Source organism: Oryzomicrobium sp. (genome assembly GCF_021287045.1).
In the GTDB taxonomy this organism is placed as follows: domain Bacteria; phylum Pseudomonadota; class Gammaproteobacteria; order Burkholderiales; family Rhodocyclaceae; genus Oryzomicrobium.
The window spans coordinates 56,609-113,479 of record NZ_JAJTBG010000006.1 but is presented as its reverse complement, the minus strand read 5'-3'; the positions used below and the strand labels follow the sequence as shown (position 1 = coordinate 113,479).

Annotated in this window: 50 protein-coding genes (2 of these 50 only partly in view); 40 read left to right on the top strand and 10 right to left on the bottom strand. The window is 68.4% G+C overall.

All coding sequences use genetic code 11. The annotated features are described in order from the left end of the window. From LWW89_RS08300 to LWW89_RS08260, 9 genes are all read left to right on the top strand, one after another. On the top strand, positions 1-393 hold the end of the coding sequence (locus LWW89_RS08300; RefSeq protein WP_293263612.1) for a GTP-binding protein. 744 nt of this gene lie to the left of the window's left edge; the window shows 393 of its 1,137 coding nt (coding positions 745-1,137); its start codon lies off the left edge, out of view; its stop codon occupies positions 391-393. Continuing rightward, the gene (locus LWW89_RS08295; protein WP_293263611.1) at positions 390-1,889 is read left to right on the top strand and encodes a hypothetical protein; all 1,500 of its coding nucleotides are present in this window, start codon (positions 390-392) and stop codon (positions 1,887-1,889) included. The genes LWW89_RS08300 and LWW89_RS08295 overlap by 4 nt, the downstream gene beginning before the upstream one ends. Before the next feature lie 14 nt (positions 1,890-1,903). Continuing rightward, positions 1,904-2,830, top strand: a complete 927-nt coding sequence (locus tag LWW89_RS08290) for a zinc ABC transporter substrate-binding protein (protein WP_293263610.1) — start codon at positions 1,904-1,906, stop codon at positions 2,828-2,830. Beyond that, positions 2,827-3,459 (top strand): ATP-binding cassette domain-containing protein, encoded by a 633-nt coding sequence (locus tag LWW89_RS08285; protein ID WP_293263609.1) that lies wholly within the window; start codon positions 2,827-2,829, stop codon positions 3,457-3,459. Before LWW89_RS08290 ends, LWW89_RS08285 begins: the two co-directional genes overlap by 4 nt. Further along, a complete protein-coding gene (locus tag LWW89_RS08280) occupies positions 3,456-4,277 on the top strand; it encodes a metal ABC transporter permease (protein WP_293263608.1) in 822 nt (273 codons plus the stop codon). The genes LWW89_RS08285 and LWW89_RS08280 overlap by 4 nt, the downstream gene beginning before the upstream one ends. Before the next feature lie 240 nt (positions 4,278-4,517). Next, complete coding sequence (locus LWW89_RS08275) at positions 4,518-5,744, top strand: STAS domain-containing protein (RefSeq protein ID WP_293263607.1); 1,227 nt, start codon at positions 4,518-4,520, stop codon at positions 5,742-5,744. Between the two features lie 61 nt (positions 5,745-5,805). Further along, a complete protein-coding gene (gene hslV / locus LWW89_RS08270; RefSeq protein WP_293263606.1) occupies positions 5,806-6,342 on the top strand; it encodes an ATP-dependent protease subunit HslV in 537 nt (178 codons plus the stop codon). A gap of 14 nt (positions 6,343-6,356) precedes the next feature. Continuing rightward, positions 6,357-7,706: an ATP-dependent protease ATPase subunit HslU gene (gene hslU / locus LWW89_RS08265; RefSeq protein ID WP_293263605.1), complete on the top strand. Its 1,350-nt coding sequence runs from the start codon at positions 6,357-6,359 to the stop codon at positions 7,704-7,706. Positions 7,707-7,965: 259 nt separating this feature from the next. Further along, a complete protein-coding gene (locus tag LWW89_RS08260; protein WP_293263604.1) occupies positions 7,966-8,853 on the top strand; it encodes an AEC family transporter in 888 nt (295 codons plus the stop codon). Between the two features lie 47 nt (positions 8,854-8,900). Here LWW89_RS08260 and LWW89_RS08255 read toward each other — a convergent pair whose 3' ends face one another. From LWW89_RS08255 to LWW89_RS08230, 6 genes are all read right to left on the bottom strand, one after another. Beyond that, the gene (locus LWW89_RS08255) at positions 8,901-9,368 is read right to left on the bottom strand and encodes an RNA-binding S4 domain-containing protein (RefSeq protein WP_365781225.1); all 468 of its coding nucleotides are present in this window, start codon (positions 9,366-9,368) and stop codon (positions 8,901-8,903) included. Then, on the bottom strand, positions 9,365-10,009 hold the full coding sequence (locus LWW89_RS08250; RefSeq protein ID WP_293263603.1) for a glutathione S-transferase family protein: 645 nt from the start codon (positions 10,007-10,009) through the stop codon (positions 9,365-9,367). The genes LWW89_RS08255 and LWW89_RS08250 overlap by 4 nt, the downstream gene beginning before the upstream one ends. Positions 10,010-10,087: 78 nt before the next feature. Continuing rightward, complete coding sequence (locus LWW89_RS08245; RefSeq protein WP_293263602.1) at positions 10,088-10,654, bottom strand: response regulator transcription factor; 567 nt, start codon at positions 10,652-10,654, stop codon at positions 10,088-10,090. After that, complete coding sequence (locus tag LWW89_RS08240; protein WP_293263601.1) at positions 10,651-12,018, bottom strand: ATP-binding protein; 1,368 nt, start codon at positions 12,016-12,018, stop codon at positions 10,651-10,653. The genes LWW89_RS08245 and LWW89_RS08240 overlap by 4 nt, the downstream gene beginning before the upstream one ends. Before the next feature lie 154 nt (positions 12,019-12,172). Beyond that, a complete protein-coding gene (gene lysA / locus LWW89_RS08235) occupies positions 12,173-13,447 on the bottom strand; it encodes a diaminopimelate decarboxylase (RefSeq protein WP_293263600.1) in 1,275 nt (424 codons plus the stop codon). Continuing rightward, positions 13,444-13,770 (bottom strand): lipoprotein, encoded by a 327-nt coding sequence (locus LWW89_RS08230; RefSeq protein WP_293263599.1) that lies wholly within the window; start codon positions 13,768-13,770, stop codon positions 13,444-13,446. Before LWW89_RS08230 ends, lysA begins: the two co-directional genes overlap by 4 nt. Before the next feature lie 123 nt (positions 13,771-13,893). Between LWW89_RS08230 and cyaY the strand changes: the two genes are divergently transcribed. Then, positions 13,894-14,220: an iron donor protein CyaY gene (gene cyaY, locus LWW89_RS08225; RefSeq protein ID WP_293263598.1), complete on the top strand. Its 327-nt coding sequence runs from the start codon at positions 13,894-13,896 to the stop codon at positions 14,218-14,220. Positions 14,221-14,362: 142 nt separating this feature from the next. Here cyaY and LWW89_RS08220 read toward each other — a convergent pair whose 3' ends face one another. Continuing rightward, positions 14,363-16,597, bottom strand: coding sequence for a penicillin-binding protein 1A (locus LWW89_RS08220; protein ID WP_293263654.1), 2,235 nt, complete (start codon positions 16,595-16,597; stop codon positions 14,363-14,365). 239 nt (positions 16,598-16,836) lie between these two features. Between LWW89_RS08220 and LWW89_RS08215 the strand changes: the two genes are divergently transcribed. The 23 genes from LWW89_RS08215 (at position 16,837) to LWW89_RS08105 (ending at position 45,388) form a co-directional block, all read left to right on the top strand. Further along, a complete protein-coding gene (locus LWW89_RS08215; RefSeq protein WP_293263597.1) occupies positions 16,837-17,916 on the top strand; it encodes a pilus assembly protein PilM in 1,080 nt (359 codons plus the stop codon). After that, positions 17,913-18,503: a PilN domain-containing protein gene (locus tag LWW89_RS08210; protein ID WP_291488190.1), complete on the top strand. Its 591-nt coding sequence runs from the start codon at positions 17,913-17,915 to the stop codon at positions 18,501-18,503. Before LWW89_RS08215 ends, LWW89_RS08210 begins: the two co-directional genes overlap by 4 nt. Continuing rightward, positions 18,500-19,159, top strand: coding sequence for a type 4a pilus biogenesis protein PilO (gene pilO, locus LWW89_RS08205; protein ID WP_291488188.1), 660 nt, complete (start codon positions 18,500-18,502; stop codon positions 19,157-19,159). Before LWW89_RS08210 ends, pilO begins: the two co-directional genes overlap by 4 nt. Continuing rightward, positions 19,156-19,707 carry a pilus assembly protein PilP gene (locus tag LWW89_RS08200; RefSeq protein ID WP_291488186.1) on the top strand — a complete coding sequence of 184 codons (552 nt, stop codon included), beginning with the start codon at positions 19,156-19,158 and terminating at the stop codon, positions 19,705-19,707. The genes pilO and LWW89_RS08200 overlap by 4 nt, the downstream gene beginning before the upstream one ends. Then, complete coding sequence (gene pilQ, locus LWW89_RS08195; protein WP_291488184.1) at positions 19,707-21,785, top strand: type IV pilus secretin family protein; 2,079 nt, start codon at positions 19,707-19,709, stop codon at positions 21,783-21,785. Before LWW89_RS08200 ends, pilQ begins: the two co-directional genes overlap by 1 nt. A 71-nt stretch (positions 21,786-21,856) precedes the next feature. Next, on the top strand, positions 21,857-22,423 hold the full coding sequence (locus LWW89_RS08190) for a shikimate kinase (RefSeq protein WP_291488182.1): 567 nt from the start codon (positions 21,857-21,859) through the stop codon (positions 22,421-22,423). Then, positions 22,405-23,490 carry a 3-dehydroquinate synthase gene (gene aroB, locus LWW89_RS08185; RefSeq protein ID WP_291488180.1) on the top strand — a complete coding sequence of 362 codons (1,086 nt, stop codon included), beginning with the start codon at positions 22,405-22,407 and terminating at the stop codon, positions 23,488-23,490. Before LWW89_RS08190 ends, aroB begins: the two co-directional genes overlap by 19 nt. Before the next feature lie 271 nt (positions 23,491-23,761). Further along, positions 23,762-28,450 (top strand): glutamate synthase large subunit, encoded by a 4,689-nt coding sequence (gene gltB / locus LWW89_RS08180; RefSeq protein ID WP_293263596.1) that lies wholly within the window; start codon positions 23,762-23,764, stop codon positions 28,448-28,450. Continuing rightward, positions 28,450-29,922 carry a glutamate synthase subunit beta gene (locus LWW89_RS08175; protein WP_293263595.1) on the top strand — a complete coding sequence of 491 codons (1,473 nt, stop codon included), beginning with the start codon at positions 28,450-28,452 and terminating at the stop codon, positions 29,920-29,922. Before gltB ends, LWW89_RS08175 begins: the two co-directional genes overlap by 1 nt. Positions 29,923-30,097: 175 nt before the next feature. Beyond that, positions 30,098-30,805, top strand: a complete 708-nt coding sequence (locus LWW89_RS08170) for a YEATS-associated helix-containing protein (RefSeq protein ID WP_293263594.1) — start codon at positions 30,098-30,100, stop codon at positions 30,803-30,805. Positions 30,806-30,946: 141 nt separating this feature from the next. Further along, on the top strand, positions 30,947-32,341 hold the full coding sequence (gene glmU, locus LWW89_RS08165) for a bifunctional UDP-N-acetylglucosamine diphosphorylase/glucosamine-1-phosphate N-acetyltransferase GlmU (protein ID WP_293263593.1): 1,395 nt from the start codon (positions 30,947-30,949) through the stop codon (positions 32,339-32,341). A 64-nt stretch (positions 32,342-32,405) separates the two neighbouring features. After that, complete coding sequence (locus tag LWW89_RS08160; protein WP_293263592.1) at positions 32,406-32,858, top strand: hypothetical protein; 453 nt, start codon at positions 32,406-32,408, stop codon at positions 32,856-32,858. 15 nt (positions 32,859-32,873) lie between these two features. Next, on the top strand, positions 32,874-34,721 hold the full coding sequence (gene glmS / locus LWW89_RS08155) for a glutamine--fructose-6-phosphate transaminase (isomerizing) (RefSeq protein ID WP_293263591.1): 1,848 nt from the start codon (positions 32,874-32,876) through the stop codon (positions 34,719-34,721). 203 nt (positions 34,722-34,924) lie between these two features. Further along, positions 34,925-36,472, top strand: coding sequence for a response regulator (locus LWW89_RS08150; protein WP_293263590.1), 1,548 nt, complete (start codon positions 34,925-34,927; stop codon positions 36,470-36,472). Further along, positions 36,469-37,098: a response regulator transcription factor gene (locus LWW89_RS08145; protein ID WP_293263589.1), complete on the top strand. Its 630-nt coding sequence runs from the start codon at positions 36,469-36,471 to the stop codon at positions 37,096-37,098. The genes LWW89_RS08150 and LWW89_RS08145 overlap by 4 nt, the downstream gene beginning before the upstream one ends. A 223-nt stretch (positions 37,099-37,321) precedes the next feature. Next, the gene (locus tag LWW89_RS08140; RefSeq protein WP_293263588.1) at positions 37,322-37,681 is read left to right on the top strand and encodes a response regulator; all 360 of its coding nucleotides are present in this window, start codon (positions 37,322-37,324) and stop codon (positions 37,679-37,681) included. Beyond that, complete coding sequence (locus tag LWW89_RS08135; RefSeq protein ID WP_293263586.1) at positions 37,678-38,856, top strand: methyl-accepting chemotaxis protein; 1,179 nt, start codon at positions 37,678-37,680, stop codon at positions 38,854-38,856. The genes LWW89_RS08140 and LWW89_RS08135 overlap by 4 nt, the downstream gene beginning before the upstream one ends. Positions 38,857-38,866: 10 nt before the next feature. Then, a complete protein-coding gene (locus LWW89_RS08130; protein ID WP_293263584.1) occupies positions 38,867-39,235 on the top strand; it encodes a response regulator in 369 nt (122 codons plus the stop codon). Between the two features lie 10 nt (positions 39,236-39,245). After that, complete coding sequence (locus tag LWW89_RS08125) at positions 39,246-39,566, top strand: STAS domain-containing protein (protein ID WP_293263582.1); 321 nt, start codon at positions 39,246-39,248, stop codon at positions 39,564-39,566. Then, positions 39,553-41,724, top strand: coding sequence for a chemotaxis protein CheA (locus tag LWW89_RS08120; protein ID WP_293263580.1), 2,172 nt, complete (start codon positions 39,553-39,555; stop codon positions 41,722-41,724). The genes LWW89_RS08125 and LWW89_RS08120 overlap by 14 nt, the downstream gene beginning before the upstream one ends. Positions 41,725-41,835: 111 nt before the next feature. Then, entirely contained in the window at positions 41,836-43,989 is a 2,154-nt protein-coding gene (locus LWW89_RS08115) for a methyl-accepting chemotaxis protein (protein WP_293263578.1), read from the top strand. 10 nt (positions 43,990-43,999) lie between these two features. After that, the gene (locus LWW89_RS08110) at positions 44,000-44,572 is read left to right on the top strand and encodes a chemotaxis protein CheW (protein ID WP_293263576.1); all 573 of its coding nucleotides are present in this window, start codon (positions 44,000-44,002) and stop codon (positions 44,570-44,572) included. A gap of 237 nt (positions 44,573-44,809) precedes the next feature. Then, a complete protein-coding gene (locus LWW89_RS08105) occupies positions 44,810-45,388 on the top strand; it encodes a chemotaxis protein CheW (RefSeq protein WP_293263574.1) in 579 nt (192 codons plus the stop codon). Between the two features lie 5 nt (positions 45,389-45,393). On the opposite strand, the gene LWW89_RS08100 is transcribed toward LWW89_RS08105, so the two are convergent. Continuing rightward, on the bottom strand, positions 45,394-46,833 hold the full coding sequence (locus LWW89_RS08100; RefSeq protein ID WP_293263572.1) for a PLP-dependent aminotransferase family protein: 1,440 nt from the start codon (positions 46,831-46,833) through the stop codon (positions 45,394-45,396). 172 nt (positions 46,834-47,005) lie between these two features. Between LWW89_RS08100 and LWW89_RS08095 the strand changes: the two genes are divergently transcribed. Next, complete coding sequence (locus LWW89_RS08095) at positions 47,006-47,470, top strand: hypothetical protein (RefSeq protein ID WP_293263570.1); 465 nt, start codon at positions 47,006-47,008, stop codon at positions 47,468-47,470. 16 nt (positions 47,471-47,486) lie between these two features. Here LWW89_RS08095 and LWW89_RS08090 read toward each other — a convergent pair whose 3' ends face one another. Further along, positions 47,487-49,025, bottom strand: coding sequence for a PLP-dependent aminotransferase family protein (locus tag LWW89_RS08090; RefSeq protein WP_293263568.1), 1,539 nt, complete (start codon positions 49,023-49,025; stop codon positions 47,487-47,489). Between the two features lie 98 nt (positions 49,026-49,123). On the opposite strand from LWW89_RS08090, the gene LWW89_RS08085 reads away from it, so the two are divergent. The 4 genes from LWW89_RS08085 to LWW89_RS08070 all read left to right on the top strand — a co-directional run bounded on the left by LWW89_RS08085 (position 49,124) and on the right by LWW89_RS08070 (position 54,869). Continuing rightward, positions 49,124-49,825: a pyridoxamine 5'-phosphate oxidase family protein gene (locus LWW89_RS08085; RefSeq protein ID WP_293263566.1), complete on the top strand. Its 702-nt coding sequence runs from the start codon at positions 49,124-49,126 to the stop codon at positions 49,823-49,825. 233 nt (positions 49,826-50,058) lie between these two features. Then, positions 50,059-50,349 (top strand): hypothetical protein, encoded by a 291-nt coding sequence (locus LWW89_RS08080; protein WP_293263564.1) that lies wholly within the window; start codon positions 50,059-50,061, stop codon positions 50,347-50,349. Between the two features lie 197 nt (positions 50,350-50,546). Then, the gene (gene icmF / locus LWW89_RS08075; protein ID WP_293263562.1) at positions 50,547-53,813 is read left to right on the top strand and encodes a fused isobutyryl-CoA mutase/GTPase IcmF; all 3,267 of its coding nucleotides are present in this window, start codon (positions 50,547-50,549) and stop codon (positions 53,811-53,813) included. Between the two features lie 390 nt (positions 53,814-54,203). Then, a complete protein-coding gene (locus tag LWW89_RS08070; RefSeq protein WP_293263560.1) occupies positions 54,204-54,869 on the top strand; it encodes a polymer-forming cytoskeletal protein in 666 nt (221 codons plus the stop codon). Between the two features lie 42 nt (positions 54,870-54,911). On the opposite strand, the gene LWW89_RS08065 is transcribed toward LWW89_RS08070, so the two are convergent. Further along, entirely contained in the window at positions 54,912-55,700 is a 789-nt protein-coding gene (locus LWW89_RS08065) for a hypothetical protein (RefSeq protein ID WP_293263558.1), read from the bottom strand. A gap of 249 nt (positions 55,701-55,949) precedes the next feature. Here LWW89_RS08065 and LWW89_RS08060 point away from each other — a divergent pair, with 249 nt between their 5' ends. Both LWW89_RS08060 and LWW89_RS08055 read left to right on the top strand, forming a co-directional pair. Further along, positions 55,950-56,468: a peroxiredoxin-like family protein gene (locus tag LWW89_RS08060; protein WP_293263556.1), complete on the top strand. Its 519-nt coding sequence runs from the start codon at positions 55,950-55,952 to the stop codon at positions 56,466-56,468. Further along, a protein-coding gene (locus tag LWW89_RS08055) for a sigma-70 family RNA polymerase sigma factor (protein WP_293263554.1) crosses the window boundary here: on the top strand, positions 56,465-56,871 show its 5' portion. Its footprint extends 181 nt past the window's final position; the window shows 407 of its 588 coding nt (coding positions 1-407); it begins with the start codon at positions 56,465-56,467; its stop codon lies off the right edge, out of view. Before LWW89_RS08060 ends, LWW89_RS08055 begins: the two co-directional genes overlap by 4 nt.

Sequence of the window (56,871 nt, the reverse complement as noted above, 5' to 3'; positions counted from 1 at the left end):
GTGCGCGCCTTCGTCCTGCGCTTTACCGAGCCCCTGGCCTGGGGCGAGTTCGCCGAAGCCCTGGACGTGCTGCTCGGTACCTGCGGCGACCGCATCCTGCGCCTGAAGGGGCTGGTGGCGGTGCGCGGCGAGGACTCCCCCCGGGTGGTCCAGGCCGTCCAGCACCTGCGCTACCCGGAAACCCGGCTGCCGGCCTGGCCTGCCGATCCGGCCTACGCCGACCGGGCGACCCGGCTGGTGTTCATCGTGGACCGCCTGCCCCGGGAATACGTGGAAGGCGCCTTCCGCCTCTTCTGCGGCGCCCGGGACTGTTCCGAGCCTGGGGCCTCCGTGGCCCTGCCTGACTCCCCCGAACCGACAGACGTCACCCCAGCACACAAGGAGAACCCATGAACCATTCCCTGCGCAGCACCGCCCTGGCGCTGGCCTTGTCGACGGCGTTCCCGTTGCCGGCCTTGGCCGCCGACAAGGACGACCTGGCCGAGATCCGCGCCCAGCTGAAAGCCATGAAGGACGGCTACGAGAAACGCATCGCCGCCCTGGAGGCCCGCCTCCAGTCGGCCGAGACCCGCGCCGGCAAGGCCGAGACCGCAGCGGTGGCCGCCCAGGGCAGCGCCACCACGGCCCAGAACGCCGCCAGCGCCGCCGAAACCCGGGCCAGCGCCGCCGAAAACGTGGCCACGGCGGCCCAGGTCAGCGCCCAGGCCGCCAGCCAGCGCCCGGCCTCGGCCTCGGCGTTCAACCCGGAAATCTCCCTGATCCTCACCGGTACCTACGTCAACACCTCCCAGAACCCGGACCGGCCCTACCGTATCCAGGGCTTCGTGCCGACCCTGGGCGAGGCCATGCCGACGGCGCGCAGCTTCAACCTGGGCGAGTCGGAGCTGGCCATCTCGGCCAACGTGGACCATCTGTTCCGCGGCACCCTGCGCGCCTCCCTGGCGCCGGACAACACGGTGGGGGTGGAAGAAGCCAGCATCCAGACCCTGGGGCTGGGCCAGGGCTTCAACATCAAGGCCGGCCGTTTCCTCTCCGGCGTCGGCTACCTGAACGAGCAGCACCCCCACGAGTGGGACTTCGCCGACGCGCCCCTGCCCTACCAGGCCTTCTTCGGCTTCAACCTGGGCATGGACGGGGTGCAAGCGCGCTGGCTGGCGCCCACCGAGACCTTCTTCGAGATCGGCGCCGAGGCTGCCCGGGCGCGCAGCTTCCCGTCCCGGGACGAGAGCCGCAACAAGAACGGCTTCATGTCCGGCGCCCTGTTCGCCCACCTGGGCGGCGACGTGGGCGCGTCCCACAGCTGGAAGACCGGCCTGTCCTACTTCCAGACCAAGCCCAACGGGCGGACCTACGACGATCCCCTGGCCAGCGGCGTGACCCAGACCTTCACCGGCACGAGCAAGACCTGGATCGCCGACTTCGTCTGGAAATGGGCGCCCCAGGGCAACCCCCAGTACCGCAACTTCAAGTTCCAGGGCGAATACTTCCGCCGCACCGAGAACGGCGCCTTCGGCTACGACGACAGCGGTGCCGGCGGCCCGGTGGGGGCGGTGGACGGCGGCTACCGCTCCACCCAGTCCGGCTGGTACGCCCAGGCGGTCTACCAGTTCATGCCCACCTGGCGGGTGGGCATGCGCCACGACCGCCTGAGTTCCGGCAACGCCCAGATCGGCGTGGTCCAGGAGGGCCTGGTGCCGATGGCGGCGATGCCCTATTTGGAGTCCTACAATCCCCGGCGCAACTCGGTGATGGTGGACTGGAGCCCCTCCGAGTTCTCTCGGGTGCGCCTGCAATACAACCGGGACCAGTCCCGCCCCGACATGACCGACAACGTGGTCTGGCTGCAATACATCATGAGCCTGGGCACCCACGGCGCCCACAAGTTCTGACCGGAGAAGCACCGATGAAACCCTTCAAATACGCCCTGGCGGGGGCCCTGTCCGCCGCCGCCGCGTTCGCCCTGCTCCTCGGTGCCGCACCGGCATCGGCCGCCGTCCAGGTGTTCGCCACCGTTCCCGAATGGGCCGCCCTGGCCAAGGAGGTGGGGGGCGCCGAGGTGAACGTCTACCAGGCCACCACCGCCATGCAGGACCCCCACCGGGTGGACGCCAAGCCCAGCCTGATCGCCGCCGCCCGGCGCGCCCAGCTGGTGGTGGCCACCGGAGCCGAGCTGGAAATCGGCTGGCTGCCGGTGGTGCTGCGCGAATCCGGCAACAGCCGCATCCAGGTGGGCCAGCCCGGCTACCTGGAAGCCGCCAACCTGGTGACCCGGCTGGAAATCCCCGCCCGCCTCGACCGGGCCGACGGGGACGTGCACCCCGCCGGCAACCCCCACATCCAGCTCGACCCGCGCAACATCCTCAAGGTGGCGGAAGGCCTGGCCCAGCGTCTGACCGACATAGATCCGGCCAAGGCGGGCACCTACCGGGCCAACCTGGACGGCTTTCGCGCCCGTTGGAAAGCCGCCATGGCCCGCTGGGAGCAGGACGGCGCCAGCCTCAAGGGCACCCGGGTGTGGGTCCAGCACAAGGCCTTCGCCTACCTCACCGCCTGGCTGGGCATGACCGAGGTGGGGGCCCTGGAGCCCAAGCCCGGGGTCGAGCCCACCAGCGCCTCCCTGGCCGACGTGCTGGCCCGCCAGCAGGCCACCCCGGCGCGCATGGTGATCCGCGCCGCCTACCAGAACGACGGACCGTCGAAGTGGGTGGCCGAGCGGGCCAAGATTCCCGCTGTGGTGCTGCCCTTCACCGTGGGGGGCGACGCCGAGGCCAAGGACCTGTTCGGCCTGTTCGACGACACCCTGGCCCGCCTCAAGACGGCCCTCAAATGAGTGGAGCGCAGGCCCCTTCCCTGGCGCCCGACGCTGTCCTGGGCGGCGGCGCGCTGCTGCGCGGCGACGCCCTGGTGGCCGGTTACGACCGGCCGGTGGTGGGGCCGGTGTCGTTCACCGTCGCCGCCGGCGAAGTGGTGGGAATGGCCGGGCCCAACGGCTGCGGCAAGAGCACCCTGCTGCGCGCCCTGGTGGGTGCCGCCCGCCTGTTCGGCGGCCGTCTGGAGCGTGCCCCTGGCCTGGCAGTGTCGATCCAGAACCAGCAGCAACCGCCCCTGGACGGCGTGCCCCTGACCGGCCGCGAACTGCTTGCCCTCACCGGCGCCAGCCCGTCTGGGCTGCCGCCGTGGCTGGAGCACCGCCTCGACGAGCGGCTCGACCGCCTGTCCGGCGGCCAGCGCCAGTACCTGTCCCTGTGGGCCAGCCTGGGCAGTGACGCCGCCCTGGTGATCCTCGACGAGCCGACCAACAACCTGGACCCGGCCGGGGTCGCCCACCTGGCCGAGGCACTGCGCACCCAGGCCGCCGCCGGCCGGGCCTTCCTGGTGGTCAGCCACGACGCCGACTTCCTGGCCTGCGCCTGCCAGCGCCGGGTGGCCGTGGTGCCGCGCACGGGGGATGGGGCATGACCTTGCAGACGGAGTTGCTGTTCGATCCCCTGTTCCTCACCCCCTTTCTCACCGGGCTGCCCTACGCCCTGCTGCTGCCCCTGCTCGGCGCCTACCTGCGCCTCAAGGACGAGTGGCTGGCGGCCCTGGCCCTGGCCCAGACCGCCGCCGCCGGTGCCCTGGTGGTGCTGGCCCTGGCCTGGCCGCCGGCCGTGGGCGGGCTGCTCGGCGCCCTGGTGGCGGCCGCCGGCAAGCACGGCGCCGAGGGCCTAGCACCGGCCCTGCGCGGTGCCGCCTATGCTCTGCTGCTGCTGTTCGGCTGGGGCGTGGCAGTGCTGCTGGTGGCCAACCTACCGGTGGCCGAGCGCCTCGGCCATGCTCTGCTGGACGGCCAGCTGTACTTCACCGGCACCGCCGAACTGCTCACCGCCCTGGCGGTGCTGGCGGTGGCCATCCTCGGTGTGGCCTTCCTGTCCCGGGCCCTGCTCACCGCCCATTTCTTCCCCGACCACTTCCGCGCCCGGGGCCGTTCCGCCTCCCGCGCCCACCTGCTGTTCGACCTGCTGGTGGCGGCGGCCCTGGGCTTCGCCACCATGAGCGTCGGGGTGATGGCTGCCTTTGCCCTGGTGTTCGTGCCGCCCTTCCTGGCCTTCCACCGGGCCGGCAGCTGGCGGCGCGGGCTGGTCTACGCCATGGGCTGCGGCCTGGGGGGCTACGTGGCGGCCTTCGCCCTGGCCCTGTTGCTCGACCAGCCCTTCGGCGCCGTGCTTTCCCTGGTACTGGCGGCCCTGGCTCTGCTGGGGGTGCTGCGCGCCTCGGCGGGGCGTTCGGGCGCCTGAACCGGGCGGTCCGGCGACGGTCGAACGACCGTCCGTCGCCGGGCGAGCGTTGCTGTGCAACATTGCCCGGGGGGCGGCCTTGTGCTAAAACCTTCTTCCCCGCCCGGGTTTCCGCCGCCGTCCTGACAGCGGAAATGCAACCGGCGGCCTACATTCGCCTCCGGCGAGCCCCTGATTCCCGTTCCCATGGTTTTCTCGCTGTTCAAAAAGCCAAAACCTTCGGATGACGAGCCGAAGACGGTGCCGCGGCCCCGCGCCGCCGTGCCGCCGCCAGCCTCGCCGCGCCCTGCGTCCGCCGAGGCGGAGCGGCTGGGAACGCTGTCGGTGCCGCCCCTCGATTTCCCCACCGGTAGCCAGGGCACCCAGTCCCGGGGCGCCGCCACGGCGCCGGCCCTGGATGCCTCCACCGAATTTCCCGACGACGACCTGGGGGCCCTGGATTTCGCCGGCCTGGAAGTCTCCGACGTGGGCATCCAGCTGGAGCACGAGGCGAGCCCGCTCCAGGGGCTGCTCGAACAGGTGGCCATGCTCTACGCCAACGGTGCCGACACCCAGGTGGCGGCGATCCTCGCCGAGGCCCGGGAGCAGCATCGCCAGGGCGCCTTGGCCGAGCGGCTGTGGCTGATGCAGCTCGACCTGTGCCAGGTGCTCAACCAGCGCGCCGAGTTCGACCAGCTGGCCCTGGCCTTCGCCAACGCCTTCGAGAAGTCGCCGCCCACCTGGCAGATCCAGCCGGATGCCTGTCCCGCGCCGGCGGCGCTCCGGGGCGCCCTCCAGTTCAAGGGGGCCCTGGAAGCCGGCAACGACGAGGGCTTTGCCGCCCTGTCCCGCGCCCTGGAACAGGGGCGGCCGGGGGCATCCCTGGCCTGGGATTTCGCCAAGGTCACCCTGATCGACCCGGAAGGTTGTGCCCGCCTGGCGGCCTGTTTCGACCAGGCGCGGCAGCGCCGTATCGGCATCGCCCTGTCGGGCATCGACGGTCTCATGTCCCGGTTGCTGCCTCGCTGCGAGGCGGGCAAGCCCGAGGCCGAGGGCTGTTGGCTGCTGCTGCTCAACCTCTTGGCCCTGAGCGGAGATACCGCCGGCTTCGAGGAAAAGGCGGTGGATTATGCCGTCACCTTCGAGGTGTCGCCTCCCGCCTGGGAGCCGGTCAAGGCCGTGGTCACGGCGGTGCCCGAGCGTGCCGCCCCGGCCGGCGACGACGCCTTCTGTCTTTCCGGCCAGCTGGCCGGCGAGCGCTTTGCCGGGCTGGCCGACTTTGCCGCCCTGCGCAATCCGGTGACCATCGACCTGAGCCGGGCCGCGCGCATGGACTTCTCCAGCGCCGGCGCCCTGCTCAACGCCCTCACCCCCCTCAAGACCGCCGGCAAGACCGTGGTGATCCGCGGCGCCAACCAACTGGTGGCGGAGCTGCTCACCCTGGTCGGGGTCAGCGCGGTCGCCCAGGTTCTTTCCCCCAAGCGCTAGGCGGGGCCTTCCCGCCTGCGACGGCGCCGGCAGGCGCCCCTTCGTCCTTTTCGGAGCCATCATGGAGCAATACCACGGCACGACCATCGTCTCGGTGCGCCGGGGCAACACCGTCGCCCTGGGCGGCGACGGCCAGGTGACCCTCGGCCACATCGTCGTCAAGAGCACCGCGCGCAAGGTGCGCAAGCTTTACCAGGATCGCATCCTGGCCGGTTTTGCCGGCGCCACGGCGGATGCCTTCACCCTGTTCGAGCGCTTCGAGGCCAAGCTGGAGAAGCACCAGGGCCATCTGATCCGCGCCGCCGTCGACCTGACCAAGGACTGGCGCACCGACCGGGTGCTGCGCCGGCTGGAGGCCATGCTGGCCATCGCCGACCGGGAACATTCCCTGATCATCACTGGCAACGGCGACGTGCTCGAACCCGAGCACGGCCTGGTGGCCATCGGCTCCGGCGGCGCCTACGCTCAGGCGGCGGCCCTGGCCCTGCTGCACAACACCGAACTGCCGCCCGAGGAGATGGTGCGCAAGTCCCTGGAGATCGCCGGGGACATCTGCATCTACACCAACCGCAACTTCACCATCGAGACCCTGGATTAAGGGAGACGCCGCCCATGAGTACCATGACTCCCGCCGAGATCGTCAGCGAGCTGGACAAGCACATCGTCGGCCAGAACGCCGCCAAGAAGGCCGTGGCCATCGCCCTGCGCAACCGCTGGCGGCGCGCCCAGGTGGCCGAGCCGCTGCGCCAGGAGATCACCCCCAAGAACATCCTGATGATCGGCCCCACCGGCGTGGGCAAGACCGAAATCGCCCGGCGCCTGGCCCGGCTGGCCAACGCCCCGTTCATCAAGATCGAGGCCACCAAGTTCACCGAGGTAGGCTATGTGGGCCGGGACGTGGACACCATCATCCGCGACCTGATGGAGATCGCCATCAAGAACGGGCGCGAATCGGCCATGAAGCAGGTGCGGGTGCGCGCCGAGGATGCCGCCGAGGAGCGGGTGCTCGACGCCCTGCTGCCGCCGGCCCGGGGCAGCGGCGGCGCCGGCTTCCTCGCCCATGAGGGCGAGGCGGCGCCCCAGGATTCGGCCACCCGGCAGAAATTCCGCAAGATGCTGCGCGAGGGCAGCCTGGACGACAAGGAAATCGAGATCGAGGTGGCCCTGCCCGGCATGCAGGCGGAGATCTTCGCCCCGCCGGGGATGGAAGAACTGACCAGCCAAATCCAGGGCATGTTCCAGAACCTGGGCGGCGGCAAGAAGAAGACCCGCAAGCTGAAGATTCCCGAGGCCCTCAAGCTGCTCACCGACGAGGAGGCGGCCAAGCTGGTCAACGACGAGGAGGTGAAGCTCGACGCCCTGAAGAACGTGGAGCAGAACGGCATCGTCTTTCTCGACGAGATCGACAAGATCGCCAGCCGCTCGGAGGCCCAGGGCGCCGACGTGTCGCGCCAGGGCGTGCAGCGCGACCTGTTGCCGTTGGTGGAAGGCACCACCGTTTCCACCAAGTACGGCATGGTCAAGACCGACCACATCCTGTTCATCGCCTCCGGCGCCTTCCACCTGGCCAAGCCCTCGGACCTGATCCCGGAATTGCAGGGACGCTTCCCGATCCGGGTCGAGCTGGGCTCCCTGTCGGTGGCCGACTTCGAGTGCATCCTGACCCAGACCGACGCCTGCCTGACACGCCAGTACGAGGCCCTGCTCGCCACCGAGGGGGTGGGCCTGGAATTCACCCCGGACGGCATCAAGCGCATGGCCGAGATCGCCTGCCAGGTGAACGAGAAGACCGAGAACATCGGCGCCCGCCGCCTGCACACGGTGATGGAGCGGCTGCTCGAAGAAGTCAGCTTCGACGCCGGCAAGCCGGGCCTGACCAAGGTGGTGATCGACGCCCCCTTCGTCGAGGAGCGTCTCGGCAACCTGGCCGGCAACGAGGACCTGTCGCGCTACGTGCTGTAAGGCAGAACGGCCGGGGGCTTCTACGGCCGTTGGCCTAAAGTCTAGTATCCACGCCACTCTTCAGGCATGAGCGCCGGAGAGTGGCGTTTTTATTGGCTCTTGGCGGTAGATGCCTGAAGATCGGCCACTGGCGCGGGGTTTGGCAGGGCTGGGTAAAAAACACCGGAAAAAACCTTAGCAGGCTACCATTCCTCCTGGCCCCGCCGCGCCCACGCGACGGTCGGCGCCGACAACAACGATAAAACGGAGACATCCCCCCATGCTGATGCGCATCGTCGCCATCGTCTTTCCCGTGTTCGCGGTGATCGCCGCCGGCTGGTGGTACGGCCGGCGCAAGAAGCCGGACATGACCTTCGCCAACCACCTCAACATGGACGTGTTCGTCCCCGCCCTGGTGTTTGCCGCCATGGCCGACAAGTCCTTCGACCTGGTGGCCAACTGGGGCCTGGCGGTGGGCGCCCTGGTGGGGGTGGCGGGCTCCGGCGCGGCGGCGCTGCTGATCGCCCGCTCCTCCGGCGTGGCGGCCAAGACCCTGGTGCCCACCTGGATGTTCAACAACTGCGGCAATCTGGGCCTGCCCCTGGCGGTGCTGGCTTTCGGCGAGCAGGCCCTGGCCCCGGCGGTGGTGCTGTTCCTCGTGTCCAACCTGCTGCACTTTTCCTTCGGTGCCTGGTACCTGGACCACCACACCCGCCTCGCCAACCTGTGGAAGATCCCCACGGTGATCGCCAGCGTCGCCGGGGTGGCGGTCAGCCTGACCCACTTCCCGGTGTGGGCGCCCCTCAAGATCGCCATCAAGATGCTCGGCGACGTGTCGATTCCACTATTGCTGTTTTCCCTCGGGGTGCGCCTGGCCAGCTCCAGCCTGTCGTCGATCCCCCTGGGCGCGGCCAGCGCCGTGGGCCGGCCCCTGGTGGGCCTGGCCCTGGCCTTCGCCACCATCTGGGCCCTGGGGCTGGAAGGCCAGCAGCGGGCGCTCCTGATCATGTTCGGCGCCCTGCCGCCGGCGGTGCTCAACTACGTGTTCGCCGAGCGCTATCACCAGGAGCCGGACAAGGTGGCCTCGATGGTGATGATCGGCAACCTGGCGGCCCTGGGCTTCATTCCCCTGGCCTTGACCCTGGCCTTGCCCGGGACGAGCTTCTAGCGGCGCCCTGCCGGCCGGACGGCCCGGGGGGGGCTGGGAGCGCCGCTTCAGCGGAAGCGGTCGATCTGGCGCCGGTCGCGCTTGGTGGGGCGGCCCTTCAGCCCCTCGCCGGGAGTCGGGGCAAGGCGACGCAGTTCGGCGGCGGTGTGGCGCTTGTCCCGGGACGCGGCGCTTTCCTCGTACAAGGCCCGGGCATCCGGGGCCGGGCGGCGCAGGGGATTCACCGCCCGTACCGTGACCGTGTAGCGCTGCTCCCCGGCCAAGATCTCCAGCTCATCGCCGGCCTTCACCTCCCGGGCCGCCTTGGCCGGCCCGCCGTTCCAGCGCACCTTGCCGCCGTCGATGGCGGTGGCGGCGGCGCTGCGGGTCTTGAAGAAGCGTGCCGCCCACAGCCACTTGTCGAGGCGCAGGCGCCCGGCCGGGTCGGCCCCGGGCACCTGATCCAGGGGCGTCACCGGCGGCTCGGCGTCGCGGTCTGCGGCGGCGGGATCGGTCATCGCTGCGTGTTCGCTCATTTGGCCAGCAGGGCCTTCAGTTCGTCCTTCTCGGCGGCCAGTACCCGCTGCACCGCCGGACGGGCCAGCATGCGCTGGTGCCAGGCGGCCAGGCGCGGGAAGGCGGACAGGTCGAGCCGCCAGCGCTGGGGCCAGTGCCAGAAGGGCAGCAGGTAGGCATCCACCAGGGAGTAGTGCTCGCCGAGCAGCCAGGGCTTGTCGCCCAGGCGCTGCTCGGCCACCGCTAGGGCCGCCAGGTAGCGTTCGCTGCCGGCGGCCTTGATGCCCGCTTCCCGGGTCGGGTCGGCGAGGAACTTGGCCGGCTTCCACACCGGGCCGGAGGCGGCGTGCAGGCTGTAGCCGATGAAGCTCATCCATTCCGCCGCCCGGGCGCGGGCCAGGGGCGAGGTGGGCAGCAGGTCGGCCCCCGGGTGGGTGTCGGCCAGCCAGGTGAGGATGGCGGCGGCTTCACTCAACAGCTGGCCGTCGGGCAGGGCCAGGGCGGGAATCTGGCCGGCCGGGTTGATGGCCTGGAATTCGGCGGACTGGGCCTCGCCGCGGATCAGGTCCACGGCCACGCGGCGATGGGCCAGACCCAGTTCTTCCAGGGCGACGAACACGGCCTGGGAGCAGGCGCCGGGGAAATGGTAGAAGGTCAGCATGGGCGGTGTCTCCGGTCATTGTTGTAGGAAAAGACCGGAGTCTAGCAGCGCCGCAGGCGGGAGGCTTGGTGCGCCCGCCTACTCGCGTACCGGGCGCTTGGCCAGTTTGCGTTGCAGCGTGCGGCGGTGCATCTTCAGCGCCCGGGCGGTGGCCGAGATGTTGTTGTCGTGGTCGGCCAGCACCTTCTGGATATGCTCCCACTCCAGCCGGTCCACCGACAGGGGGTTGTCGGCCACCGGGATCGAGGCGTCGCCGCCGCTGCGCGCCAGGGCCGCCACCACCTCATCGGCGTTGGCCGGTTTGGCCAAGTAGTGGGTGGCGCCGAGCTTGATCGCCTCCACCGCCGTGGCGATGCTGGCGTAGCCGGTGAGCACCACGATGCGGGTGTCGGCCCCCAGGGCGTGCAGCCGTTCCACCAGGGTCAGGCCGGAATCGCCGGGCAGCTTCAGATCCACCACCGCGTATTCCGGCGGCTCCTGGGCGGCCAGGGCGTAGCCCGATTCGGCGTCCTCGGCCACGCTCACGGCGAAGCCGCGCCGCTCCAGGGCGCGGCCCAGGGTGCGGCGGAACACCTCGTCGTCGTCCACCAGCAGCAGGGTGGGGGCGTCGGTATCGGCGGAGGGGAGGGGCGGCGTGTCGGTCATGGCGTGTCGGGGGTGGCAGGGCCGGGGCCCAGGCGGATGAGGGGCAGGTCGATGCGGGTCAGGGTGCCGGGGCCGTCGTCCCGGGGCACCAGGCTGACCTGGCCGCCGAGGCGCTCCACCGCGGCGTTGGCGAGGAAGTAGCCGATGCCCAGGCCGTCGCGCTTGCTGGAGGCCACCGGCGCGCCCAGGCGCTGGCCCAGGGCGCCGGGGCCGGGGCCCCGGTCGGCGATCGACAGGATCAGCCGGTCGCCGTCGATGCGGCCGGTGAAACGCAGGGGCTCGCCCCCTTCCGGCGTGGCGTCGGCGGCGTTGTCGAGCAGGTTGAGCAGGGCGTTCTCCAGGGCCCGTTCCGGGGCCACCGGCGTGGTGCCGGCGCCGGACAGGTCGCACACCAGCCGGGCCCGAGGGCGGATCACTTGCCATTCGTCAGCCAGGGCGGCGAGCCAGTCCGCCACCGGCAAGGGCGTCCGGGCCGGCTCGGCGGCGGCGGCGATTTCCTTGAGGATGGTCTTGCAGCGGCCCACCTGGTCTTCGAGCAAGGCCAGTTCGTCCTGGAGCTCGGCATCGTCGGGCCGCTCGCGGCGCAACTCGTGCAGGGTCACCGCCAGGGTGGACAGGGGCGTGCCCAGCTTGTGGGCGCTGCCGGCGGCGAGGGTGGCGATGCCGATCAGGTGCTCGTGGCGCAGAGCCTGTTCCCGGGCCTCGGCCAGGGCCTGTTCCCGCTCGCGCAGGGCCCGGGCCAGGCGGGTGACGAAGATACCCACCACCGTGGCGCTGGCCACGAAGTTGAACCACATGCCCACCACGTGCAGGCCGAAGCCGCTGTGTACGTGCTCGCTACCCTCCGCCGGGGCGAACAGGGCGTCCAGGGCCGAAAGGTCGAGACGGGGCGTGGGCAGGGGATGGTAGACCACCATCAGCAGGGAATAGGCCCCCAAGGTGAGGGCGGCCATGGCCGCCACGTAAGGGGCCGACAGGGAAGCGGCCACCAGGGTCAGGGGCACCAGCAGCATCGAGACGAAGGGGTTGGCCGAACCGCCGGCGCAGTAGAGCAGCACCGCCAGCACCGCCACGTCCACGGCCAACTGGGCCAGCACCAGCTTTTCGCCGGCGGCGGCATCCCGCCCGGCCAGGCTGTGCAACTGGCGGCGCAGCACCAGGTTGGCCAGGGGCAGGACGCCGATGGCCGAGAGCATGACCGGCAGGGGCAGGGGCATGCCCAGCCCCAGGGTGGCGGCGAGGAGTACCGCCAGCTGGCTGGCCACCTCGAAGCGGCGCAGCGGCACGAGGCGGTGCAGCAGGGCGGTGGGTGTGCCGGGGGCTGCGGGCGAGGTGGATGTGGGCACGGGCAGGGGAGGGGGCAACGGGGAACGGTCCGATTCTAGCCGGAGCAAGGCGGAATCAGGAGGCGGGGGCCTGCGGCATTCGGTCACGCCGTAAGGTCGGCCGGGCGTAGACGGCAAACCGGCGCGGGCCTGGGCAGGCGACGCGCCGGTTTGTCGGGGAGGCGTGGGGGCCTCAGGGCAGCAGGGCTTCCCCGGCGTATAGCTCGGCCACGGTCTCGCGGCGGCGCACCAGGTGGGCCTGGCTGCCGTCCACCATCACTTCGGCGGCCCGGGGGCGGGTGTTGTAGTTGGAGCTCATGGCCATGCCGTAGGCGCCGGCCGATTGCAGCGCCAGGCGGTCGCCCGAGGCCAGGGCCAGTTGCCGGTCGTGGCCGAGGAAGTCGCCGGTTTCGCACACCGGGCCGACGATCTCGTAGGTGCGCGCCTGGGCGTCGCTGCGCTCGACCACTGGCACGATCTCGTGCCAGGCGTCGTAGAGGGCCGGGCGGGCCAGGTCGTTCATGGCCGCATCGACAATGGCGAAGCTCTTGGCGGCGTTGGGCTTGAGGAATTCCACGGTGGTCAGCAGCAGGCCGGCGTTGCCCACCAGGCGGCGGCCCGGCTCCATGACCACCGACAGGCCACGGCCGGCCAGTTTGTCGAGCAGCGGGTTCAGGTAGTCGCGCACTTTGGGTTCCGCGTCGTCGGCCTGGTAGCGGATGCCCAGGCCGCCGCCGATGTCCACGTGGTGCAGGGCGATGCCCCGGGCGGCCAGCCGGTCCACCAGGCCGAGGATCTTGTCCAGGGCTTCGACAAAGGGCGAGGGATCGAGAATTTGGGAGCCAATGTGGCAGTCGATACCGGTTACCGCGATGTGCGGCAGGGTGGCGGCGCGGGCATAGAGGGCCTCGGCCTCGTCGAAGGCCACGCCGAACTTGTTCTCCTTGAGGCCGGTGGAAATGTAGGGGTGGGTCTTGGGGTCCACGTCCGGGTTCACCCGCAGGCTGATCGGGGCGCGCTGGCCCAGCTCGCCGGCCACCGCGTTGAGGCGGTCCAGCTCGGGGGCGGATTCGACGTTGAAGCAGCGGATGCCGGCCTCCAGGGCTTGGCGCATCTCGGCGGCGGTCTTGCCCACACCGGAGAACACCACCTTGGCCGGGTCGCCGCCGGCAGCCAGCACCCGGGCCAGTTCGCCGCCGGAGACGATGTCGAAGCCGGCGCCCAGGCGGGCGAAGACGTTGAGGATGGCCAGGTTGGAGTTGGCCTTGACCGCGTAGCAGACCAGGGCGCCTTGGCCGGCCGGGTGGGCGGCCAGGGCGTCGGCGTATTCCCGGTAGGCCCGGGTCAGGGCGGCGCGGGAATAGACGTAGCAGGGGGTGCCGTACTGATCGGTCAGGGCGTCCAGGGCGACGCCTTCGAGATGCAGGCGGCCGTCGATGCGGGTGAGTTCGGGAGCGAGCAGGGTCATGGCTTGGATGGGGTGGAGGTGCTGGTGGCGCCGGTGGCGGGGGCGCTGGGTTGGCCCGTGCTAACATCCGGCGACGCCGGGGTTGCCGTCGTGCCTTGCGGCGCCGGCTTGGCCGTGGCGGCGGGCGGCTGGACGCCGACGCCGACTACCGGCACGATCGGCACATGCCCGGGCGTCAGGCCCTGGCCCGGCGGCAGGGTGAGCGGCCCCTTGGTGCCGCAGCCCGCCAGGACAAGGCCAAGGCCGAGGACGGCGGGAACGGCCAGGGCGAGCGCCCGGGGTGCCCGCGTGGTGCCGGAAGAGTGCCGTGGATGTTTGATCATGGGCGAGAAAAGGCTGAAAGCAGGCTGGGAGCGGCGCTGCTGCGGCGTTCCCGCCGCGATGTCAGTAATGTCAGCATGGACGCGCCGCAGCGCCCGAAAAATGGACAAGGATGGTAGCACAGCATGAATGATGCCGAATTCAACGCCCTGGCCGACGCCACCCTGGCGCGCCTGGAGGCCGCCCTGGAGGCGGCGGTGGATGCGGGGGCCGACTTCGATTTCGAACTGGCCCCCGGGGGCATCCTGGAGGTAGAGTTCGACGATGGTGGCAAGATCGTGGTGAACCGCCACGGTGTGGCCCGGGAAATCTGGGTGGCGGCCCGCTCCGGCGGCTTCCACTTTCGCGCCGAGGACGGCGTGTGGAAGGACACCCGGGACGGCGTGGAACTGTTCGAGCGCCTGGAGGCCCTGATCGCGACTCACGGTGGGGCGCCGGTGCGGCTGCGCTGAGGCGCTGCACGTCGCGTAACGTTCGGTACGGAAGAAAAACGGCCCTGGCGATGGGTGGCGCACGCAGGTCGCGCCTCCCTTCACCAGGGCCGTTTGCCGTATGGAGCCACCCGGCGCGGGCGGCTCCGGGGCCGGCGCCGGGTCAGTCTACCGGCTTGGCGCCGTCGTCCTTCGGTTCCGGCGGAATCTGGGCCGGGACGTTCTCGTTGTAGAAGAACTCCTTCACCGTGCCGCCGCGCCGCTCGTTGACCACGTCCACCGCCGTCAGCCCCTCGGGGGTGGGCCGGGTTTCCTCGGGGACGTCGCGCAGGGCTCGGGACATGTAGCCGATCCATACCGGTAGGGCGGCGGCGCCGCCGGTTTCGCCGATGCGCTTGGGCTGGTCGTAGCCGATCCAGGTGCAGGCGGTGGTGCTCATCTGGTAGCCGCAGAACCAGGCGTCCACGTAGTCGTTGGTGGTGCCGGTCTTGCCCGCCAGGTCGCGCCGCTTGAGCTGGACGCTGGCCTTGGCGGCGGTGCCGTAGATGGTCACGTCGCGCAGCATCGAGTCCATCAGGTAGGCGTTGCGTGCGTCGATGGCGCGGATGTTCTCGTCGCCGGCCTGCACCGGTTCGGCCTGGGCCAGCAGTTGGCCGCGCTCGTCGCGGATTTCCTTCACCACGTAGGGGCGGATGCGGTAGCCGCCGTTGGCGAACACGGCGTAGGCCGACACCATCTGCCAGGGGGTCACCGAGCCGGCGCCCAGGGCCATGGTCAGGTAGGGCGGGTGCTTGTCGGCGTCGAAGCCGAAGCGGGTGACGTAGTCCTGGGCATAGTGGGTGCCGATGGCCTGAAGGATGCGGATCGACACCAGGTTCTTCGACTTGGCCAGGGCGGTGCGCATGCGCATCGGGCCCTCGTACTTGCCGTCGTAGTTCTTCGGTTCCCAGGCGGTGCTGCCGGTTTGCGAGGCCGGGATGGTGAGGGGCTCGTCGTTGATCACCGAGGCCGGGGTAAAGCCCTTTTCCAGAGCCGCCGAGTAGATGAAGGGCTTGAAGCTGGAACCGGGCTGGCGCCAGGCCTGGGTGACGTGGTTGTACTTGTTGCGGTTGAAGTCGAAGCCGCCGATCAGTGCCTGGATGGCGCCGTCCTTGGGCGAGACGGCGACGAAGGCCGCTTCCACCTCGGGCAGCTGGGCGATCTGCCAGCCGCCCTTGTCGGCCTTGGCCAGGCGCACCAGGGCACCGCGGCGCAGGCGCTTGTTGGGGGGCGCCTTCTCGTCGAGCATGCGCTGGGCGAACTTGATGGCGTCGCCGGTGAGGGTGAGGATTTCGCCGCCGCGCTTGTACACCTTGATCTGCTTGGCGTCGGCGGCCAGCACCACGGCGGCTGCCAGGTCGTCGCTGTCCGGGTGGTCGGCGAGGAATTCGTCAAAGGCCTCGTCGTTGTCGCCGCTCACGTCCTTCATGTCCATGAAGGCCTCGGCGCCCCGGTAGCCGTGGCGCCGGTCGTAGTCGAGCACACCGCGGCGCAGGGCGTTGTAGGCGGCTTCCTGGTCGGCGGTGTTGAGGGTGGTGATGACCTTGTAACCCCGGGTATAGACATCGTCGGGGAAGCGCTCGGCCACCATCTGGCGGGCCATTTCGGTGACGTACTCGGCGTGCACCGCGAAGGCGTTGGCGTCGCGCTTGACCACCAGGGGTTGTTCCAGGGCTTCCTGCTGCTGCTTGTCGGTGATGAAGCCGAGTTCGTGCATGCGGCGCAGCACGTACTGCTGGCGCAGCCGGGCACGCTTGGGGTTGGCCACCGGGTTGTAGGCGGAGGGCGCCTTGGGCAGGCCGGCGAGCATGGCCGCCTCGGCCACCGTCAAGTCCTTGATGGACTTGCCGTAATAGATCTGGGCGGCGGAGGCAAAGCCGTAGGCGCGCTGGCCCAGGTAGATCTGGTTGATGTACAGCTCGAGAATCTGGTCCTTGGTCAGGCTGTGCTCGATCTTGAACGAGAGCAGGGCCTCGTAGAGCTTGCGGGTGAGGGTCTTTTCCGACGACAGGTAGAAGTTGCGCGCCACCTGCATGGTGATGGTGGAGGCGCCCTGGCGCTTGCCGCCGGAGGTCAGGTTGGCCACCGCGGCGCGCAGGATGCCCAGGGTGTCGATCCCGCCGTGCTGGTAGAAGCGCTCGTCCTCGGCGGAGAGGATGGCCTGCTTCATGACCGCTGGCACGTCCTGGATGCGCACCACGGCGCGCCGTTCTTCGCCGAATTCGCCGATCAGCTGGCCGTCGGCGCTGTAGATGCGCAGGGGGATCTTCGGCCGGTAGTCGGTTAGGGCCTCCAGGGAGGGCAGGTTGGGATAGGCCATGGTGACGACGATGCCCACCAGGGCGGCGCCCACCACCATCAGGCTGACGATGAGGAGCAGCGGGTACAGAATCCAGCGCGAGACGTTTGACACGATGAGAATGGTTCCAGTGAGGTGGGGCAATTATACGGAGGCAGCCGTTAAGCCAAAAATCGCTTTACACCTCCATGCCTTGTTGCTAGCATTTGACGTAAATTATTTGTATCAGCTGCAAGCGGTTAATTTTTAAAGAAAATTTTTGAAATAGTTTCCTAAGAAACATTTCAGGGGGAATCGGTTTGCGGCTCGACCTCTCTCTATTCGGCCCCAAGGCGCAGCCCTTGGTGGGCCTGGATATCAGTTCCTCCGCCGTGAAAATGGTGGAGCTGTCCGCTTTGGGCAAGAACGACTTCCGCGTCGAACGCTATGCCATCGAGCCTCTGCCCAAGGATGCAGTGGCCGACGGCAACGTGGTCAATCTCGATGCCGTCTCGGATGCCGTCAAGAAAGCCTGGCGGCGCCTCAACTCCACCGCCCGCAACGTGGCCATGGCCCTGCCGGCGGCGGCGGTGATCACCAAGAAGATCATCGTTCCGGCCGGCCAGCGCGAAGAAGAACTCGAAGTCCTGGTGGAGTCCGAGGCCAACCAGTACATTCCCTTCGCCCTCGAAGAGGTGAACCTGGACTTCCAGGTCATCGGCGAGGCGCCGTCGTCGCCGGACGAGGTCGAAGTGCTGATCGCTGCCTCGCGCAAGGAAAAGGTTGAGGACCGGGTGGCCGTGGCCGAGAGCGCCGGGCTCAAGCCGGTGGTGATGGACGTGGAATCCTACGCCACCCTGGCGGCTTTTTCCTTCGTCGAGCGCCAGTTGCCCGACGGCGGGCAGAACCAGATCATCGCCCTGGTGGACGTGGGGGCCAACGTCACCAATCTCACGGTGCTGCGCAACGGCCAGCCGGTATATACCCGGGAACAGGCCTTCGGCGGCAGCCAGCTGACCCAGGACATTTCCCGCCACTACGGCATGCCCCTCGACGAGGCGGAGTCGGCCAAGCGCGCCGGCACCCTGCCCGACGACTACGAGGGCGAGTTGCTGCGACCCTTCGTCGAGAACCTGGCCCTGGAAGTGTCCCGGGCCCTGCAATTCTTCTTCACCTCGACCCAGTACAGCCAGGTGCACCAGGTCGTCCTGGCCGGCGGCTGTGCCGTGATTCCGGGCATCGACGAGGCGGTGGCTGCTCGCACCCAGGTCAATACCCAGGTCGCCAATCCCTTTGCCGGCATGCCGGTGTCGGACAAGGTGCGGGCCAAGAACTTGGCCAACGACGCCCCCGCCCTGCTGGTGGCCTGCGGCCTGGCGATGCGGAGGTTCGACGCATGATCCGGATCAACCTGCTCCCCCACCGGGAAGCCAAGCGCAAGGCGCGGCGCCAGCAGTTCTACAGCCTGGCCGGTTTGGCCGCGGCCCTGGCCGTGGTCATCATCGTCTTGGTGTTCTCCGTGATCTCCGGCTACATCTCCTCGCAGGAAGAGGAGAACGCCTTCCTCAAGCAGGAGGTCGCCACCCTCGACAAGCAGATCGAGCAGATCAAGCGCCTCAAGGAGCAGACCCAGGCCCTGCTGGCGCGCAAGCAGGTGATCGAATCCCTGCAACTCGACCGGGCCGAGCCGGTGCTGCTGCTCTCCGAGCTGGCCAAGCAGGTGCCGGACGGGGTCTATCTCAAGCTGATGAAGCAGGAAGGGCAGAAAGTCACCCTGGGGGGCTATGCCCAGTCCAACGCCCGGGTGTCCACCCTGATGCGCAACCTCGAGGCATCGCCCTGGCTGGAGCGTCCGGCGCTGATCGAGATCAAGGCAGTGGACGTCAACAAGCGGCGCCTTTCCGAGTTCAGCATGACGGTATTCATCACCCGCCCCGATGCCAATGCTTCGGATGCCAAGCCGGTGGCGGCGAAGGACAAGCCATGACCTCGTTCGAGCTTCCCAAGATCGACGTCCAGGACCTCGCGGCCCAGTTCCGCAACCTGAACCCCAACGACCCCGGTGCCTGGCCTCTGGTGCCGCGGGTGGCGGTGCTGGTGGGCATTTTCATCGCCCTGCTGGTGGCCGGCTGGTGGTTCGTCTGGTCGGATCAGCTGACCGAACTCGACGGTAAGCGGCAGGAGCTGGATAAGCTCAAGCAGGAATACCTGGACAAGAAGAAGCAGTCGGTGAACCTGGAGCTCTACACCCAGCAACTCAGCGAGATCGACCGTTCCTTCGGCGCCATGCTCAAGCAGTTGCCCAACAAGGCCGAGGTGGAGTCGCTGCTGGTCGAAGTGAACCAGGCCGGCCTGGGGCGTGGGCTGCAATTCGAGCTGTTCAAGCCGGGCAGCGAAGCCCTCAAGGATTTCTATGCCGAGCTGCCGATCCAGCTCAAGCTGATCGGCAATTACCACGACTTCGGCGCTTTTGCCGCCGACATCGCCAAGCTGCCGCGCATCGTTACCCTGAGCAACATGAGCATCACGCCCCAGCCGAAGGATGGCGGACTGGTCCTGGACGCTACGGCGCGGACCTTCCGTTACCTGGACGATAACGAGGTGGCGGCCCAGAAGAAGGCGGCCAAGGGAGCCAAGAAATGAGCCGCATGCCGACTTGGCCGGCCGCCTGCGCCATGCTCGGCGCCCTCGTCCTGGCGGCCGGGTGCTCCAACAACCACGACGACCTGAAGGCCTGGATGGCCGAAAGTGGCAAGGATCTGCGCGGTCGGGTGCCGCCGCTGCCGGCGGTGAAGCCCTACGAGCCGGCGGCTTACGATCCGGGCGGTACCCTCGACCCCTTCCGCGTTGCCAAGCTGGAGCCGGAAGGTCGCAAGGGCTCGGGGCCGAGCAAGTTCTCCCCGGACTTCGAGGCCCGGGATGCGCGCAACAACGAATTGGAGCGGGTGCCCCTCGAATCGCTGCGCATGATCGGCTACCTGAAGATCGGCAAGACGCCCTACGCCGTCGTCCAGTTCGACCAGAAGATCAAGCAGGTGCGGATCGGCGACTACGTGGGCCAGGACTTTGGCATCGTGACGGAAATCAAGGAAAGCGAAGTGGCTGTGCGGGAGCTCGTCCAGGACTCCACGGGAGACTGGGTGGAGCGGAGCAACACGCTCTTGCTGCAGGATACGAGGGAGGGGAAATAATGATTCGCAAGTGGCTAAGAGTGCTGGTTGCCGCCGCCGCGGTGCTGCTGGCACCCGCTGCGGGCGCGGCGGACGGGCAGAACCGGATCGAGTCGTTCAACGTCACCCAGCAGGGGGGCGAAGTCCTGATGAAGCTGACCTTCCGCGAGCCCCTGGCGGCTCCGCCGGTCGGTTTCGCCGTGGCCAACCCGGCACGCATCGCCCTCGACCTGCAAGGAGTCGCCAATGGTCTGGGGCGCAATTCCCAGGTGCTCAACGAGGGTGACCTGCTGAGCGTCAATTTGGTGGAAACCCCGGCCAAGACCCGGCTGGTGCTTAACCTCAACCAGTCGATGACCTATCAGACCCGGCTGGATGGCAATGCGTTGTTCGTGAGCCTGAAGCCTGTCGTACGGGGGGCTGCGGCGGTGAGTCAGACCCGTTTTGCCGAAGAGCGCCCGACCGAAGTTCGCCATGCGGTGCGCGACATCAATTTCCGTCGCGGCAAGGATGGCGAAGGCCGGGTGGTGGTGGATTTGTCGGACCCCGGCGTTGGCATAGATATCCGCCAGCAGGGATCGGTTTTGCTGGTGGATATACAGAAAGCCACTTTGCCTGAGTCTCTTCGTACCCGCTTCGATGTGGCCGATTTCGCCACACCGGTGACGGCGGTGACGGCGGCCCAGAAGGGCGACAACGTTCAACTCACGATTTCCCCCCGAGGGCTGTGGGAGCATAGTGCCTATCAGGCAGAGAATCAGTTTGTCGTTGAGGTCAAACAGATCGTCGAAAACCCGAACAAGCTGGTGCAAGGAAGCAAGCTTGGTTATCAGGGGCCCAAGGTTTCGATCAGCTACCACAATGGCGACGTACGCCAATTGCTGCGGGTGATGGCCGAGGAACTGGGGCTCAACGCCGTAATCAGTGAAACGGTGACAGGCACCACCACCCTGGTGCTCAAGGATGTACCGGCGGACCAGGTGCTGGACATCATCTTCCAGCAGAAGGGGCTGGACATGCGCCGCAACGGCAACGTCATCCTGATCGCGCCGCGGGACGAGATCGCCACCCGGGAAAAGCTTGATCTGGAAGCCAAGCAGCAGATTGGAGACCTGGAAGCCGTCACGCAGGAGAGCTACCAGCTCAACTATGCCAAGGCGCCGGACGTGCTCAAGCTGCTGACCGATCATCTGTCGAAAAAGGGCAAGGCATCCTATGATCCGCGCACCAACATCTTGTTCGTCAGCGATACGCCCTCCCGTCAGGAAGAAGTGCGACGGTTGATCTCGACGGTGGACAGGCCGGTGCGTCAGGTGATGATCGAAGCCAAGATCGTTGAGGCTTCGGATTCCTTCAACCGTAGCCTTGGCGCACGGCTGGGGTTCGGCACGCAGCAAAGGTTGCCAGGTGGGCCGAATATCATCACTGGCGGTAACCTTAACCAAACTGCCTACTTTGCGAATCAGGTTACAACCCAGCCGACTCTGGGCAAAGACTTCAACGTGAACCTGCCGGCATCCACCATTGGTGGTTCAGCAGCGGGGGCGCTGTCCTTTGTTCTTTACAACTCCAACGCTTCCCGTTTCCTCGATCTGGAAATCTCGGCGCTGGAGGCTGATGGCCGTGGCAAGATCGTTTCCAGCCCCCGGGTCGTGACGGCCAACCAGGTCGAAGCTTTGATCGAACAGGGGGTGGAAATCCCCTATCAGCAGGCCACCAGCTCCGGGGCGACGTCGGTCAGTTTCCGTAAGGCCAACCTGTCACTCAAGGTGAAGCCGCAAATCACGCCGGACGGGCGCATCACCCTATCGGTGGACGTGAATAAGGACACTCCGAACACCACCATATCGACTGGCGCCGGCGTGGCGATCGATACCAAACACGTCAAGACCGAGGTACTGGTGGAAAACGGTGGGACGGTGGTGATTGGTGGCATCTACCAGCAAAACTTGCAAAGTAGCACCACCCGCATCCCCTTCTTCGGCGATCTGCCCCTGATCGGGTTCCTGTTCCGCCACGAGGACAAGCAGGACAACAAGACGGAACTGCTGGTCTTCATCACGCCCAAGATCATCAGCGAATCCCTGACCCTGCGCTGAGCGCGGGCCTCGTGCGCCCCGGGCGGCTTCTGCCGGACCGGGGCGTTTTTCATTCCTGCTAGAATCCCGGCGTGAAGCCATTTCCTGACAATATTTACCTGGTGGGGCTGATGGGTGCGGGCAAGACCACGGTCGGCCGTCTGCTTGCCCGGCGCCTGCACAAGCGGTTCATCGATTCGGATCACGAAATCGAGGCCCGTACCGGTGTCGCCATTCCCATCATCTTCGAGATCGAGGGCGAGGCCGGGTTTCGCCGCCGCGAGGCCCAGACCATCGCCGACCTGACCCAGGAATGCCCGGTGGTGATGGCCACCGGAGGGGGCGTCGTGCTCAATCCGGAAAACCGGGCCAACCTCAAGGGAGGTGGCTTCGTGGTCTACCTGGCGGCGTCGCCGGAACTGTTGTTCGAGCGCACCCGCCACGACCGCAACCGTCCCCTGTTGCAAGTGGCCGACCCCCTTGGGCGCCTGCGCGAGCTCCACGCTCAGCGCGATCCCCTGTACCGCGAAGTGGCCGATCTAGTGGTCGAATCCCCCGGGCCCAGCGCCCAGGCGGTCGCCCAGTTCCTGCTGCGCGAACTCACCCGGCAATTTCCCGATTCCGAGCACGAGGCTTCTTCATGCAACCCCTGCGCGTAGCCCTGGACGATCGCGCCTACGACATCCACATCGGCACCGGCCTGCTGGACGATGTGGCGCCGATCCTGCCCTTCGTCAAGAAAGCCGGCGTGGCCGTGGTCACCAACGAAACCGTGGCCCCTCTGTACCTGAGCCGGTTGGCCGCCGCGTTGCGCCAGGCGGGCGTGGCGGTGATCGAGATCGTGCTGCCCGATGGTGAGGCTTACAAGGATTGGCCGACCCTGAACCGGATCTTCGATGTGCTGCTGGAACAGCATGCCGAGCGTTCGACGACCCTGATCGCCCTCGGGGGCGGCGTCATCGGCGACATGACCGGTTTTGCGGCAGCGTGTTACCAGCGGGGTGTGCCCTTCATCCAGATCCCCACCACCCTGCTCTCCCAGGTGGATTCGTCGGTGGGCGGCAAGACCGCCATCAACCACCCCCGTGGCAAGAATATGATCGGCGCCTTCTACCAGCCGAAGCTGGTGCTGGCCGATCTGGACACCCTGGATACTCTGCCCGATCGGGAGCTGGCCGCCGGGTTGGCCGAAGTCATCAAGTACGGCCTGATCCGCGATCCGGAATTCCTGGTTTGGCTGGAAGCCAACATGACGCGCCTGCTCGCCCGCGACAAGGAGGCCCTGGCCTACGCGGTGCGCCGTTCCTGTGAGCACAAGGCCGAAGTGGTGGCCGCCGACGAGAAGGAAGCCGGTGAGCGGGCCCTGCTCAACCTGGGCCATACCTTCGGCCATGCCATCGAAACCGGGCTGGGCTACGGCGAATGGCTGCACGGCGAGGCGGTGGCCGCCGGCACGATGATGGCGGCCGAGCTGTCCCGCCGTCTCGGCTGGTTGGGCGAGTCCGACGTGCAACGCATCGAGGCCCTGTTCCGCGCGGCCGGCCTGCCGGTGTGCGGCCCCAATCTGGGGGCGGAGCGCTATCTGGAACTGATGAGCCACGACAAGAAGGTCCAGGACGGGCGCCTACGCTTGGTGCTGCTCGAGCGGCTCGGTCGGGCGGTGCTCAGCGATGCGGCGCCGGAGGCGGAAATCCGGGCGGCCATCGCCGCCCGGGTGGCTGCCTGAAACCCTTGCGGGGCGGGGCGTTGGCACGGAGCGAAGAGCGCGTGCGGCGACCGTGAAATTGTTGCGCCGCAATGCCTTGATCGCCTAGTTCTAACGGCGTATAGTTTGCGGTTCGTCTGTGAAAACGACTGACCACTTTCGTCGGGAAAGCGGATACAAAAGCCGGGAGCGTCTGAGCCCGGCTTTTTTGCCGCCCCTGATTTGCTGTCAACCTGCTCGCCCGCCCAAACATTAGGGGGTTTGCGAGATGTTTGATGAAGGAAAAAGCGTGATGCAATCGGCTGTCCCTGCGGCGCAGGGTTTGTACGATCCGGTCAACGAAAAGGATGCCTGTGGCGTCGGTTTCGTGGCCCACATCAAAAACCAAAAGAGTCACGCGATCGTCGAGCAGGGTCTGCAGATCCTGAAGAACCTCGACCATCGTGGCGCCACTGGCTACGACCCGCTGCTCGGCGACGGCGCGGGCATCCTCATTCAAATGCCGGATGCCTTCCTGCGCGACGAAGCCGGCAAGCTGGGCATCACGCTGCCCAAGGCCGGTGAGTACGCCTGTGGCATCGTCTTCCTGCCCCAGTCCGCCAACGGCCGCGCCGCTTGCGAATCGGTGATCGCTCGGGTGATCTTCGAAGAAGGCCAGACCCTGCTCGGCTGGCGCGACGTTCCCCGCGACAACCGGGGCCTGGCCGAAGCTGCCCGCGACATCGAGCCGATGATGCGCCAGGCGTTCATCGCCAAGTCCGCCGACCTGGGCGACCAGGACGCCTTCGAGCGCAAGCTGTTCGTCATCCGCAAGCGGGTCGAGCACGAAGTACGCAAGCTCAAGCTGGACGACGGCAAGCAGTTCTACATCCCGTCCCTGTCCTCCCGCACCATCAACTACAAGGGCATGCTGCTGGCCCACCAGGTGGGCGAGTACTACCTGGACCTGCAGGATTCCCGCGTCGTTTCTGCCCTGGCCCTGGTGCACCAGCGCTTCTCCACCAACACCTTCCCCACCTGGGATCTGGCCCACCCCTTCCGCATGATTGCCCACAACGGTGAAATCAACACCGTGCGCGGCAACGTGAACTGGATGAAGGCCCGCCAGAAGGCCATGTCCTCCCAGTGGCTGAAGGAAGACCTGGACAAGCTGTGGCCCCTGATCGTGGACGGCCAGTCCGATTCCGCCTGCTTCGACAACGCCCTCGAACTGCTGGTGATGGGCGGCTACAGCCTGTCCCACGCCATGATGATGCTGATCCCCGAAGCCTGGGCCGGCAATCCCCTCATGGACGAAGAGCGCCGCGCCTTCTACGAATACCACGCCGCCCTGATGGAACCGTGGGACGGCCCCGCCGCGGTGGCCTTCACTGACGGCCGCCAGATCGGCGCCACCCTGGACCGCAACGGCCTGCGCCCGGCGCGCTACCTGGTGACCGACGACGGCTTGGTGATGATGGCCTCGGAAATGGGTGTGCTGACCTTCCCCCAAGAGTCCATCGCCAAGAAGTGGCGCCTGCAACCCGGCAAGATGTTCCTCATCGACCTGGAGCAGGGGCGCATCATCGACGACGCCGAGGTGAAGCAGTCCCTGTCCTCGGCCAAGCCCTACCGCCAGTGGATCGAGCAGTCCCGCTACTTCCTCGCCGACCTGCCCAAGGCCGAGCCCGTGGCGCCGTCCGCCGTGTCCCTGCTCGACCTGCAGCAAGCCTTCGGCTTCACTCAGGAAGACATCAAGTTCATCCTGCAGCCGATGGCCGCCGCCGGCGAAGAAGCCACCGGCTCCATGGGCAACGACAGCCCGCTGACCGTGCTGTCCAACAAGGACAAGCCGCTCTACCACTACTTCAAGCAGCTGTTCGCCCAGGTGACGAACCCGCCGATCGACCCGATCCGCGAAGAAATCGTCATGTCCCTGACCAGCTTCATCGGCCCCAAGCCCAACCTGCTCGGCGTCGATGAAACCAACCCGCCGCTGCGCCTGGAAGTGCACCAGCCGGTGCTGACCAACGACGACCTGGCCAAGCTGCGCGCCATCGACAAGTCCAGCGACGGCCGCTACAAGTCCCTGGTGCTGGACATCACCTTCTCCGCCGCCGAAGGCGAGCAAGGCTGCGACAAGGCCCTCCAGGCCGTCTGCGCCGCCGCCGAGAAGAGCGTGGCCGACGGCTACAACGTGCTGATCCTGTCCGATCGCGGCGTGACCGCCAGCCGGGCCGCCATCCCCGCCCTGCTGGCTTGTGCCGCCGTCCACCACCACCTGGTGAAGGCTGGCCTGCGCACCTCCACCGGCCTGGTGATCGATACCGGCTCCGCCCGCGAAACCCACCACTTCGCCCTGCTCGCCGGTTACGGCGCCGAGGCCGTCTGTCCGTGGCTGACCATGGACACCCTGGCCGAGATCGCCAAGGGCCTGCCCGGCGAAGTGTCCGCCTACGAGGCTCAGAAGCGCTTCATCAAGGCCGTCAACAAGGGGCTGAACAAGGTCATGTCCAAGATGGGCATCTCGACCTACCAGTCCTACTGTGGCGCCCAGATTTTCGAAGCCATCGGCCTGGCCTCCGACTTCGTCAAGCGCTACTTCCCCGGTACCGCCACCCAGGTGGAAGGCATCGGCCTCAAGGATGTGGCCGAGGAAGCCCTGCGCGTGCACCGTGCCGCTTTCGGCAACGACCCGGTCCTGGACGACATGCTCGAGACCGGCGGCGAATACGCCTTCCGTATCCGCGGCGAAGAGCACATGTGGACCCCGGACGCCATCGCCAAGCTGCAGCACTCGACCCGCTCCGGCAAGTTCGACTCCTACAAGGAGTACGCCAAGATCATCAACGACCAGAGCAAGCGCCACCTGACGCTGCGCGGTCTGTTCAAGATCAAGCAGGCCGGCGCTCCGGTGCCCCTGGAGGAAGTCGAATCCGCCAAGGACATCGTCAAGCGCTTCGCCACCGGCGCCATGTCCCTGGGTTCCATCTCCACCGAAGCCCACACCACCCTGGCCGTGGCGATGAACCGCATCGGCGGCAAGTCCAACACCGGCGAAGGCGGCGAGGATGCCAACCGCTTCAAGCCGGTCAAGGGCGGCCAGATGCTGTCCGAGATCATCGGCGCCGGCCGCATCGCCCGCGACCTGGAGCTGAAGGACGGTGATTCCCTGCGCTCCGCGATCAAGCAGGTGGCCTCCGGCCGCTTCGGCGTCACCGCCGAGTACCTGGCCAACTCCGACCAGATCCAGATCAAGATGGCCCAGGGCGCCAAGCCCGGCGAAGGCGGCCAGCTGCCCGGCCACAAGGTCTCCGAGTACATCGGCGCCCTGCGCCACTCCGTGCCCGGCGTCGGCCTGATCTCCCCCCCGCCGCACCACGACATCTACTCCATCGAAGACCTGGCCCAGCTGATCCACGATCTGAAGAACGTGAATCCGGTGTCCTCCATCTCCGTGAAGCTGGTGTCCGAAGTGGGCGTGGGCACCGTGGCCGCCGGCGTCTCCAAGGCCAAGGCCGACCACCTGGTGATCGCCGGCCATGACGGCGGCACCGGTGCCTCGCCCCTGTCCTCCATCAAGCATGCCGGCACCCCCTGGGAGCTCGGCCTGGCCGAAACCCAGCAGACCCTGGTGCTCAACCGTCTGCGCGGCCGCATCCGCGTCCAGGTGGACGGCCAGATGAAGACCGGCCGCGACGTGCTGATCGGTGCCCTGCTCGGCGCCGACGAGTTCGGCTTCGCCACCGCGCCGCTGGTGGTGGAAGGCTGCATCATGATGCGCAAGTGCCACCTGAACACCTGCCCGGTGGGCGTGGCCACCCAGGATCCGGCGCTGCGCAAGAAGTTCACCGGCCAGCCCGAGCACGTGGTCAATTACTTCTTCTTCGTCGCCGAAGAGCTGCGCGAACTGATGGCCTGGATGGGTGTGCGCACCCTGGACGAGATCATCGGCCGTGCCGACCTCCTCGACATGAAGGACGGCATCGAGCATTGGAAGGCCAAGGGTCTCGACTTCACCAAGATCTTCCACATCCCGGCGGTGGGCGACGACGTGGCCCGCCTCCACGCCGAGACCCAGGACCACGGCCTGGTGAAGGCCCTCGACCACACCCTGATCGAACAGGCCAAGCCGGCCCTGGAAAAGGGCGAGAAGGTGGTGATCGAGTCCAAGATCATCAACGTCAACCGCTCCGCCGGCGCCATGCTGTCCGGTGAGGTGGCCAAGCGCTACGGCCATGCCGGCCTGCCCGACGACACCATCCACGTGAACCTGACCGGTACCGCCGGTCAGAGCTTCGGTGCTTTCCTGGCTCACGGTGTCACCTTCGAGCTGACCGGCGAAGGCAACGACTACGTCGGCAAGGGCCTCTCCGGCGGCCGCATCGTCATCAAGGCTCCGCAAGCCTTCCGCGGCAACACCGCCGAGAACATCATCGTCGGCAACACCGTCCTGTACGGCGCCATCGACGGCGAGGTGTTCTTCAACGGCGTGGCCGGCGAACGCTTCTGCGTGCGCAACTCCGGCGCCACCGCGGTGGTGGAAGGCGTGGGCGACCACGGCTGCGAATACATGACCGGCGGCACCGTCGTCGTGCTCGGCCAGACCGGCCGCAACTTCGCCGCGGGCATGTCCGGCGGCGTGGCCTACGTCCTCGATCTGGAAGGCGACTTCCAGTCCCGCTGCAACCTGGCCCAGGTGGCCCTGGAGCCGGTGCCCGAGGAAGAGGCCGCCGCCGACGCCCTGGGCGAATTCGGCCCGGGCGGCGACCTGTCCGGTCACGGCAAGGTGGACATCCGCCACCTGGCCATGGCCGACGAGGCCCTGCTCAAGTCCCTGATCGAAAAGCATGCCGCGGCCACCGGTTCCGCTCGTGCCAAGGAAATCCTGGCCAGCTGGAGCGATTACCGCTGCAAGTTCGTCAAAGTCATGCCCACCGAGTACGCCAAGGCCCTGGCGAAGCTCAAGGCGCAACGTGAGAACCAACTGGAGGCCGCGTAATGGGTAAGCCGACCGGATTCATGGAGTTCGAGCGTCTCTCCGAGGCTTATCAGCCCGTCGAGGCCCGGCTCAAGCACTACAAGGAGTTTGTCGCCCGCCTGGACGACAAGGATGCGGCCATCCAGGGCGCCCGTTGCATGGACTGCGGCATTCCGTTCTGCAACAACGGCTGCCCGGTCAACAACATCATTCCTGACTGGAATGACCTGGTGTACCGCAACAAGTGGGAAGAGGCCATCGCCGTCCTGCACTCCACCAACAACTTCCCGGAATTCACCGGCCGCATCTGCCCCGCCCCCTGCGAGGCCGCCTGCACCCTGGGCATCAATGAGGAGCCGGTGGGCATCAAGTCGATCGAGCACGCCATCATCGACAAGGCCTGGGAAAACGGCTGGGTGAAGCCTCAGCCCGCTGCGGCCAAGACCGGCAAGAAGGTGGCGGTGGTCGGCTCCGGCCCCGCCGGCCTGGCGGCCGCCCAGCAGCTGGCCCGCGCCGGCCACGCCGTGACCGTGTTCGAGAAGAACGACCGGGTCGGCGGCCTGCTGCGCTACGGCATTCCCGACTTCAAGCTGGAAAAGAGCACCATCGACCGCCGCGTCGCCCAGCTCGAAGCCGAGGGCGTCACCTTCAAGACCAAGGTGCTGGTGGCCGGCAGCAAGGCCGACGTGCCCGCCGGCATCATCAACGATGCCACCGAGGTGGTGACCCCGGCCCAGCTGGACAAGGAATTCGACGCCGTGCTGCTCACCGGCGGTTCCGAAGTGCCCCGTGATCTGCCGGTCCCTGGCCGTGCCCTCAAGGGCGTGCATTTCGCCTTGGAACTGCTCATCCCGCAGAACAAGGAAGTGGCCGGTGACGGCGCTAACCCCATCTCCGCCAAGGGCAAGCACGTGGTGGTGATCGGCGGCGGCGATACCGGTTCCGACTGCGTCGGCACCTCCAACCGCCATGGCGCCCTGTCCGTGACCCAGTTCGAACTGATGCCCCAGCCGCCGGCCCAGGAGAACAAGGCCCTGACCTGGCCCTACTGGCCGATCAAGCTGCGCACCTCCTCGTCCCACGAAGAAGGCTGCTCCCGCGACTTCGCCGTGGCCACCAAGGAGTTCATCGACGACGGCAACGGCAACGTCCGCGCCCTCAAGGCGGTCCGCCTGGAGTGGAAGGACGGCAAGATGAGCGAAGTGCCGGGCTCCGAGTTCGAACTCAAGGCCGACCTGGTGCTGTTCGCCATGGGCTTCACCAACCCGGTGGGCGGCGTGCTCGACGCCTTCGGCGTGAAGAAGGACGCCCGCGGCAACGCCGAGGCCAGCACCGACGGTGAGGGCTGCTATGCCACCAACGTGGACAAGGTGTTCGCCGCCGGCGACATGCGCCGTGGCCAGTCCCTGGTGGTGTGGGCCATCCGCGAAGGCCGTCAGGCCGCCCGCGAGGTGGACCAGTTCCTCATGGGCGCGACCTCGCTGCCCCGCTGAGCGGCGTCCGCACAAGGCCCGTGCAACCCCGCCCCGGCCCCGTGCCCGGGCGGGGTTTTTCATGGGCCGGACTGTGGCATAGTTATGCGCTGATCGTAGAAACGAAACGGCGCGGCGGCATGAACCGCCGCCGAGGAGACCCGGCTGTAGGCCGGATTTAGTTCTGGGGGTTTCGATGGAACTGCAAACGACACTTCAGGTCGCTCAGCCGTCAGGGCTGGCCGACCCACACCTGATGGCCATCCTGGCCATCATCGTGGTCACCGGCCTGCTCGGCGGGCTGGCCAACGCCTTTCTCGCCGACCGGCCCCGGGGCGCGGCGCCGGAACGGGGGCGCTATGCCCTGCTCGGGGTGGTGGCGGCGCTGACCGTGCCCCTCTTCCTCAACATGATCTCGTCCAACCTGCTGGAGTCGGCCCGCACCCGGCCCCTGGACCTGTTCGTCTTCGCTGGCTTCTCGGTGCTCTACGTGGTGGCCACCCGCCGCTTCGTCGAAAACGTCACCCAGCGCCTGTTCAGCCAGCTGGAGCAAATGCGCAGCGACGTCGGCGCCCTGCGCGACCTGAACACCGCCCCGCCGCCGCAGGTGGACAAGACCCCGGAAAGCGCCGAGAACGATGCCAACAGCCTCTCTTACCAGGACGTGGGCATCCTGCGCGCCATCAACGAGGAAAACTTCGTCTACGGCAACCTGGCCGGCCTGGCCGACAAGACCGGCCTGCCCCGGGAGCAGATCAGCGGCCGGCTCGCCGCCCTCAAGGCCCTGGGGCTGATCGAGGCGCGCATCAACGACAAGAGCGTGCTGCACTGGTTCGTCTCCCAGCGCGGCAAGCAGGTGCTCGACGAGGTCCTGGGCGCCCAGGAGGAGCGCAAGTCGGCCTGATGCCCCGGCGGGCGTGGCGTCTTTCCTGGCGCGGCGCCCCCCTTCTGCGCGAAAATACGTCCGAACCGCAGCACCGCCGGCTGACCTGTCCGGCGGATAACCCCGGCCCTGCCGGGTTGTTTTTTTGAGAGCCCGCCCCTCGTGTCTGCCTCCCATTCCCCCCTGCCCGCCCTCAACGTGGTGGTCCTGGCCGCCGGCCAGGGCAAGCGCATGCACTCCAACCTGCCCAAGGTGCTGCATCCCCTGGCGGGCAAGGCCCTGGCCGCCCACGTGCTGGACACCGCCCGCTCCCTGGCGCCCCAGGGCATCACCGTGGTGCACGGCCATGGCGGCGAGGTGGTTCGCGCGGCCCTGGAGGCGCCGGACCTGGCCTGGGCGCTGCAATCGCCCCAGCTCGGCACCGGCCACGCCGTGGCCCAGGCAGTGCCTCACCTGAGCGCGGCGCCGGTGACCCTGGTGCTCTACGGCGACGTGCCCCTGATCCAGGCCGAAACCTTGCAACGTCTGGTGCGCGCCGCCGGCGACGGGTTGGCCGTGCTCACGGTGCGCCTGGCCAACCCCACCGGCTACGGCCGCATCGTCCGCGACGGCGCCGGCCGGGTGACCCACATCGTCGAGGAAAAGGACGCGAGTCCGGCGGAAAAGGCCATCGACGAGGTCAACACCGGCATCCTGGCCCTGCCCACGGCCCATCTGGGCGACTGGTTGGGCCGCCTGTCCAACGACAATGCCCAGGGCGAGTATTACCTGACCGACGTGATCGCCCTGGCGGTGGCTGAAGGTGTGCCGGTGCACACCGCCCATCCCGCCGCCGAGTGGGAAGTCCTGGGCGTCAATAGCAAGGTCCAGCTGGCCGAGCTGGAGCGCAGCTGGCAGGGCCACTTGGCCCGGCGCCTGCTCGAAGCCGGGGTGCGTCTGGCCGACCCGGCGCGCATCGACATCCGCGGCGAGCTCAATTGCGGCCGCGACGTGGCCATCGACGTCGGCGCTGTGTTCGAAGGCAAGGTGGTGCTGGAAGAGGCGGTGGACGTGGGCCCCTACTGCGTGCTCAAGAACGTCACCGTCCAGGCCGGGGCCCGTCTCGCCGCCTTTTGCCACCTGGAGGACTGCGTGGTCGGCCCGGACGCCATCGTCGGCCCCTACGCCCGGCTGCGTCCCGGCACCCGCCTGGGGGCCGAGGCTCACGTCGGCAACTTCGTCGAGGTCAAGAACAGCGTGATCGGCGCCGGCTCCAAGGCCAACCACCTGGCCTACGTGGGCGACGCCGACGTGGGGGAACGGGTGAACATCGGCGCCGGCACCATCACCTGCAACTACGACGGCGCCAACAAGTTCCGCACGGTGATCGAGGACGACGCCTTCATCGGCTCCGACACCCAACTGGTAGCCCCGGTGCGGGTCGGCAAGGGCGCCACCCTGGGCGCCGGCACCACCTTGACCAAGGACGCACCGGCCGGCCTGCTCACCGTCTCCCGCGCTCGCCAGACCACCGTGCCCAACTGGGTGCGCCCGGTCAAGGCGGCCAAGAAGGACTGACCCGGCCCGGCGTCGCCGGGCTTTGGCCTTCTCCCACTCATCATTCGCAACCTGGACTTTTTCCATGGATATCTGGTTCACCCTGTTCGTCCTGGTGGTCGCCGTCTCGGTGGCTTCCGGGCTGGTGCTGGTGCTGGTCGGTTACACCGACAGTCTGGTCACCTCGTTCGCTTTCGGCTGGAAGTGGCGCCTGTTCATCCTGGCCCCCCTGCTCGCCGCCATCGCCTGCATGGTCTATGGTTGGCGGCCCGGTGCCGGGGTGTTCGCGATCTCGTTGGCCGGCGCCGTCACCTTCTGCGTCAAGCGCTGGAGCGACAATGCCCGCCCTGGTAAGCAGCTCCTGTTCGGCCTGGCCCTGGCCGCCCTGGGCGTCGGGCTGCTCTACGGCACCGGCCCCACCTTCGCCAAGCGCGCCGTCGATGAGGCCCTGAAGGGCAATCTGCCCACCGGCGCCGCCCAGGCCGGCGACCTCGCTCCGGCAACCGGCGCCGCCGAAGCCGCCACCCCCGCCAAGTAAGCAGGAGAAATCCCCATGTGTGGCATCGTCGCCGCCGCGGCCACCGGCCGCAACATCGTTCCCGTCCTTCTCGAAGGGCTGCGCAAGCTTGAATACCGGGGCTACGACTCCGCCGGCCTGGCGGTGATCAACGGCGGCCATCTGGAACGGCGCCGCGCCGTCGGCCGGGTGGCCGAACTGGCCGCCCTAGCCGCGCCGGAAGGCGCGCCCCCCCTGGCTGCCGAAACCGGCATCGCCCATACCCGCTGGGCCACCCACGGGGTGCCCTGCGAGCGCAACGCCCACCCCCATATCTCTGGCGGGCTGGCGGTGGTGCACAACGGCATCATCGAGAACTACGAGGGCCTCAAGGCCGAATTGCAGGCCCAGGGCTACGTGTTCACCTCGGACACCGACACTGAGGTCATCGCCCACCTGGTGCAGCGCGAGCTGAAGGGCTCCGCCGACCTGCTTGCCGCCGTGTGTGCCACGGTGCGCCAGCTGAAGGGCGCCTACGCCATCGCCGTGGTGCGCGAGGAAGACCCGACGCGGGTGATCGTCGCCCGGGAAGGCTCGCCGCTGCTGCTCGGCCTGGCCGACGACGGCAACTACGCTGCCTCCGACGCTTCCGCCCTGCTCCAGGTGACTCGGCGCATGGTTTACCTGGAAAACGGCGACGTGGCCGAGCTGACCCCGGCCGGCCACCGCGTCCTGCGTTCCGACGGCACTCCGGTGGATCGCCCCGCCGTGCTTTCCCAGCTGTCCGCCGACGCCGTGGAACTGGGGCGCTTCCGCCACTACATGCAGAAGGAAATCTTCGAGCAGCCCGACGCCCTGGCCAACACCCTGGAACTGGTGGGCGCCGCCAAATCGGTCCAGCCCGGCCTGTTCGGTGCCGAGGCCGAGGCCGTGCTGCGCGACATCGACAGCGTGCTGATCCTGGCTTGCGGCACCAGCTACCACTCGGGCCTGACCGCCCGCTACTGGCTGGAAAGCATCGCCGGCGTGCCCTGCACCGTGGAGATCGCCAGCGAATACCGCTACCGCACCTCGGTGCCCAACCCGCGCCAGCTGGTGGTGGCCATTTCCCAGTCCGGCGAGACCGCCGACACCCTGGCCGCCCTCAAGCACGCCAAGGCCCTGGGCCAGCCTCATACCCTGGCCCTGTGCAACGTGCCCGAATCGGCCATCGTGCGCGAATCGGCCCTGCGCTTCATCACCCGGGCCGGCCCCGAGATCGGCGTGGCCTCCACCAAGGCCTTCACCACCCAGCTCGCCGCCCTCTACCTGCTCACCTTGGCCGTGGCCAAGACCAAGGGCCGCCTTACCGCCGCGGACGAGGCCCGGGAAATCGACGCCCTGCGCCACCTGCCCGCCGCCGTGTCCGCCGTGCTGGAGCAGGAACCGGCCATCCAGGCCTGGGCCGAGCACTTCGCCGACAAGCGCCACGCCCTGTTCCTGGGTCGGGGCATCCACTACCCGATCGCCCTGGAAGGGGCCTTGAAGCTCAAGGAAATCTCCTACATCCACGCCGAAGCCTACCCGGCCGGCGAGCTCAAGCACGGCCCCCTGGCCCTGGTGGACCGGGATATGCCGGTGATTGCCGTGGCCCCCAACGACGAACTCTTGGAAAAGCTCAAGAGCAACCTCCAGGAAGTGCGCGCCCGGGGCGGCGAGCTGTACGTCTTTGCCGACGCACGGGTGGACCTGGGGGCCGGCGAGGCCGACGGGGTGCACCTGATCCAGCTGCCCGAGCATTACGGCAAGCTCTCCCCGGTGCTGCACGTGGTGCCCCTGCAACTGCTCGCCTACCACGCCGCGCTGGTCAAGGGCACCGACGTGGATAAGCCGCGCAACCTGGCGAAATCGGTCACCGTGGAGTGACCGCCTGGCGGCCTTCCACCGGCCGCCGTTTATCTCCAGCCTCCCGAAAAGCCCGGCTATGCCGGGCTTTTTCTTGGGCCATGCCGGCGGCCCGCTTCCCATGACAGTATTAGTCAGGTTGCATGTGGTTTCCATCCGCTACAGTATGTAGTTGGCTGTCGGTCCCAGCACGCATGGGCACGGCAGGGTTCCAGGAGGGCAACGTGACGCAGACAAGCGCAGTCCCCAACCCGTCGGGTACGATCCTGCTGGCGGACGATTCGCCGCTGGACCGGCACCTGCTCGTCCGGCTGCTGGAGCGCTGGGGCTATACGGTGCTGGCCGTCAACGACGGCGCCGCGGTGTTGGCTGCCGTGGCCCAGGGCCGTCCGGACCTGGTCCTGCTCGACATCTGCATGCCCGACATGGACGGCTACGAGACCTGCGCCCGGCTCAAGGCCGAGCCGGGCTGCGCGGACATTCCGGTAATCTTCATCAGCGCCGCCAGCGCGGTGGAGGACCGGGTCAAGGCCTTTGCCAGCGGCGGGGTGGACTACATCGCCAAGCCGATCAAGAGCGAAGAGGTGCAGGCCCGCATCGCCACCCACCTCACCTTGCAGGCCCTGCGCCGCGACCTGGAAGAGCGGGTGCGGGAGCGTACCGCCGAGCTGGAGGCCGCCAACCGGCGCCTCAGTGCCGAGGTTGCCGAACGCCGCCAGGCCGAAGTCGCCTTGCAGGAGCGCAATGCCCTGATCCACTACCTGGTGGACGCCAACATCATTGGCGTCATGTTCTGGGGGCGAGATAACCACGTCATCGATGCCAATACGGCCTTCCTGGAACTGTTCGGCCTGCGCCGTGAGGATGTTCTGGCCGGAGAGGTCTCCTGGGAGCGGCTGGTGGCGCCGGAATGCCATGAAACCACCCGGCGTGCCCGGGCCGCCATGGCGGCGGGCCAGGCCATCCTGCCTTATGAGAAGACCTGCCTGCGGGTCGACGGGACCCGTTTCCCGGTCCTGGTCGGCAGCGCACGATTGGATGGAGAGGTCGAACGCGGCGTGTCCTTCGTACTCGATCTGACCGAAACCAAGCGCATGGAGCAGGAACTGCGTGAATCCTCCCAGCGCCTGCGCGAACTGGCCGCCCATTGGGGAGAGGCGGTCGAGGAAGAGCGCAAGCGCATCGCCCGGGAGCTGCACGACGAGCAGGGTTCCCTGCTCACCGCCCTGAAGATGGATGTGAGCCTGCTGCGCCGCGACCTGGGCGAAGTCTCGCCGGACATCGGCCGGCGCCTGGAAACCATCCAGAAGTTGCTCGACGACACCGTCGGAGTGATGCGCCAAGTGGCCAGCCAGTTGCGTCCGGCCATGCTCAACCTGGGCATCGTGCCGGCCCTGGAATGGCTCACCGACGATTTTCGCCAGCGCACCGGCATCGTCTGCACGTTCGGCGCCAGCGGCGAGGAATCCCTGGACGATGGCCGGGCCACGGCCCTATTCCGCATCGTCCAAGAGTCGCTGACCAATGTGATGCGCCATGCCGGGGCCAGCGCGGTGACCGTCCGGTTTCACCTGGGCGACCAGCAAGTGGAACTGAGCATTGCCGACGACGGCAAGGGCTTCGACCCTTCCCTGGTCCGGCCCAATTCCTTTGGCCTGGTTGGTATGGGCGAACGCCTCGAGGCCCTGGGCGGCACCTTGCGCATCCACAGCGTGCCCGGCCGGGGCACCACCCTGTACATCACCATCCCCCGGGAGGATGTGGCGCCATGATCCGTATCCTGATCGCCGACGACCATAGCATCGTGCGTGGCGGCCTCAAGCAGCTCATCACCGCCGAAGCGGACCTGCAAGTCTGCGCCGAGGCCAGCCAGGGCAGCGAAGTCCTGGCCCAACTGCGCCAGGGCGGGGTGGATTTGCTGCTGATGGACATGTCCATGCCCGGCCTCAGCGGGTTGGACCTGATCCGCCGTGCCCACGGCGAGGCGCCCCAGGTGCCGATTCTGGTACTCAGCATGCACAACGAGAGCCAGTTGGTGTCCCGGGCGCTGCGCGCCGGCGCGGCCGGCTACGTCACCAAGGATAGCGATCCGGCCATTCTGCTGGCGGCGGTGCGCAAGGTAGCGGGCGGCGGCCGCTTCATCGATCCCGACCTGGTCGACGCCATGGTGTTCGGCGCCCCCGAGGACGCACCGCCCCACGAAGTGCTGTCCGATCGGGAATTCGAGGTGCTGCAACTGCTGAGCGGCGGCCTGTCCCTGGCCGAGGTGGGCGATCGGCTCCACGTCAGCGCCAAGACGGTGAGCACCCACAAGACCCGCCTGATGCAAAAGCTCGCCATCGACAACAACGCCGACCTGGTGCGCTACGCCCTGCGCCACGGCTTGGCCCAGGAGTAGGGCGCAAGCCAGGGCGGGCCGGCGGCGCCGGCATCCTCACTATCCGCAAACGAAAAAACCCGCCGGTTGCCCCGGCGGGTTTTTCGTTTGCGGGGTGCCATGTAGGAATTTTCCGACAGGAGATTCAGCCGCTCCCTAGCCCACGTTCCGCCGTTGCCGACGGCGCCGGGGCGTCCATTGGCCTGTAATGCAGTCATCGCCGCACGCCTTTGGAAACAGCCCCATGAAAACCCTCATCGTCGAAGACTCGAAGCTGATCAGCGAGCGCCTCCGTCTGGCCCTGGCCCCCCTGCCGGGCATGGAAATCGCCGTGGCCGACCACCTGGCCGAAGGGCTGCGCTACTTCCGTCTGTTCCATCCCCAGTGCGTGATCCTGGACCTCGACCTGCCCGACGGCAGCGGCATCGCCCTGCTCACCAAGATCAAGCTGGAGTCCCCGGCCACCGTGGTGGCCATCTTCTCCAACCACCTGGGGTTCCGCCGCCGCTGCACCACCGCCGGGGCGGACTTCTTCTTCGACAAGAGCGTCGATTTCGAACAGCTCACCCAGGCAGTGCGCGGCCTGGTGGAGGACCGGTCATGAATTCCGCTATCCCCAGCACCCGTGCCCCCAGCCTCGCATCTTTCTGGCTGCCCCCCGCGACCCTGGGGCTGGCTTCCGCCGCCGGGCTCCTGGCTTACCGCTGGGGCGACCCTCTGGCGATCGCCGCGGCCGGCGTCCTGTTTGCCGGCGGTGCCGCCGCCGCCCGTTGGAGCCAGGTCCGGGCCCGCCGCCTGATCGACGCCCGACTCAAGCTCGAATCCGAACTGGAGGTCCGCGCCGCGAACAACCGGGAAGAACAAGAGAGCCTGCAAGCCCGGGTCGACGGGGTCCAGGGCAGCATCCTGCCCACCTGGTCCCAGCAGATCGAACTGGCGCGCACCCAGAGCGAGTCGGCCATCGGCGACCTGTCCGCACGCTTCGCCGGCATCGTCCAGCGCCTCGGCAAAACCACCCAGACCACCGATTCCTCGGTGGGCGGCGGCTTGCTGCCGGTGCTCGAAGTGAGCCGCCAGGACCTGGACCACATCCTCGCGGCCCTGACCCGCCTGATGGACAGCAAGCGGGCCATGCTCGACCAATTGGCTCGCCTCGCCGACGTGATTGGCGAGCTGGAAAAGATGGCGGCCAGCGTCGGACGCATCGCCGGCCAGACCAACTTGCTGGCTCTCAACGCCGCCATCGAGGCCGCCCGGGCCGGGGAGGTGGGGCGTGGCTTCGCCGTGGTGGCCGACGCGGTGCGCGAACTGGCCAACGAATCCGCCATCGCCGGCAAACAGATCGCCGAGAAGGTCCAACTGGTCACCTCGACCATCGACGGCACCCTGAGCGCTGCCGACCTGGGGGCCCAGGTGGATGAGCAGACCCTGGACCAGGCCCGGGAATCGGTGGGCCGCATCCTGGAGCGTTTCCACGACATCACCGCCGACCTGTCCATGGCCACCGACACCCTGCGTCAGGAAAACCAGGGCATCCAGGCCGAGGTCTCCGACGCCCTGGTGTCCCTCCAGTTCCAGGACCGGGTGGGCCAGATGCTCGGCCACGTGCGCAACGACATGGACAAGCTCGGCAGCTTCCTCGCCCAGGGAGACCGCCATCTGGACGCCCGCGCCTGGCTGGCCGACCTGGCCCGTACCTACACCACGGTCGAGCAGCACGCCGCCCATGGCGGCCAAACCGGCTCGACCCCGGCTGAATCCGAAATCACCTTCTTCTAGGAGCAACACCATGGCAAAGACCATTCTCATCGTGGACGACTCCGCGTCCCTGCGGCAGGTCGTCAGCATCGCCCTCAAGGGGGCCGGCTACGACACCGTGGAAGCCTGCGACGGCCAGGACGGGCTGAACAAGCTCAAGGCCCACAAGGCCCACCTGATCATCAGCGACGTGAACATGCCGGTGATGGATGGCCTGACCTTCGTTGCCGAGCTGAAGAAGCTGTCGGAGCACCGTTTCACCCCGGTGATCATGCTCACCACCGAGGCCGGCGAGGCCATGAAGCAGAGAGGCCAGGCCGTCGGCGCCAAGGCCTGGGTGGTCAAGCCCTTCCAGCCCGCCCAGATGCTGCTGGCGGTGGCCAAACTGGTTCAGCCCTGAGGAGACGGTCATGGAAATTCATTGCCACAACGAGGGCGGCACCACCCGCCTGCGCTTCCAGGGCGAGTTCAACATCTACGCCGCCGGGGTCAAGGCCCAGCTGCTCACCCTGTGCGCCGGCCCCGAGGTGCAACTGGACCTGGCCGAGGTGGACGAGATCGACACCGTCGGCATCCAGCTGCTGCTGCTGCTCTACCGCCAGGCCCGGGCCGAAAACCGCCGTCTGACCCTGGCCGAATGCAGCCCGACGGTGTCGGGGCTGATCGAGCTGTACGGGCTGCGCAAGGCCTTCGGCCTGACTCAGCCGGGAGACGGCCATGAACGTGGATGAAGTCCTGCAGACCTTCGTCGCCGAAGCCCGGGAACTGCTGCTCGGCATGGAGGATTCCCTCCTCGCCCTGGAGCAGGACCCGGCCGACGGCGAAGCCATCGCCGCCACGTTCCGTGCCATCCACACCATCAAGGGCTCCGCTGGCCTGTTCAGCCTGGACGAGCTGGTAGCCTTCGCCCATGTGGCCGAAACCCTGCTCGACCGGGTGCGCAGCGGCCAGGTGGCGGTGAATGGCGAATTGATCGCCCTGCTCCTGGAGTGCGGCGACCAGCTCGGACTGATGGTCGGCCAGGCCGCCGGCGAGACGCTGGCAGAAGACACGGCCGCCGCCCATGCGGCGCGGCGCGCCGATCTGGTGGCGGCCCTCCAGTCCCATTGCGGCGATACGGGCGCCACCGTGGCCACCACGGCGCCCGCGACGGATGAGCCGTCCCGCCTGGCGGCAGAAGAAGAAGTTGAGCGAGCCCATAACCAGGCCTGGCACATCTCCCTGCGCTTCGGCCCCGACGTGATGAAGCTGGGCATGGACCCCAGCGCCTTCCTGCGCTACCTGGGCACCCTGGGCACCATCACGCACATCACGCCCCTGTGGGACAGGCTGCCCCCGGCGGACGAGATGGACCCGGAGTGCTGCTACCTGGGCTTCGAACTGGACTTTCTCAGTGACGCCAGCCGGGAGGCCATCGATAGCACCTTCGATTTCGTCCGCGACGACTGCCGCATCGCCATCCTGCCACCCCGGGCGGCCCTGGGCGACTACCTGCGGCTCATGGCAGAGGCCCCCGAGGGCACCGACCGGCTGGGCGAAATCCTGGTGGCCAGCGGTGCCCTGACGGCGGCCGAGGTGGAGCGGGCCCTGGATCGGCAGCGCCGTGCCGCGCCGCCGAGGCTGGGCGAAATCCTGACCCAGGAGGCGGGGGTTCCCCCCGTCCTGGTCCAGGCCGCCCTGGACAAGCAGGCCAAGGTCCGGGACAGCAAGCCCGCCGCCAGCCGCTTCGTCCGGGTGGATGCCGACAAGCTCGAAGAGCTGATCAACCAGGTCGGCGAACTGGTCATCGCCGGGGCTTCCGCCGGGCTGCTCGCCCAGCGCAACGGCAACGGCGCCCTGATCGAAGCGGTGGCCCTGGTGGAGCGCCAGGTCGAGGTCATCCGCGACCGGGCCCTGTCCCTGCGCATGGTGGAGATCGGCGAATCCTTCAATCGCTTCCCCCGGGTGGTGCGCGACGTTTCCCGTGAACTGGGTAAGGACATCGAGCTGGTCATCACCGGCGCCGAGACCGAGCTCGACAAGACCGTAGTGGAAAAGATCGGCGACCCCCTGATGCACCTGGTGCGCAACGCCATGGACCACGGCATCGAGCCCACGGAGGCACGCCTGGCCGCCGGCAAGCCGGCCCGGGGGCGGCTCGGGCTGAACGCCTACCACGAGTCCGGCAGTATCGTCATCGAAGTGGCCGACGACGGCGGCGGCCTCAAGCGCGACAAGATCCTGGCCAAGGCCCGGGAGCGGGGCCTGGTGGCCCCGGGCCAGGTGCTCGACGACCGGGAAGTGTTCGCCCTGATCTTCGAGCCGGGCTTTTCCACCGCCGACCAGGTCACCAACCTGTCCGGCCGTGGCGTCGGCATGGACGTGGTCAAGCGCAACATCGCCGCCCTGCGCGGCAGCATCGACATCGACAGCCGCGAGGGTGCCGGCACCACCATGCGCATCCGCCTGCCCCTCACCCTGGCGATCATCGACGGCTTCCTCATCCAGGTTGGCGGCAGCCCCTTCGTAGTGCCCCTGGACCTGGTTCAGGAATGCGTCGAATTGCCGGCCTGCGACCAGCGCGCCCAGCCGAGCCACTACCTGGACCTGCGCGGCGAGGCATTGCCCTGCCTGAACCTGGGCCACCTGCTTGACCTGGAATCCTCCGGCGGGCGGCAGAACGTGGTGGTAGTGAAGTACGGCAACCGCCGCGCCGGCCTGGTGGTTGACCGCCTGCTCGGCGAATTCCAAACCGTCATCAAACCCCTCGGGCAGATGTTCCGCCATCTGCGCGGCATCGCCGGCTCCACCATCCTGGGCAGCGGCGAAGTGGCCCTGATCCTCGACGTGCCGCCCCTGGTGCAGCAGGCCGCCGATCAGGAAGCCCGCCGCCTGGGCCGCCTCGGCTAGGAGACGTCCCATGTGCCGCCTGACCCCACCTTCCACCCCTCCACCCGCCCGCCCCCTGCTTTCCCCATGTGACTCGAATCCATCCGCATTCTGCTTCCCAAGGAGCGCATCATGACCATGAAACAACGCCTCATCTTGCTGATCGCCTCGGCTGCCGTCGGCCTCATCCTGCTCGCCGGCCTGGCCGTCATCCAGATCAACCGGGTGTTCACTATCGCCAACTTCACCAACATCAACGTGACCCCCAGCCTGCAAGTGCTGCAGCGGGCCTATGAACCCCTGGCAATGATGCGCGCCCAGTTGTGGCAGCACATTGCCCAGGACGACAAAGGGTACAAGGCCGAGTTGGAAGGGCAGATTCGCACCAGCCTGACCAAGGTGGAAGACGGGCTGAAAGCCTATGAGCCGTTGGTTGCCGACGACAAGGACCGGCAACTGCTGCAAGCGGATCGGACTGCGCTGTCAGCCTACCTGACGCTGCGCGACCAGGCCCTGGCGTTGTCCCGGGAGGGGAAGTCGGCGCAAGCTCGCGACCTGGTGATGGCGAACCTGGGGGTGATTGGCAAGCTTGACGATGCCATGCGCGAGCACTTCGACTACAACCTGGAAATTGGTCACCGGTCGGCTACGGAGGCCCAAGAGGTGCTGGGGGCGGCGGTGATGCAGGCAATCATCATCAGCCTGGCGACCCTGGGGGCCGTGGTGGGACTGGGATGGCTCGTCAGCCGTACCGTGTTGCGCCAGCTTGGGGGCGATCCTGCTTACGCGGCAGCCTGCGTTGGACGGATTGCCAAGGGAGACTTGAGCGAGGAAGTGGCTCTGCAAAGTGGAGACAAAACCTCCCTTCTGGCCAGCATGGCCGCCATGCAAGGCACGATCCAGTCGCTGCTGAATGAGATGAACCACGTCAGCAGCGAGCACGACAAGGGCGACATCGACGCCGTGATCCGTGTCGAGCGCTTCCAGGGCGAATTCCGCACCATGGCCGAGGGGGTCAATGGCATGGTGGCAGGCCACATCGCGGTCAAGAAGCAGACCATGGCCTGCATCGCCGAATTCGGTCGCGGCAACTTCGATGCGCCCCTGGCCCGCTTCCCGGGCAAGAAGGCTTTCATCAACGACACCGTCGAACAGGTACGCAGCAACCTGAAGGCCTTGATCGAGGACACGTCGACCCTGGCCGCCGCCGCCATGCAGGGGCGCCTCGATATCCGGGCCGACGCTGCTCGGCACGAGGGCGACTTCCGCAAGATCGTGGCGGGCATCAACGACACCCTGGACGCCATCATCGGCCCCCTCAACGAGGCCATGCGCGTACTGGCGGCGGTGGAGCAGGGCGACCTGACCCAGAGCATCGCCACCAACTACCAGGGCAAGCTCCAGGAGCTGCGCGACTGCGTCAATAGCATGGTCGACCGCCTGGGCAGTGTGGTCACCGAGGTGCGAAGCGCCGCCGACGCCCTGACCAACGCCAGCGAGCAGATCTCCACCACCTCCCAGGCCTTGTCCAGCGCCGCCGCCCAGCAGTCCTCCAGCGTCGAGGAGAGCAGCGCCTCCATGGAGCAGATGAGCAGCTCGATCAACCAGAACACCGAGAACGCCGAGGTCACCGACACCATCGCCAGCAAGGCCGCGGCCCAGGCCGTCGATGGCGGCAAGGCGGTGACCGACACGGTGGCGGCCATGAAGTCGATCGCCGCCAAGATCGGCATCATCGACGACATCGCCTACCAGACCAACCTGCTGGCCCTCAATGCCGCCATCGAAGCGGCCCGAGCCGGGGAACACGGCAAGGGCTTCGCCGTGGTGGCCGCCGAGGTGCGCAAGCTGGCCGAACGCAGCCAGGTGGCCGCCCAGGAGATCGGCCAGGTGGCAGGCAACAGCGTGTCCCTGGCCGAGCACGCGGGCAAGCTGCTCGATGAGATCGTGCCGTCGATCAAGAGGACCTCCGATCTGGTGCAGGAAATCACCGCCGCCTCCAAGGAGCAGGCCCTGGGCGTGGGCCAGATCAACGGGGCCATGTCCCAGCTGACCCAGACCACCCAGCAGAACGCCGCCTCGTCCGAGGAGCTGGCGGCCACCGCCGAGGAAATGACCGGCCAGGCCGAGCAGTTGCAGCAGCTGATGGGCTTCTTCAATACCGGCCACGGCAACGCCAGCGTCATCTCCCTGTCCCGGGCCGCCGGCAATCGCCGCGCCCAGGCTGAGGCACGTCACCAGCCGGGCCTGGAAGCGGCGGCCAGTGGCGACTTCGTCCTGTTCTGAGGAGCGCGCCGTGAGCACCCAGATCAACAGCCAGATCGGCATCGCCCGGCCCGAGGGCGGCGATGCCACCCAGTGCCTGAGCTTTCAGCTGGGCAGCGAGGTGTTCGCCGTGGGCATCCTCAACGTGCGTGAGATCATCGAGTACGGCCAATTGACGGCGGTGCCGATGATGCCGGCCTCGGTGCGCGGCGTGATCAACCTGCGCGGCGCCGTGGTGCCGGTGGTTGACCTGCGCCGCCGCTTCGGCGGCGAGTCCACCCAGGTGGAGCGGCGCACCTGCATCGTCATCGTCGAGGTGGTCCGGGAGGCCGAAGTCCAGGTGGTCGGCGTCCTGGTGGATGCGGTCAACGAGGTGCTGGACATCCCCGATTCCCGCATCGAGCCGCCGCCATCCTTCGGCACCCGCCTGCGCACCGACTTCATCCGCGGCATGGCCAAGATGGACCAGGGCTTCATCCTGATCCTGAACCTGGATCGGGTACTGGCCCTGGAAGAACTGGAGGCCCTCTCCGTCGGAGGCGGTACGGAAATGCCGGTGGTCGGAGAATCGGCCCCGCGCGATGCGGACGCCGTGCCGGCCTGAACGGCGGGATCGTCCAACCACGCAGCGGCAGGGCCTTCGGGCCTTGCCGCTTTCGTGTCTGCGTTGCGTGTCTGCGGCGTCCGGCCGGGTAGGAATTTCCCGACAGCAGGATCAGCCGCCGCCTAGCCTGGATTCCGCCTTCGCCGACGGTGCCGCGGCGCTCCGCCGGGTGTAATGGCGACATCGCCGTCCCGGCCGGGCCATTCCCGGATTCGGGTTGCGCCGAGGAGAACCGCCATGACCCGTACCTTGATCCGCCATCATGCAATCGCCGCCCCGGCCCGCCGTGAGGCCGCCGGGCTGGCCTGCCTCTGCTTCCAGTTGGGCGACGACGTCTGCGCCGTGCCCCGGGACCAGGTGCGCGAAGTGGTGACCCACGGCGAACTGATCGTCGCGCCCGGATTGCCGCCCCTGCTGAGGGGCGCAATCAAGCTGCGCCACTCCCTGGTGCCGGTGCTCGACCTGCATCCCCTCCTGGGGGGGCGGCCGCTCCAGCCGGGCATCGCTTCCCGGGTGGTCGTGGTGGCGGCGCGGCGGCGGGACGAATCGGTTTTGGCCGGCCTGCTGGTCGATGCAGTGGGGGATTCCCTCGATCTGGCGCCGGGCCGCATCGAACCCCTGGCGGCGGGCCGCCCCGGCGCCGATGCCGCCGTGGTCCGGGGGCGGGCGTGCATGGATTGGGGCGAACTGATCCTGCTCGATCCGGCCCGGGTGATCGCCCCGGAAGTGCTGGCCTGGCTGGAAGGCGAGGCGGACGGCCTGTCCGACGCCGCCAGCGGGAAAGGGGCGGCGTCGTCCGCCCGCCGGCTGCACTGAGCCGTTCAGGCTCCGGCCAGCCGGGCCACCACCCCGCCGAGGCGGCGGATGCCCTCGTCCAGCGCCTGGCTCCAGGGGGCGCCGCAGCTCAGGCGCAGGAAATGGTCGAAGCGTCCCGAGTTGGCGAACATCACCCCCGGCGAGACCCGGATGCCTTCGCCCAGGGCCGCGTCGAACAGCCGTTCCGAGGGCAACTGCCCGGGCAGCTCGATCCACAGGCCGAAGCCCCCCGGCGGCACGTTGAGCCGGGTGCCGGCGGGGAAATAGGCGGCCACCGCCTCGCCCAACCGCTCGCGCTGTTCGCGCAACTGAACGCGCAGCCGGCGCAGGTGACGCTCGAAACCGCCGGAACCCATGAACTCCGCCACCGCCAACTGGGGCAGGGCCTCGTTGGGCCGGGACTGGGCGTACTTGAGCATTTCCACCCGGGGCTTCCACTTGCCCGGGGCGATCCAGCCCAGGCGCATGCCCGGGGCCAGGGTCTTGTGCAGCGAGGCGCAGTGGATGACGTTGCCGGTGGCGTCGAAAGCCTTCAGCGCCGACAGGGGGGCATCGTCGTTGCCCAGGGCGGCGTAGGTGTCGTCCTCGATCAGGGCAATGCCCCGGGCCTCGGCCCAGGCCGCCAGCCGCGCCTTGTGGGCGTCGGGCATGATCGCCCCGAGGGGGTTTTGCAGGTTGGGCACCACCACCACCGCCTTGATGTTGGCGTAGGCATCCGCCGCCAAGTCCAGGGCCTCCAGGGAAATGCCGGTCTGGGGGCTGGTGGGAATCTCCAGGGCGCGCATCCCCAGGTTCTCCAGGATCTGCAACAGGCCATAGAAGGTGGGGGTTTCCACCGCCACCACGTCGCCGGGACGGGCCACGGCGCGCAGCGCCAGGTTGAGGGCCTCGACGCAGCCGTGGGTGACGATGATGTCGTCGGCCCCCAGGGTCATGCGTGATGCCAGGGCCTGCTGGGCCAGGGCGGTGCGGAAGGCCGGAGCGCCGTTGAAGGGCACGGCGGTGCCGAACAGGGCCGGCTGGCGGCGCAGGACGCGCATCGCCGCCTGTTGCAGGGCCGCCGCCGGATACAGGCTGGGGGCGCCGCAGGCCACCGCCAGGTTGAGGGCGTCGGGCCGGGCCTGGCCCCGGGCCAGAATAGCGGAAACCTTCTGATGGATGCCGATGTACTGGGCCGGGTCGGGCAGGGTGGGGCGGGGTTCCTCCACCGGCGCCAGGCTGCCGCGCCGGGGCGGACGGACGAAGTAGCCGGAGCGGGGGCGGGCCTCCAGCAGCCCCAGGCTTTCCAGGTGCCGGCAGGTTTGTAGGGCGGTGGACAGGCTCACCCCGTGGCGCGCCATGAGGGCGCGCACCGAGGGCATGCGGTCGCCGGGGACCAGGGCGCCGGCGGCGATGGCCTGGCGGTAATGGTCGGCCAGCTGGCGGTAGAGGGGTGGTGCGTCCATGGGGCCGATTATGGACCGGGCGCGCCGGGCGATACAGAACAGATACGGCCGGTTTGTTGCGGAACAGAGTGTAGAACCGGCCCCTGTTGCGCCCGATTCTGTCCGGCCGTGTGCCTGTCGGCGCCGGGGGGGGGCGATTAGGCTGGAGTCTCCTGTTTCCGGAGATTCCGCCATGTCTGCCTGCCCCCGCTCCTGCCCTTGTCCCGCGTCCGTCGTCCCGTTGCGTTCGAGGCCCGTTTCCCCGGCCGGAGCGGGAGCCACGCCGGCTGCCCGCCTGGCCGACGCCGGCCCGGCGCCCGCGCCGGCGATCCCCGAACCGGTCGTCCATATCCTGGCCCCGGGCCAGTCCCTGCGTATCGCCCTGCGGGCCGGGGCGGTGGTGCACGTCCAGTCCGGCCGGGGCGCCCTGATCGGGGCGCCGCGCTGGGTGGCGGAACAGTATTGCCGGGTGCGCTACCGCCTCGCCCCGGGCACGGTCCATGTGGTGCAGGTGGCCGGCTGGCAGACCGTGGCGGCGGACGGGGGCGGCCGGCTGGTGCTGACCCTGCGGGATGCGCCGGCTCCGGTGCCGTCACCGCTGCTGCCGGGCTGGCTGGCCCGGCTGTGGGTGCGCCTGGTGGGCGGATTGCGGGGCTGAGGCTGGTTAAGGTCGGTCAGGGCCGGCGCCGCTGCGCGCCGCGGGCGTCGGCCAGGCCGGCGGCCAGCTGTTCCACCGCCGCCGGCAGGATCGCCGCGTCGGTATTGCCGTAGCCCAGCACCAGGCCGTTGCCCCCGGCCGGGGCGGTGCCGGCCAGGCAGTAGGCGCTCACCGGGCGCGGGTCCAGGCCGCGCTGGACCAGGGTGGCGACGGCGGCCCGGTCCGGCAGGTCCGGTGGCAGGGCCAGGGTCAGGTGCAGGCCCGCTGCCCCGCCGGTGACGGTGGCGGGCAGCCCGGCTACCGCCGGCAGGCGTTCGGCCAGCAGGCGGCGCAAGAGGGCCTGGCGCTCGGCGTAGAGGCGGCGCATGCGTTGCAGGTGGGCGGCGAAGCGGCCCTTGGCGATGAAGTCCGCCAGGGCGCGCTGTTCCACCCCCTGGCCGGGGCGCAGCAGGTCGGTGACGGCCCGGCCCAGGTCGGCGGCGATGGCCTCGGGGGCCACCACGTAAGCCAGGCGCAGTCCGGGCAGCAGGGTCTTGCTGAAGGTGCCCAGGTAGAGCACCGGGGCGTCCGTGTCCAGCCCTTGCAGGGCGGGCAGGGGGCGGCTCTCGTAGCGGAATTCGGCGTCGTAGTCATCCTCCAGCAGCCAGGCGCCGCACTGCCTGGCCCGGGCGATCAGGGCCAGGCGGCGCTCCAGGCTGAGCACGGTGCCCAGGGGGTACTGGTGGGCCGGGGTCAGGTAGATCAGCCGGGGCGGCGCCTCGTCCCAGTCGGCGGCGGTGGGGGCCAGGCCCTGGCCGTCCACGGCGATGCCGCGCACGTCGAGGCCGGCCCAGGCGAAGGCGCTGCGGGCGCCCGGGTAGCCCGGGTTCTCCAGCCAGGCAGTGGCGCCGGCCTCGGCCAGCAGCCAGGCGCACACGGCGATGGCGCCCTGGATGCCCGGGGTGACCACCACTTGCTGCGGGGTGCAGCGCACCCCCCGGGATACCGCCAGGTGGCGGGCGATGGCCTCCCGCAGCAAGGGATCGCCCCCGGGCGGGCTGTAGTGCAGCTGGGCCGGGGTGGCGTCGCGCCAGGCCGCGTCGAGGCAGGCGCGCCAGGCGGCGAAGGGAAAGCGCCCCAGGTCCGGCACCCCGGGCGAGAAGGGGCGGGGCGGCCCGTCCAGGCCGTGGCGCCGGGCATTGATGCGGGCGGCCCGGTGGGCCAGGGGGGGCAGGGCAGAGGTGGTGGGCGGCGGCAGGCGGATGTCCGCCGGGTCGGCGGCGGCGTCGCCGGAGGCCCGGTCGCCGGCCATGCCGAGGGGCAGGGGCGCCACCCGGGTGGCGCGCCGGTCGGCCACCAGGTAGCCCTCGGTCACCAGTTGCTCGTAGGCGTGGATCACCGTGTTACGTGCCAGGGCCAGCTCCGCCGCCAGGGCGCGGGAGGCGGGCAGCTTGGTGCCCGGGGGCAGGCGACCGTCCAGGACTGCGCCGCGCAGGGCGGCGTAGAGGCCCTGGCGGCGCGGCCCGTCCGGGGATACGGCGGTTTTCAGGTGGTCGAGGAGGTGGGCGTAGTCCATCGCGTGGTTCTATCGTCTGTGCAAATTCTGGTTCTCGTTATGGTGCCACAGGGGCGTTAGGCTGGGCACCTCATCGTTCCATCCGTGAAAGCACTGCCATGTCCGAGACCGATTCCTCCTCGCTACCCACGCCGACCACGTCGACCACGCCACCCCGCCGCGGCACCGACGCCCCTTCGGAACGCACCCGGGTGCGCCGCCATCCGGAGCGGGCCGCCTATGACCGGGAGAGCGTCAATGCCATCGTGGACGCGGCTCTGGTCTGCCACCTGGCCTTCGTCCAGGACGGTGTGCCCCATTGCATTCCCACCGCCTGCTGGCGCGAGGGGAACCACCTGTACATTCACTGCGCCCGGGCGTCGCGGCTGGTGGAGGTGCTGACCGGCGGCACCGCCTGCGTCGCCATCAGCCATATGGACGGCCTGGTGCTGGCACGCTCGGCCCTGCGCCATTCGATGAACTACCGCTCGGTGGTGATCTACGGCACCTTCGAGGAGGTGGCCGATCCGGCGGCCAAGGCCGCGTCCCTGGCGGCGTTCCTCGACCACGCGGTGCCCGGGCGCGCTTCCCAGGTGCGGCCGCCGGACGACAAGGAACTGGCTGGCACCGCCTTGCTGCGCATCTCCCTGGACGAGGCGGCGGCCAAGGTGCGCAGCGGCCCGCCCAAGGACCTGCCCCAGGATCTGGAGCGGCCGGCCTGGGCCGGGGTGGTGCCCCTGCGGGTGGTGGCCGGCGAGCCTCGCCCCGAGGCGGAGTGCGCCGGCCTGGCGGTGCCGCCGCTGCCGGAGCGGTATTGCTGAGGCACCGGCCGGAAGCCAAGGCAGGGTGGGCCTTTCCAGCAGGTGTGCCTGGAAAGCCGCGCCCTGCCTTGTTCTTTGCAGCCACTGCCCGGAAACCATTATCTGGCGCGGGGTTTGGCTTGGCCGCTTTTCGGGAGCCGTCCAATCGTTGCCGGATCGGCAGCGTCGCGCGCAACTTCCGCGCCGCCTGCCCGGTCATACCCAGTACCCCACAACCTGACGGGAGGCGTTCCATGAACAAGGTCATCTGGGTGCTGTGGCCATCCTTCGTTGCCGCGGCGGTCGCCGAATTCCTCTTCTTTTGGGTGATCAACCCGCAGCAGCTGTACTTCCTCGGCGGGACGGTGGAAATGTCGTCCTACGCCACCTATTCCCTGGGCTTCTTCCTGTTCTGGCTGATCTGCGCCGGCTCCAGCCTGCTCACCTGGTTCATGCTGCCCCAGCGCCCCCAGGCCGACCACGGCCATGCGCCGGCCGGCCGTACCGCGCCCCATCACGGTTCGGGCCTGACCCCGACTCCCTGAAAACTACCCCAACCGCGCCGGGCCTGGGTTGCAGTAAGAGCGATGGCTTGCGATTCGGTTAAGTTGACGTTGACGTCAACGTTAGCTAAGGTGCCATCACTCTCCGGCCCGGATTTCCCGGGCCCGCCCGTTGCGGCCGCCCCGTGCAGGATGGCGGCCCGGTTCGACCGCAGTGCTTGCCTTCCGGAACCTCGCCCATGACCGACCTTTCCGTTGCCCACAAGCTCGTCCCCTACAAGCCCCGCCACAAGGTGCGCTTCGTCACCGCCGCCGCCCTGTTCGACGGCCACGACGCCTCGATCAACATCATGCGCCGCATCCTGCAATCCACCGGCGCCGAGGTGATCCACCTGGGGCACAACCGGTCCGTGGGCGACATCGTCAACGCGGCGCTGCAGGAAGACGTGCAGGGCATCGCCATCACCTCCTACCAGGGCGGTCATGTCGAGTACTTCAAGTACATGATCGACCTGCTGCGCCAGCACGGCGGCGAGAACATCAAGGTGTTCGGCGGCGGCGGCGGGGTGATCGTGCCCTCCGAGATTTCCGAGCTGCACGACTACGGCGTGACCCGCATCTACTCCCCCGGCGACGGCCAGTCCCTGGGTTTGCAGGGCATGATCAACGAGGTGGTGGAAACCTCCGACTACGACCTGACCGCCGCCGCGCCCCAGGGCGTCGAGGCCGTGCTGGCCGGGCTGCGCTCCGGCGACCGGCGCACCCTGGCCAAGGTCATCACCGCCCTGGAGAACGGCGCCTACGGCGAGGATGTGAAGGCCGCCCTGCGCGAGGCTGCCGCCCAGACCGCCACGCCGACCCTGGGCATCACCGGCACCGGCGGCGCCGGTAAATCGTCGCTCACCGACGAGCTGGTGCGCCGCTTCCGCCTCGACCAGGACGACCAGCTCAAGCTCGGCATCGTCTCCATCGACCCGTCGCGCAAGCGCACCGGCGGTGCCCTGCTGGGCGACCGCATCCGCATGAACGCCATCGAGGGGGCCAACATCTACATGCGCTCCCTGGCCACCCGGGACACCGGCAGCGAGATTTCCGCCGCCCTGCCCGAGGTGATCGCCGCCTGCAAGGTGTCCGGCTTCGACCTGCTCATCGTCGAGACCTCCGGCATCGGCCAGGGCGACGCCGCCATCGTCCCCCACGTGGACGCTTCGCTGTACGTGATGACCCCCGAGTTCGGCGCCGCCAGCCAACTGGAGAAGATCGACATGCTCGACTTCGCCGACTTCGTGGCCATCAACAAGTTCGACCGCAAGGGCGCCGAGGATGCCCTGCGCGACGTGCGCAAGCAGTACCAGCGCAACCGGGAGCGCTTCGCCGAGCCCACCGACGCCATGCCCGTGTTCGGCACCATGGCCGCCCACTTCAACGACGACGGCGTCACCGCCCTGTACCAGGCTCTCATCGAGCGCCTGGCCGAGTTGGGGCTGACCCTCCAGCCGGGCAAACTGCCCAAGGTGGCGGTCAAGCAGTCCTCCTACCAGCAGGCCATCGTGCCGCCCAAGCGGGTGCGCTACCTGGCCGAGATCGCCGAGACCCTGCGCGGCTACCACGCCCACACCGACGAGCAGGTCAAGCTGGCCCGGGAACGCCAGTCCCTGCGCATCTCCCGCGATCTGCTCAAGGGCTGTGACAAGCCGGTGGCCGACGTGGACGAGGTGCTGACCTGGAAGGACGGCCAGCTCGATCCCAAGGCCAAGAAGCTGCTGGAGCAGTGGCCCGAGATGCAACAGGCCTATTCCGGCGACGAGTACGTGGTGAAGATCCGCGACAAGGAAATCCGCACCAAGCTGGTCTCCGAATCCCTCTCCGGCACCAAGATCAAGAAGGTGGTGCTGCCCAAGTTCGGCGACGACGGCGAGGTGCTGCGCTTCCTGATGCGCGAGAACGTGCCCGGCTCCTTCCCCTACACCGCCGGCGTGTTCGCCTTCAAGCGCGAGGGCGAGGACCCGACCCGCATGTTCGCCGGCGAGGGCGACGCCTTCCGCACCAACCGCCGCTTCAAGAAGGTGTCCGAGGGCATGCCGGCCCACCGCCTGTCGACGGCCTTCGACTCGGTCACCCTGTACGGCTGCGACCCGGACGAGCGCCCCGACATCTACGGCAAGATCGGCAACTCCGGCGTGTCCATCGCCACCCTGGACGACATGAAGGTGCTCTACGACGGCTTCGACCTGTGCGCCCCGTCCACCTCGGTGTCGATGACGATCAACGGCCCGGCGCCGATCATCCTGGCGATGTTCTTCAACACCGCCATCGCCCAGCAGATCGACAAGTTCAAGGCCGACAACGGCCGTGCGCCCACCGAGGACGAGGCCGAGAAGATCCGCGAGTGGGTGCTGTCCACCGTGCGCGGCACCGTGCAGGCCGACATCCTCAAGGAAGACCAGGGCCAGAACACCTGCATCTTCTCCACCGAGTTCGCCCTGAAGATGATGGGCGACATCCAGGAGTTCTTCGTGCACAACAAGGTGCAGAACTTCTACTCGGTGTCGATCTCCGGCTACCACATCGCCGAGGCGGGCGCGAACCCCATCTCCCAGCTGGCCTTCACCCTGGCCAACGGCTTCACCTACGTGGAGAGCTACCTGGCCCGGGGCATGCACATCGACGACTTCGCCCCCAACCTGTCGTTCTTCTTCAGCAACGGCATGGACCCGGAATACTCGGTGATCGGTCGGGTGGCCCGGCGCATCTGGGCCGTGGCGATGAAGAACAAGTACGGCGCCAACGAGCGCAGCCAGAAACTCAAGTACCACATCCAGACCTCGGGCCGGTCGCTCCACGCCCAGGAGATGGATTTCAACGACATCCGCACCACGTTGCAGGCCCTGATCGCCATCTACGACAACTGCAACTCCCTGCACACCAACGCCTACGACGAGGCCATCACCACCCCGACCGAGGAGTCGGTGCGCCGCGCCATGGCCATCCAGCTCATCATCAACCGGGAATGGGGCGTGGCCAAGAACGAGAACCCCAACCAGGGCGCCTTTATCATGGACGAGCTGACCGACCTGGTGGAAGAGGCGGTGCTCAAGGAGTTCGAGGCCATCGCCGCCCGCGGCGGGGTGCTCGGCGCCATGGAAACCGGCTACCAGCGCGGCAAGATCCAGGAGGAGTCGCTGCACTACGAGCACAAGAAGCACGATGGCTCCCTGCCCCTCATCGGCGTAAACACCTTCCTCAATCCCAAGGGCAGCGCCCAGGTGGAGATCGAGCTGGCCCGTTCCACCGAGGAGGAAAAGCAGTCCCAGATCCAGCGCCTGCGCGACTTCCAGTCCCGCCACCAGGCCCAATCCGGCCCCATGCTGGAACGTCTGCAACAGACGGCCATCGCCAACGGCAACCTGTTCGAGGTGCTGGTGGATGCGGTCCAGGTCTGTTCCCTGGGGCAGATCACCACCGCCCTCTACGACGTGGGCGGCCAGTACCGGCGCAACATGTGACCCGAAGGTCGCATCCGACCGATTAGTTGTGTCCCTCGGTAGTTATTCGGCCACGGCTGCGTCAGCCCCCGTGGCCGTTTCTTTTTTGTTCTGGATCGGGGCGGCGCCCGGGGGCGAGGCGCCCCGGCGGTCGTGAACGTTCTGTCTGTCGCTCCGGCCCGACAGGAAAATCCGCGAAAAAACAGCAACTAGGCCGGATGCATGGATTCGGCGTCGGGCTGGCCCGACACTATTTGCGCCTATCGTCGGCGATCGGGTGGCAATCGTGAGGTGAACCGCTGTAAACGCGGGGCTTGGCGTGAAGTGGCACGCTGCTTGCCATAGGTCGGGATGGCGTTGCGGCGGCTGCCGCGACGGTTCGACTTTGCCACTCCACCTTAAGGACCTTCCATGCTCAACAAGCAAAGCTTCTTCGGCAAACGCGAGGAAACCGCCCCCCTGCGCAACGACGCCCTGGCCCCCCGGGACACCCGCCTGTCCGGCGCCTCTGGCGCTGCGGTGGCGGCGCCGGTCGGCCTGGCGCCCCTCGGCACTCCCGGGCGCGCTCCCGCCGGGCCGGCCACCGCCAGCAGCCCCCTGAATGCGGCCGATGCGGGCAAGTCCGCCGCCAAGCCGGGGCTGACCGACGCAGTGGGCGGCAACCGCCTGATCGTCGGCCCCGACGTGAAGCTGAAGGGGGCGGAAATCCTCGACTGCGACACCCTGGTGGTGGAAGGCCGGGTCGAGGCCACCATGGACAGCCGGGTCATGCACATCGCCGAAAAGGGGGTGTTCAGCGGCAAGGTGAGCATCGACGTGGCCGAGGTGTACGGCACCTTCGAGGGCGAACTGACCGCCCGCCAGCAACTGGTGATCCATGAAACCGGCCGGGTCAGCGGCACCATCCGCTACGGCAAGATTCTCATCGACGAGGGCGGCGAGCTGTCCGGCGACATCAAGTCCCTAGACGCCGACACCCCGGTACTGACCCGGGCCGCTTCCGCCGGTGCGTCCGTTTCGAGCCTTTCGCCGTCCGCTCCGGCCGCAGGTTCGGCCAAGGCCGGCACGGATGCGTGACGGGCGCCCCGCTGCTCCCGCCCGGGCCGGGCGGGGCCGGGGTCAGTGCAGGGTCTGGCCTGCGGCGCCGGCCTCCCCGGCGGCGCCGCGGCTGGCCTCCTGCCAGCCCAGCACGGCTTGGGTGGCCTGGGCCATGATCTGCTCCCACTGGGGTTTCGGCAGTTCCCGGCTGAGCGCGCCGAACAGCGCCTGGGTGGTTTCCTGGCCCAGGCCGTCGCTGGCCAGCCGATGGGCCAGGCAGCGGATCTGGATGTGGGCCAGGGCATCGGCCACCAGCCGCCAGCCCACTTCCGGCATGGTCCGGGTCAGGGCTGCCATCATGCCGCCCAGCTGGCTGAGGATGGCGAACGCTTCGTCCCGCTCCTCGCTGGCGATCATGGCGTGCCAGATGGTCAGGTGCAGGTCGCGGCGCAGCCCGACCTTGAAGTCGATGGCATCGCCCTCGTTGTCCTGAAGGGCGCTGAAGGCGGCCTGACAGCGGCCCTCGCTGGCCGGGTCCAGGGCGTCGCGCAGCAGACCGACCAGCTCGGTCAGCCCGGCCATGGCCGAGGGGCCGAAGATCTGGGCGTAGGCCAGGCCCCATTGGTCCAGGCCGGCCAGCAGCATGGCGCGGCGCAGGATGCCGGCCTCCCCGTCACGGCCGCCCTCGGCGGCGGCGATCCATTCCTCGGCACGGGCGGCGATTTCCTGGGCGCCGGCGCGCCACTCCGCCTCGCTGCCTTCCAGGGATAGGCGGAACAGGCGGGCGAAAGCATCCTGGACGAGGCGAGCGGCGTAGGTTTGCAGCTCCCGGGAGGCCAGGGGGGCGAAGGTGTCGGCGGGCAGGGTCATGGCGCAATCACAAAAGACGGTCGGCACCCACGGCGCCGCGAGGGCAGGATTGTGCCCAATGCGCCGAGGGAGGGCAAAGGGCGGTACACGGGGGGGGCGCCATCTCGCCGCTGGCAGGGTGTAAGGAATTGCGCCGGGGGAACGACAGATTGATTTAGCCTCTCCAAACGGGCGGCGCCGGCCTTCTGCCGCGCGCCCCTGACGACAATGCCACGGAGCCCCTCGATGACCGATCTTTGCCCTCGTCCCATGCCCCGCCACCCCGTGCCCGACCTGGCCGTAGCGACGGTGGACGGTTCCCTCTGGCGCCTTGCCGACCGGCGCCCGGAACGTTTCACCCTGGTGGTGGCCTACCGGGGGCGCCACTGCCCCATCTGCCGCGCCTATCTCCAGGAGCTGGTCCGCCTCCTCCCCGAATTCGCCGCCCGGGGCGTGGACGTGCTGGCCGTTTCCGCCGACGACGAAGCCCGGGCCCGGGATACGCACCGGGAATGGCGGCTGGAGGGCCTGGCCCTGGGTTACGGCCTGTCCATCGCCACCGGCCGGGCCTGGGGGCTGTACGTTTCCACCGGCCGAGGCGCTACCTCCATCGGCATCGAGGAGCCGGCCCTGTTCACCGAGCCTGGTCTCTTTCTGGTGCGCCCCGACGGCACTCTTTACTGGGCGGCCATCCAGACCATGCCCTTTGCCCGGCCGGGGTTCGCCGACGTGCTCAAGGCCCTGGATTTCGTCATCGCCAAGGACTACCCGGCCCGGGGCGAGGCATGAGCGTTCCGGCGCCTGCTGCTGCGGACCTGGTCGGGCTGCGCCGCGACCTGCTGCGCTTTGCCGTGCTGCAACTGCGCGACGAGGCGGCGGCCGAGGATGCGGTGCAGGAAACCCTGCTGGCCGCCTGCCGCGACGGCGCCGGGTTCGCCGGCCGGGCCCAGTGGAGCACCTGGGTGTTCGGCATCCTGCGCCACAAGATCGTGGACGCCATCCGCCAGCGGGTGCGCCAGCCCCAGCCCCTGGCCGAGATCGACGAGATTCCCGAGGACGCCTTCGACGACCTGTTCCGTTCCGACGGGCACTGGCGCGCCGAGGAGCGCCCGGCGGCCTGGGGCGATCCGGAAGCGGCCCTGTCCCGGGCCGAATTCTGGGAGGTGTTTCGGCTGTGCTTGACCCGCCTGCC

What these genes read in the sequence shown, in the direction of transcription:
- LWW89_RS08295 (WP_293263611.1), top strand. Translation starts at nt 390, where the DNA reads ATGAACCATTCCCTGCGCAGCACCGCCCTGGCGCTGGCCTTGTCGACG.
- LWW89_RS08290 (WP_293263610.1), top strand. Translation starts at nt 1,904, where the DNA reads ATGAAACCCTTCAAATACGCCCTGGCGGGGGCCCTGTCCGCCGCCGCC.
- LWW89_RS08285 (WP_293263609.1), top strand. Translation starts at nt 2,827, where the DNA reads ATGAGTGGAGCGCAGGCCCCTTCCCTGGCGCCCGACGCTGTCCTGGGC.
- LWW89_RS08280 (WP_293263608.1), top strand. Translation starts at nt 3,456, where the DNA reads ATGACCTTGCAGACGGAGTTGCTGTTCGATCCCCTGTTCCTCACCCCC.
- hslV (WP_293263606.1), top strand. Translation starts at nt 5,806, where the DNA reads ATGGAGCAATACCACGGCACGACCATCGTCTCGGTGCGCCGGGGCAAC.
- hslU (WP_293263605.1), top strand. Translation starts at nt 6,357, where the DNA reads ATGAGTACCATGACTCCCGCCGAGATCGTCAGCGAGCTGGACAAGCAC.
- LWW89_RS08260 (WP_293263604.1), top strand. Translation starts at nt 7,966, where the DNA reads ATGCTGATGCGCATCGTCGCCATCGTCTTTCCCGTGTTCGCGGTGATC.
- LWW89_RS08255 (WP_365781225.1), bottom strand. Translation starts at nt 9,368, where the DNA reads ATGAGCGAACACGCAGCGATGACCGATCCCGCCGCCGCAGACCGCGAC.
- LWW89_RS08250 (WP_293263603.1), bottom strand. Translation starts at nt 10,009, where the DNA reads ATGCTGACCTTCTACCATTTCCCCGGCGCCTGCTCCCAGGCCGTGTTC.
- LWW89_RS08245 (WP_293263602.1), bottom strand. Translation starts at nt 10,654, where the DNA reads ATGACCGACACGCCGCCCCTCCCCTCCGCCGATACCGACGCCCCCACC.
- lysA (WP_293263600.1), bottom strand. Translation starts at nt 13,447, where the DNA reads ATGACCCTGCTCGCTCCCGAACTCACCCGCATCGACGGCCGCCTGCAT.
- LWW89_RS08230 (WP_293263599.1), bottom strand. Translation starts at nt 13,770, where the DNA reads ATGATCAAACATCCACGGCACTCTTCCGGCACCACGCGGGCACCCCGG.
- cyaY (WP_293263598.1), top strand. Translation starts at nt 13,894, where the DNA reads ATGAATGATGCCGAATTCAACGCCCTGGCCGACGCCACCCTGGCGCGC.
- LWW89_RS08220 (WP_293263654.1), bottom strand. Translation starts at nt 16,597, where the DNA reads ATGGTGGTGGGCGCCGCCCTGGTGGGCATCGTCGTCACCATGGCCTAT.
- LWW89_RS08210 (WP_291488190.1), top strand. Translation starts at nt 17,913, where the DNA reads ATGATCCGGATCAACCTGCTCCCCCACCGGGAAGCCAAGCGCAAGGCG.
- pilO (WP_291488188.1), top strand. Translation starts at nt 18,500, where the DNA reads ATGACCTCGTTCGAGCTTCCCAAGATCGACGTCCAGGACCTCGCGGCC.
- LWW89_RS08200 (WP_291488186.1), top strand. Translation starts at nt 19,156, where the DNA reads ATGAGCCGCATGCCGACTTGGCCGGCCGCCTGCGCCATGCTCGGCGCC.
- pilQ (WP_291488184.1), top strand. Translation starts at nt 19,707, where the DNA reads ATGATTCGCAAGTGGCTAAGAGTGCTGGTTGCCGCCGCCGCGGTGCTG.
- aroB (WP_291488180.1), top strand. Translation starts at nt 22,405, where the DNA reads ATGCAACCCCTGCGCGTAGCCCTGGACGATCGCGCCTACGACATCCAC.
- gltB (WP_293263596.1), top strand. Translation starts at nt 23,762, where the DNA reads ATGCAATCGGCTGTCCCTGCGGCGCAGGGTTTGTACGATCCGGTCAAC.
- LWW89_RS08175 (WP_293263595.1), top strand. Translation starts at nt 28,450, where the DNA reads ATGGGTAAGCCGACCGGATTCATGGAGTTCGAGCGTCTCTCCGAGGCT.
- LWW89_RS08170 (WP_293263594.1), top strand. Translation starts at nt 30,098, where the DNA reads ATGGAACTGCAAACGACACTTCAGGTCGCTCAGCCGTCAGGGCTGGCC.
- LWW89_RS08160 (WP_293263592.1), top strand. Translation starts at nt 32,406, where the DNA reads ATGGATATCTGGTTCACCCTGTTCGTCCTGGTGGTCGCCGTCTCGGTG.
- glmS (WP_293263591.1), top strand. Translation starts at nt 32,874, where the DNA reads ATGTGTGGCATCGTCGCCGCCGCGGCCACCGGCCGCAACATCGTTCCC.
- LWW89_RS08145 (WP_293263589.1), top strand. Translation starts at nt 36,469, where the DNA reads ATGATCCGTATCCTGATCGCCGACGACCATAGCATCGTGCGTGGCGGC.
- LWW89_RS08140 (WP_293263588.1), top strand. Translation starts at nt 37,322, where the DNA reads ATGAAAACCCTCATCGTCGAAGACTCGAAGCTGATCAGCGAGCGCCTC.
- LWW89_RS08135 (WP_293263586.1), top strand. Translation starts at nt 37,678, where the DNA reads ATGAATTCCGCTATCCCCAGCACCCGTGCCCCCAGCCTCGCATCTTTC.
- LWW89_RS08130 (WP_293263584.1), top strand. Translation starts at nt 38,867, where the DNA reads ATGGCAAAGACCATTCTCATCGTGGACGACTCCGCGTCCCTGCGGCAG.
- LWW89_RS08125 (WP_293263582.1), top strand. Translation starts at nt 39,246, where the DNA reads ATGGAAATTCATTGCCACAACGAGGGCGGCACCACCCGCCTGCGCTTC.
- LWW89_RS08120 (WP_293263580.1), top strand. Translation starts at nt 39,553, where the DNA reads ATGAACGTGGATGAAGTCCTGCAGACCTTCGTCGCCGAAGCCCGGGAA.
- LWW89_RS08115 (WP_293263578.1), top strand. Translation starts at nt 41,836, where the DNA reads ATGACCATGAAACAACGCCTCATCTTGCTGATCGCCTCGGCTGCCGTC.
- LWW89_RS08105 (WP_293263574.1), top strand. Translation starts at nt 44,810, where the DNA reads ATGACCCGTACCTTGATCCGCCATCATGCAATCGCCGCCCCGGCCCGC.
- LWW89_RS08100 (WP_293263572.1), bottom strand. Translation starts at nt 46,833, where the DNA reads ATGGACGCACCACCCCTCTACCGCCAGCTGGCCGACCATTACCGCCAG.
- LWW89_RS08095 (WP_293263570.1), top strand. Translation starts at nt 47,006, where the DNA reads ATGTCTGCCTGCCCCCGCTCCTGCCCTTGTCCCGCGTCCGTCGTCCCG.
- LWW89_RS08090 (WP_293263568.1), bottom strand. Translation starts at nt 49,025, where the DNA reads ATGGACTACGCCCACCTCCTCGACCACCTGAAAACCGCCGTATCCCCG.
- LWW89_RS08085 (WP_293263566.1), top strand. Translation starts at nt 49,124, where the DNA reads ATGTCCGAGACCGATTCCTCCTCGCTACCCACGCCGACCACGTCGACC.
- LWW89_RS08080 (WP_293263564.1), top strand. Translation starts at nt 50,059, where the DNA reads ATGAACAAGGTCATCTGGGTGCTGTGGCCATCCTTCGTTGCCGCGGCG.
- icmF (WP_293263562.1), top strand. Translation starts at nt 50,547, where the DNA reads ATGACCGACCTTTCCGTTGCCCACAAGCTCGTCCCCTACAAGCCCCGC.
- LWW89_RS08070 (WP_293263560.1), top strand. Translation starts at nt 54,204, where the DNA reads ATGCTCAACAAGCAAAGCTTCTTCGGCAAACGCGAGGAAACCGCCCCC.
- LWW89_RS08065 (WP_293263558.1), bottom strand. Translation starts at nt 55,700, where the DNA reads ATGACCCTGCCCGCCGACACCTTCGCCCCCCTGGCCTCCCGGGAGCTG.
- LWW89_RS08060 (WP_293263556.1), top strand. Translation starts at nt 55,950, where the DNA reads ATGCCCCGCCACCCCGTGCCCGACCTGGCCGTAGCGACGGTGGACGGT.